Below are 57,671 nucleotides of genomic sequence, written 5' to 3'. Positions count from 1 at the left end.
GCAGGAAGAGGAATTCAGTCTTGAATTGCGCGCCCGTGACCGTGAACGCAAACTGATCAAGAAGATCGAAAAAACCCTGAAAAAGATTGAAGACGACGATTTCGGGTATTGTGAATCCTGCGGCGTGGAAATTGGCATCCGCCGTCTGGAAGCCCGTCCTACTGCCGATTTGTGCATTGACTGTAAGACACTCGCTGAAATCAAAGAAAAACAGATGGCGGGTTAATCCCTGCCACGCCCTTCGCGGGGAGCAATCCCCGCGCTGCTGTTACCGCTGCTCACGTTATGAAGATCACCTCCGGCTCAACACCTGCTTATGTGGGACGTTTTGCTCCCTCGCCCTCCGGCCCGCTGCACTTTGGCTCACTGATTGCCGCCCTTGGCAGTTATTTGCGTGCCAAAGCCAACCACGGCCAATGGTTGCTGCGCATTGAAGATATTGACCCGCCCCGTGCCGTGGAAGGCGCCGCTGACGATATCCGCAACACTCTGGAAAATTACGGCCTTTACTGGGATAACCGGGTGCTATACCAAAGCCAGCGTTTTGATGCCTATCAGCAGTGTATCGACCGCTTGCTGCAACAGGGCGATGCCTATTTTTGCCAGTGCAGCCGCCGGGAAATTCAGCAAAACATGCACGGGATTTACAACGGCCACTGTCGTCACCTTGGGCTGACGGAAGGCGCCGTGCGATTGCACAACACCCAAAAAGTGGCCGCTTTTGAGGATCAACTGCTGGGCAGCATTCATGTCAGCCAAAGCTTTGCCGGTGAAGACTTCATCATTTTGCGCAGTGACGGGCTTTACGCCTACCAACTGGCCGTGGTACTGGATGATGCCCATCAGGGCGTCACCGAGATTGTGCGCGGGGCCGACTTGCTGGAGGCCAGTTGCCGTCAGCTCAGCCTGTACCGGCAACTGCAATTGCCCACGCCTGCCTTTTTGCACCTGCCACTGGCCTGCCTGCGACAGGGGTTCAAGCTGTCCAAACAAAACCACGCCCAGGCGCTGGATAAAAAACGGCCCCATCTGGCACTGCAACAAGCACTGGCATTTTTGGGGCAAGCGGCGGTGATTGACGACACGTCAGAGCGCATGCTGGCCCAGGCCGTGGCACAATTTGATATGGCGCGCATCCCCAAACAAACGGAACGCCTCATCAGCGACTGATATACTCATCCCCGGTTAATTGGTATATGATAGCCGCCAGTTTTATTCCCAAACTTTGTGATCAGATGTCAGAGGTGCCCTATTTTTCGCCGTATCACACAGTTCTGTAAGCAGTTGTTTGACGAGAGTCCAAGCGCCGAACTTCCAGAAGAAGCCAATACAGACACAGGCTTGAGCCTAGAGATCATCCCCCGTGATGGTCATACCATATCCCGCAAACAAATTAGTGCCAACGCGCTGAAGGTGTTGTATCGCCTGCACAACTCCGGCTACCAGGCCTATCTGGTGGGGGGCGGCGTGCGCGATCTGCTGCTGGGGCTGGAACCGAAAGATTTTGATGTGGTGACCAATGCCACGCCGGAAGAGATTAAAAAGCTGTTCCGCAACTGCCGTCTGGTAGGGCGCCGTTTCCGGCTGGCTCATATCGTTTTTGGCCGGGACGTGATTGAAGTGGCCACCTTCCGTGGTCATCACGCCGACGGCAATGAAACCACCTCCAAGACCAACGCCGCAGGACGCCTGTTACGCGATAACGTGTATGGCGATATTGATCAGGATGCCGAACGCCGCGACTTTACCGTCAATGCCCTGTATTACGACATCAAGGACTACAGCATCCGCAGTTATGGCGGTGGCGTGCACGATCTGCAAAATCGCGTCTTGCGCCTGATTGGCGATCCGCAAACCCGTTACCGGGAAGATCCGGTGCGCATGCTGCGCGCGGTGCGGTTTGCCGGCAAGCTGGGCATGAAGATTGACCCACAAACCGCAGCCCCCATCAAACCGCTGGCACCGTTACTCAAAGACATTCCGGCAGCACGCATGTATGAAGAAGTGCTGAAGCTGTTTTTTGCCGGTAAAGCGGGACAAAACCTGCGTCTGATGCGGGAATACCACCTGTTTGAACCATTGTTCCCACTGGTGGAAGCCCAGCTCAAGGACAGCCCCAAAGGGCCTGCCATGCGCATGCTCACCGAAGTGATGCACAATACCGATGCCCGCATTCTGGAAGACAAGCCGGTTACGCCCGCTTACTTTTTTGCCGCGCTGCTATGGTATCCGCTACAGTCCAGAGCCCAGGACATTGCCCTGGAAAGCGGCCTCACCCGTTATGATGCCTTTTATGCCGCCATGGGTGATGTATTGGAACAGCAGTGCCAAAGCATCAGCATTCCCCGGCGCTTCAGTACCCCCGCCCGGGACATCTGGCAACTGCAACTGCGTTTTGAACGTTCAAAAGGCGGCCGGGCCTTCAAATTGCTGGAGCACCCCAAATTCCGCGCCGCTTATGACTTGCTGCTGATGCGCGCCAATGCGGAAGGCGGCAATCTGGCCAAGCAGGCCAGCTGGTGGCAACAGTTTGTGGATGCCGATGACGAGCAGCGCAAGCAACTGGCCAGCGGCAGCAACCAGGGCACTTCGCGCAATCGCAATTCCAATCAGCGCCGCCGCCCACGCCGCCGGAAAGTCAGCGATGGCGATGGTGCCGGAGCCAGTGAATAACATGCCCAAGGTTTATGTGGCATTGGGCGCCAATCTGGAAAATCCGCAGCAGCAATTAACCCAAGCCTGCCGCGCCCTTGGCCAGCTTGCTGATAACGGGCAATTGCAGGTGTCGTCCTTTTATCGCAGCACGCCCATGGGCGATGTGCCCCAACCGGATTATGTTAATGCGGTCGCCTGCCTTGACACCCAGCTGGCGCCTTTGGCACTGCTTGATGCCCTGCAACAGATTGAGCAACAACAAGGCCGCGTGCGAGAAATACGCTGGGGGCCACGGACACTGGATCTGGATCTGTTACTTTATGGCGATGCCGTCATTGACCTTCCCCGCTTGCGGGTACCTCACTACGGCCTCACAGAACGAGCATTTGTGCTGGTACCGCTGGCAGAACTTAACCCCAAGTTACAACTGCCCTGTGGTACATTAATCAAAGATTTGATCGATGATGCCATGCGTCTTTCGTTACAACGGCTGACACCCGCCTGAGCTTGATTGTCAGAGGGCTTATGCATGGCGTATAACTCAGTTCACATACGTGTTTGGAAGATAAGCTTATGTCCAAAATCACCACTGCTACCCTGCTGAAATACAAGCAGGAAGGTAAAAAGTTCACCGCACTCACCGCTTATGATGCCAGCTTTGCCAAAGCCTTTGACGAAGAAGGCATTGAAGTACTGCTGGTGGGCGACTCCCTGGGAATGGTACTGCAAGGCCAGGATGACACCCTGCCGGTCAGTGTCGACGACATGTGTTATCACACCCGCTGCGTGCGCCGTGGCATTAGCCGTACCCTGCTGATTGCCGATTTGCCGTTCATGTCTTACGCCACGCCGGAGCAGGCGCTTGGCAACTGTGCCAAGCTGATGCAGGCCGGTGCCGGCATGGTCAAAATGGAAGGCGGTCACTGGCTGATGCCAACGGTTAAAATGCTCACCGAGCGTGGCATTCCTGTTTGTGCCCATATCGGTCTCACGCCCCAGTCCGTCCATGTGTTTGGCGGTTTCAAGGTGCAGGGACGGGATCAGGACAATGCCCAGCGGATCATGGATGAAGCCAAAGGCTTTGAAGCCGCTGGCGCCCAGCTGCTGGTACTGGAATGCATCCCGGCGGCACTTGCCAAAGCGGTCACTGAAGCCGTGAGCATCCCGGTTATCGGTATTGGTGCCGGCAAAGACACCGATGCCCAGATCCTGGTGATGCACGATGTGCTGGGGATTTCCACCGGTTATATTCCCCGTTTTTCCAAAAATTACCTCAAGCAAACCGGTGATATCCGCGCTGCCATTCGCGCCTATATAGAGGAAGTGCAACAGGGTGTGTTCCCTGCTGATGAACATACATTCAACTGAACAGCTTTGGATACTTACGTAAATGTTAACAACCAGCAAGATAGAGGAAATCCGCGCACGGATAAAAACCTGGAAAAACAAGGGTGAAAGCGTCGCCTTTGTGCCCACCATGGGAAATCTGCATGCGGGTCACATCTGTCTGATCACCGAAGGGACGCGCCGGGCGGATCATGTGGTCGCCTCTATTTTTGTGAATCCGCTGCAATTTGGCCCCCAGGAAGATCTGGACGGTTATCCGCGCACACTGGAAGCCGATCAGCAAAAACTGGTGGAAGCCGGCTGTGAGCTGTTGTTTTTGCCTACACCGGAAATCATCTACCCCCACGGTCTGGCCACCCAAACCTATGTGGAAGTGCCGGGGCTGTCAGATCAGCTATGCGGTGCCAGCCGCCCGGGGCACTTTCGCGGTGCCGCCACAGTGGTCTGCAAACTATTCAACATCGTACAGCCCGACATCGCCCTGTTTGGCCGCAAGGATTACCAACAGCTGCAAATCATCCGCACCATGGTGGAAGACCTGTCCATGCCCGTGGAAGTGATGGGCGTGGATACCGTGCGTGAGCCTTCCGGGCTGGCGCTGAGCAGCCGTAACGGCTATCTCACCGCAGAAGAGCGTGCCAAGGCACCGGCACTGAAACGCACGCTGGATGATTTGGCAGAGCGCATCCAACATGGCAATACCATTGCGGATGCACTGGCTCATGCCAACACCGCCCTGCAACAGGCAGGCTTGCGTCCCGATTATGTGGAAATACGCCATGCTCACACGCTGGCACCGGTGACTGACACCGACAAGGAGTTGGTGATCCTTGCCGCCGCCTATCTTGGCAAAGCCAGACTCATCGATAATCTGGTCTTCAACCGTTAACAGCTGTACCATCACCAGCCCTCTGTGGCTGGTGATTCATCCTGTCCTTTTCCTGCCATTTACGACGCTTTTAGCGTCCGCTTCCCATTGCCCCCACGCCAGGTAAATATGCAAACTAGCCTTGCGGCTAAAAATACGGCATGATTGACACCATTGTGTATGGAGGCCAAGAGCAAGAATGTTATCCACTAAGGGACTGTGTTTAATCATGTTATTGTCTTCTGCCAGCGGTATTGCCACGGCGGGGGACAGCAAGCTCATCTATAAATGCATCGCCAATGATGAGGTGATTTTCAGCCAGCTACCCTGCCCGGCCAACTACACACAGCACCAGATTGAGTACCACTACGGTCTTGCCACCGAAACCCCGCCACCCACAAAATATGATGATCCCCTGCTGGCAATGCTGGCACAAAAAGATCTGACAGAAGCGCAGTTACAGCGCTGGCTGAAAAGTGAAATAGAAAGGTTGCAGCAAGAGCAGCAATATCTGGAAATACGGCGGACCAGCGATTTGGAACAACTGGAGCGGCAGCGTTATTGGGAAGACACGCCGCAACAGGCGCCGGAATTCATTGAAAAACTACACAAAATCAATCTGCGTTATGACGCGCTGAAACAGCACAATCATGACGCACTGGTACGCCTGCAACAATACCGGCAGCAACTGGCAGAATAATCCTTACCCTTGCCAATGGCTGCCTGAACATCTCTCCGGTCAGGTACGCAGGCCAATGCCGCGGGACACCAGATAATATGCCAGTGCCCACGCCCCCAGACAGAACCCCACAATCACCGATACCGAAAATCCCACGCTGATGTCGGCAAAGCCCAAAAAGCCGTAGCGGAATACGTTAATCATGTAAACGATGGGATTCAACGCCGATACGCCGCGCCAGAAATCCGGTAACAGGGTGAGAGAGTAGAAAACCCCGCCCAAATAGGTCAGCGGTGTCAGCACAAAGGTGGGGATAATGCTGATATCGTCAAAATTACGGGCAAACACCGCATTGATCAGTCCGCCGAGGGCAAACAGCACCGAGGTTAAAAACACGGTGATCACCACCAGTAGCGGGTGTTGCAGGTGCAAATCCACAAAAAACATCGCCACCAGCGTCACAATCAATCCCACCAGCAATCCCCGCGTCACCCCGCCTGCCACGTAACCGGCAATCATCACGTAATGGGGCACGGGCGCCACCAGCAGCTCTTCCAGATTGCGCTGAAACTTGGCGCTGAAAAACGATGAGGCCACATTGGAATAGGAGTTGGTGATCACCGACATCATGATAAGCCCGGGAGCGATGAATTCCATATAGGAAACCCCGCCCATCTGCCCGATGCGGCTGCCCACCAGCTGGCCGAATATCAGGAAATACAAAGTCATGGTAATGGCCGGTGGCAGCAGGGTTTGCACCCAGATGCGGGAGAAGCGATTGATTTCCTTGATAACAATGCTTTTAAACGCAATAAAGTACAGGTGTCTCATGCATGGGCTCCCTTGTCTCGCTCCACCAGTTCCACAAACAGTTCTTCCAGCCGATTGGTTTTGTTGCGCATGGACAACACCTCGATGCCTTGCTCACTCAACGCGGCAAACACCTGATTGAGGCTGTGGGATTTGGCCACATCCACCTCCAGGGTGTTGCTGTCCAGCAAGCGGGCCTGCAACCCTGCCAATTCGGGCAAGCGGGACTGGGGCTGCTTGAGATCCAGCACAAAGGTTTCCATATCCAGTTTGGCCAGCAACGCCTTCATGCTGGTGCACTCCACCAGAACGCCCTGATCGATGATGCCGATGTTGCGGCACAGCATCTCCGCCTCTTCCAGATAATGGGTGGTGAGAATGATGGTGACGCCGGCCTGATTGATCCGCTGCAAAAACTCCCACATGGAGCGGCGCAGTTCAATATCCACCCCGGCAGTGGGCTCATCCAGGATCAGCAGTTTGGGCTCATGCATCAATGCCCTGGCAATCATCAGCCGCCGTTTCATGCCGCCAGACAACTCCCGCGCCTTGGCATTGCGTTTTTGCCACAAGTCCAGCTGGGTCAGGTATTTTTCTGCCCGAAGATAGGCCTCGGCGCGCGGCACGCCATAGTAACCGGCCTGATTGACCACAATCTGCAATACGGTTTCAAACTGGTTGAAATTGAATTCCTGCGGCACCAGGCCGATACACAGCTTGGCCTGCTCTAGCGCCTTGTCCAAGTCATGCTCAAACACCTGTACCCGGCCACTGGTTTTATGCACCAATGAGCAGATAATCCCAATGGTGGTGGATTTACCGGCACCATTGGGGCCCAACAGGGCGAAAAAATCCCCCTGTTGCACCTGCAGGTTAATCCCTTTTACTGCCTCCACCCCGCCTTTATAGGTTTTTTTCAGGTTTTCCAGGGTCAGCGCTACGCCTTGTGTCATCAATCATGTCCTTTGTCGGGAAAAGCAAAACTCCCGCCATGGCGGGAGTTGGAGCTTAAGCCATAATCACCGCAGGGGATTACTCCTGAGGGATAACCCGGGCGATATAGGGCAAGTTGCGGTATTGCTCGGCATAATCGATGCCATAGCCCACCACGAATTCATCAGGAATGGTAAAGCCAACAAAATCCACCGGCACATCCACTTCCCGGCGGTCCGGTTTGTCCAGCAAGGTGCACAGGGCCAGGCTTTTTGGCTCCCGCAGGCTGAGCATTTCCCGCACCTTGTTAAGGGTGTTGCCCGAGTCGATGAGGTCTTCCACAATCAACACGTGGCGGTCGGCAATGTCCGACTGCACGTCTTTGAGGATTTTCACATCCCGGGAGCTGTTCATGGTGCTGCCGTAACTGGAAACGGACATGAAGTCGATTTCCACATGGCCCTTGATGCGACGGCACAAATCGGCCATAAAGACCACGGAGCCTTTCAGCAGCCCCACCATCAGCAACTTGTCGGTATCCTGGTAATGGGCGTTGATGCGTGTGGCGAGTTCATCCAGTTTGCGATCAATCTCTTCGGCAGAGATCATCATTTCGATGGTGTGTTTCATACTTGTCTCAATCTTCAGTACCACCGCCAACAGGCTGATCATAGCCCCAGCGGCCCGTGAGTGAATGTTCCACGCCCAGATGATCCAGAATCCGGGCGACGACGAAGTCTACCAGATCCTGAACCGTTTGGGGATGGTGATAAAAACCCGGCGCTGCCGGTAAAATAACCGCGCCGGCCTGGGTCAGGCTCAGCATGTGTTGCAGGTGAATGCTGCTAAAAGGGGTTTCCCTTGGCACCAAAATCAACTGCCCCCGCTCTTTGAGCACCACATCCGCCGCCCGCTCCAGCAGGTGATTGCTCATGCCGGTAGCCACCGCCGCCAGCGTGCCGGTGGAGCAAGGGCAAATCACCATCTGCCGGGGCGCCGCCGAGCCGGATGCGGGTGCAGAGAACCATTCATCCTTGCCCAATACCTGCAATTTGCCGGTCGTGGGCATCAAGGCGCGCAGTTGCTCTGTGGCTTTTTCCGGCGCGGCGCTCAGCTTTAACTGCATCTCCTGGGCCAGTACCACTCTGGCCGCGGAAGAGATCATCAAAAACACATGAAAATCTGCCGCCAGCAAACACTGCAACAATTTCATGCCGTAAGGGGCGCCGGAAGCGCCGGTCCAGGCCAGGCTAATGGTTTTCATCCGAGCTGCTCTCCGTTAAAGCGGTCATTGAGTGCGCTGAGCAGTTTGCCGTGAATGCCGCCAAAACCGCCGTTACTCATGATCACGATATGATCGCCCGGCTGAGCCTTTGCCACCGCTTGTGCCACCACCTCATCAATGCTGTACAACACGGTAACCGGAATGGGCGCATGGGCCATGGCCGCGGCGATGTCCCAGCCGATGTTGTCGGCCTGATACAAAATGGCGTTATCGGCCTTGGCCATGGAGGCGGCGAGCGTGGCCTTGTGCACGCCGCTTTTCATGGTGTTGGAGCGTGGCTCCAGGATCACGGTAATGCGCCCGTCCCCCACCTGGGCCCGCAGCCCCTGCAACGTGGTGGCAATGGCGGTGGGGTGATGGGCAAAATCATCCAGCACCTGCACGCCGTGAATATCGCCAATCAGCTCCAGTCGCCGTTTGGGCGGAATGAAATCCGCCAGCGCGCTGAGGGCGTCAGCCGGTTTCACCCCTACATGGCGGGCCGCAGCCACCGCCATCAGGGCATTTTCCATGTTGTGCTGCCCAAGCAACGACCATTGCAACGTGCCTTGGGATTCGCCTTTCAAAAACAGCGCCATATGGTGGCCGTCTTCGCTAAGGGGAGCCACGTACCAGTCACCCGCATCCGGGGTATGGCTGAAAGTTTCCTGCTCACTCCAGCAGCCTTGTTGCAGCACCTGCGCCACGGCAGCACTGTCTTTGGGCCAAATCACCCGGCCGTTACCGGGCACAATGCGCAGCAGGTGGTGAAACTGCTTCTGGATGGCGGCCAGATTGTCAAAAATGTCCGCATGATCATATTCCAGATTGTTAATCACCAGGGTACGTGGCTGGTAGTGGACGAATTTGGAACGCTTATCAAAAAAGGCGCTGTCGTATTCATCGGCCTCCACCACAAAAAAGGGTGAATCCCCCAAGCGGGCAGACACCCCGAAATTTCGCGGCACACCGCCGATTAAAAAGCCCGGCTGATAACCGCAGGATTCCAAGATCCACGCCAGCATGCTGGCGGTGGAAGTTTTGCCATGAGTGCCGGAAACCGCCAACACCCAACGCCCCGGCAATACGTGCTCATGCAGGAACTGGGGGCCGGAGGTATAACGCAAGCCCTGGGCCAGCACGGCTTCCACGCAGGGATTGCCACGACTCATGGCATTGCCAATCACCACCAGGTCCGGCGCCGGCGCCAGTTGTGCCGGGTCAAAGCCCTGGATAAGCTCAATCCCCTGCTGTTGCAGCTGGGTACTCATGGGCGGGTAAACGTTGCTATCCGCGCCAGTGACCTTATGCCCCATCGCCCTAGCCAAAATGGCCAGTCCGCCCATGAAAGTCCCGCAAATTCCCAAAATATGTATGTGCATAACGCCGTTCCTGCCATGACAACTGGCCACTATTCTACCCATTGGCAACGGGAATGTCAGTGCTGCAACAGGTCAGCGGCCAAAGATGAGCCCCTGGGAAAAATGGCCGCTAAAGGGAAAATTCCACCGCAGCCATTTTGGAAGTAAAAACATCTAGACGTCTAAATTGACAGGCAAAGTCAGATCCCCTATGCTGCAAGTCACCTGCTGCATCCGTGCAGCCATGGCGTGGCATACATGATGTGATACCCATGACACATGCATGATGTGATATGTAACAGTGTCGACTCACTGCCCGCAGTGACGCCAGACAGCTAAAAACCGAGAACAGAATTTTGACAACGAAAACCCCCACTGTACCTTCTTCACCGGCGCCATCAGCACTGGCGCTGTTACCGTTACTGTTATTTCTGGCGTTATTCATTGGTGCCGGACTGTATTTTCAGTCCCAAGATGTGGCCATGGCGTTTTACCAACTGCCAAGCCCGGTAGCCATACTGCCAGCCATCATTCTGGCGGTGCTGCTGTCCAAGCAGAAACTCGCCCAGACCCTTGACACCTTCATGGCCGGCATTGGTCACAGCAACATCATTGCCATGTGCCTTATCTATCTGCTGGCTGGCGCCTTTGCCGCAGTCGCCAAGGCCACCGGCGGCGTGGATGCCACCGTGGCACTGGGGCTGCAATTCATTCCGTCACAGCTGTTACTGCCGGGCTTTTTCGTGATTGCCGCCTTTATTGCCACCGCCATGGGCACCTCCATGGGCACCATTGCCGCCATGGCGCCCATCGCGCTGGGAATTGCGGAGGAGGCCAATATCGAACTGGCCTTGATGGCAGGGGCGGTGATGTCCGGCGCACTGTTTGGCGATAACCTGTCGATTATCTCCGACACCACCATTGCCGCCACCCGCACCCAAGGCTGCTACATGCGGGACAAATTCCGTGAAAACCTGATTTTTGCCATTCCTTCAGCGCTCATCACCCTGGTGCTGTTCGCCCTGGCTTCCAACGGTAGCGCCAGTGTGCCGCCGCAATCAGTGGATGTCGTCAAGGTATTGCCCTATATCAGCATTCTCATTCTGGCGGTGGCCGGGGTGAACGTGTTTGTGGTGCTTACCTTGGGAATACTGTTTGCCGGCTTGGTGGGCATCACCACCAGTGACTATGGCGCTGTGGCCTTTGCCAACGATATCTACCGGGGCTTTGGCAACATGCAGGAGATTTTTGTGCTGTCCATGCTGGTGGGCGGACTTGCCGCCATGATGCAGCAGCAAGGCGGGTTGGCCTTCATCAGCCAGAGCATTGAAAAACTGATCGGCAAATTTTCCAAAAGTCGCGACAACAACTCCAGTCGCGCCGCCGAGCTTGGCATGGCAGGCATGGTGGCCTTTACCAATACCTGCGTGGCCAACAATACCGTGTCCATCGTGATTAACGGCGACATTGCCCGGGAGCTGGCGCAAAACAACAATGTCAGCCCCAAACGGGCTGCCAGCGTGCTGGACATTTTTGCCTGCATCATCCAGGGGCTCATTCCCTACGGCGCCCAGGGGCTATTGATTGCCTCCCATTTCAAGATTTCCCCCATAGAGGCGGTATCGAATGTCTGGTACTGCATGATATTGCCGCTGGTATCCGTGGCGGTGATTATCCTGCGCCCCCGCAGCCAGTGAGATACGGGTTGGGAGACGTGGCACAGTCGTGACCAGGGGTAGCGACTGCGCCATGTCCCCAGTGACTCTCAACACCCAGCGAGACAAGAGCGCCTCGCTTTTTTCATGCATTAACCGTTGGCACCACCTGAAAGCCAATGCTAACTTATTGGCTTGTATAAATTATTTTTAGCATTTTTGTAAAACTACGAACAAAGCCAGTCGCGGTCGCTCCGCATAAAAAACGCATTGAGCTGAACCTCATTACGCCTCGCCCCGTGACGGTAGCGTTATCACTTCGCTTAAATAAGGATGTTTACGTTGAGAAAGTGGTTATTAATAGCGTTGGTGATTGCCGCAGGGTGGCAATACTACCAAAAACCCACCAATGAACCTGCGCCTGTTCATACAGAATCATTCACAGAAAACGCAATAGAATCTTCGCATTATATTCAATCTCCACGATTTTCATGTGATGGACGCCAATACTGCAGTCAAATGACCTCCCGGACAGAGGCTGAGTATTTCACCCACAATTGCCCCAATACCAAAATGGATGGCGATCATGATGGTGTGCCTTGTGAAAATGACTCCCGCTTTTAACGTATAAGCCATAACGAGGCATGCAACATCACGTGAAAACCCGCAGGGATATTCAGCAAAGAAACGAATAAGCCCCTGCATGTAAACAGGGGCTTATGTCGCGATAACCTTAAGGGATTAACCGTTGACTTTAGGGGCCAGCTCACCGCTCTGGTAGCGCTTGTACATGGCCTGCAGTGACAGCGGCTTGATTTTGGAAGCCATGCCGGCAGAGCCAAAGGCTTCGTAGCGTTCCATACAAAGTTCTGCCATGGCATCCATGGAGGCTTTGAGGAATTTGCGTGGGTCAAATTCCCGTGGGTTTTCCGCCAGGAATTTACGTACCGCACCGGTGGATGCCAAACGCAGGTCGGTATCAATGTTCACCTTGCGCACGCCGTGCTTGATGCCTTCAACGATTTCTTCCACAGGCACGCCGTAGGTTTCCGGAATGTCACCGCCGTACTGGTTGATGATCTGCAGCCATTTTTGCGGTACGGAAGAAGAGCCGTGCATGACCAGATGGGTGTTGGGAATGCGGGCGTGGATTTCCTTGATGCGGTCAATGCGCAGCACATCGCCAGTAGGCTTGCGACTGAATTTGTAAGCGCCGTGGCTGGTGCCGATGGCAATGGCCAGCGCGTCCACGTGGGTGGCGGCCACAAAGCGGGCGGCTTCGTCAGGGCTGGTGAGCATCTGATCGTGGCTCAGGGTGCCGGCGGCGCCAATACCGTCTTCTTCACCGGCAGTACCGGTTTCCAGGCTGCCAAGGCAACCGATTTCACCTTCAACAGACACACCGCAAGCATGGGCAAACGCCACGGTGGTGCGGGTCACATCCACGTTGTAATCGTAGGTGGAGGGGGTTTTGCCATCGGCCATCAGTGAGCCGTCCATCATCACGGAAGACATGCCCAGCTGAATGGAGCGCTGGCAAACATCAGGATGGGTGCCGTGGTCCTGATGGATACACACCGGAATGTCGGGATACTGCTCCAGCGCTGCCGCCATCAGGTATTTCAGGAACTGGGGACGGGCATATTTACGGGCGCCGGCGGACGCCTGCACGATCACAGGGCTGTCCGTGGCTTCAGCGGCCTGCATGATGGCACGCATCTGCTCCAGGTTGTTGACGTTAAAAGCCGGTACACCGTAGCCGTGTTCTGCCGCGTGATCCAGCAACTGGCGTAGGGAAATCAAAGCCATAATCTGTTCTCTCCTTTTGTGGGCAAATCTATTGCCCGGGTCCAATTGGGTATAAATTTTACTGCCACTGCCGGTAAACACCGGCAGCTTACATCATCTGGTACAGGTGTTAGTTGCCACGGGCCTTGAGCATGGCCACGGCCGGTAATTCCTTGCCTTCGAGGAACTCCAAAAAGGCGCCGCCGCCGGTGGAGATATAAGACACCTTGTCGGCAATCTGGTATTTATCCACCGCGGCCAGGGTATCACCGCCGCCGGCAATGGAAAACGCGGCCGACTCGGCAATGGCCTTGGCAATGCGCTGGGTGCCGGCGCCGAACTGGTCAAATTCAAACACGCCCACCGGGCCGTTCCATACAATGGTGCCGGCATTCATGATGATCTGCGCCAGGGTTTCAGCGCTGTCAGGGCCAATGTCAAAAATCATGTCATCATCGGCCACATCGGCCACGGCCTTGAGGGTTGCCGCCGCATCGGGACTGAATTCCTTGCCAACCACCACATCGGTGGGCACCGGAATGTCGCCGCCGCGGCTCTGGGCGTTGGCCACCAGGCGTTTGGCTTCATCAAGCAAGTCGGCTTCGTACAGGGATTTACCCACATTATGCCCGGCTGCGGCAATAAAGGTGTTGGCAATGCCGCCCCCCACCACCAGCTGATCCACAATGTTTGACAGGCTTTCCAGCACGGTCAGTTTGGTGGATACCTTGGAGCCGCCCACAATGGCCACCAGAGGCCGTTTGGGGTTGTCCATGGCCTTGGCCAGCGCGTCAAGCTCCGCTGCCAGCAGCGGGCCGGCGCAGGCCACCGGGGCAAACATGCCCACACCGTGGGTGGATGCCTGGGCGCGATGGGCGGTGCCAAAGGCATCCATCACGTAAACATCACACAGCGCGGCCATTTTCTTTGACAGCGCTTCATCGTTTTTCTTCTCACCCTTGTTGAAGCGGACGTTTTCAAACACCGCCACTTCACCGGCGGCAACCGCAACGCCATCAAGATAATCGGTGACCAAACGCACCGGGCAGTCCAGCGCCTTGGTCAGATAATCCACCACGGGCTGCAGGGAAAATTCCGGGTTGTACTCACCTTCTGTGGGCCGCCCCAGATGGGACATCACCATTACGGCGGCGCCTTTTTCCAGCGCCAGTTTGATGGTGGGCAAAGAGGCACGCAAACGTGCGTCACTGGTGACCACGCCATCAGCTACCGGCACGTTGAGATCTTCGCGGATAAGCACCCGCTTTCCCTGAAGGTCCAAATCTGACATTTTGATGATTGTCATGTTCATGCTTCCTGTTTTAACTAAAAATATTTGCGGTTGTTAACGGTAACGGCCTTTCCCTGCCCTTACCCCAGTAAATCATTCTGCCGCCGGGAACATGGCCAGTGCCGTATCCAGCATGCGGTTGGCAAAGCCCCATTCATTGTCGCACCACAGTAACAGCTTGATCAGATGCCCGTCGCTGACCCGGGTCTGGGTGCCATCCACAATGCTGGAGCGGGGATCATGGTTGAAGTCACACGATACCAAAGGCTCGTCGGTAAAGCCCAGAATCCCTTCCATGCGACCGCGGGTTGCTGCCTGCAAAATGCCGTTGACCGTGGCGATGTCCACCCGTTTGCTTACCGTGAGCGACACGTCAATGGCGGTCACGTTTACCGTGGGCACCCGCACCGAGATGGCTTCAAACTTGTCTTTCATCTGGGGCAGAATGCGCTCAATGCCGCGGGCCAGCTTGGTATCCACCGGAATAATCGACTGGCTGGCCGCCCGGGTACGGCGCAAGTCGTCATGGTAGGCGTCAATCACCTGCTGGTCGTTCATTGAGGCATGAATGGTGGTAATGGCGCCGCTGCGAATGCCCAGATGGCGGTCCAGCTCGGCAATCACCGGGATCACGCAATTGGTGGTGCAAGAGGCGTTGGAAACCACGGTATCCTCGCGCCGCAGCAGCTCGTCATTCACGCCGTAAACAATGGTGGCATCCACATCTGCCGAGGCGGGATGGCTAATCAGCACTTTGCCGGCCCCCGCCTGCAGGTGAGCGGCGCAGGCGGTGCGATCATGCAACGCGCCGGTGCATTCGAGCACCACATCCACCCCCAATGCCTGCCACGGCAGTTTGCTGGCATCCGTTTCATGCAGCAGCGTGATGCTGTCGTTACCCACTTGCATCTGTTCCTGCTCCAGACTCGCCCGCAAGGAAAAGCGGCCGTGGGTGGTGTCGTAATTGGTCAGATGTACCATGGCTTCCGGTTTGGCCAACTCATTGATTGCCACTATCTGTAACTGCTGGCGCTTGCCGGATTCATAGAGCGCCCGTAACACTGAGCGGCCGATACGGCCATAACCATTGATAGCAACTCTGATCATCAGTAATTCGTTTCCCTCTGTTTCAGGGCAATAAAACAACGGCCTATCATAAGACAGGCCGTTATAAATGGCGAGGAACACAAAAGCCCGTCAGGCTTTTGCGTTCAGTCACGGCTTATGCCAACAAGGATTTGGCAGTGGCCACCACGTTATCCACGGTAAAGCCAAACTCTTCAAACAGCTGGCCTGCAGGGGCTGATTCACCAAAGGTGGTCATGCCTACCACTTTACCATTGAGGCCAACGTACTTGTACCAGTAATCGGCAATGCCGGCTTCTACCGCAACCCGTTTGCTCACTGCCGCTGGCAGTACCGCTTCCTTGTAGGCGGCATCCTGTTTGTCGAACACATCCGTGGCCGGCATGGATACCACCCGCACCTTGTAACCGGCCTGGGCCAGCTCTGCCTGGGCTTTTACCGCCAGTTCCACTTCAGAGCCGGTGGCAATCAAAATCAGCTCCGGCGTGCCGTCGCAGTCCACCAGCACATAGCCGCCTTTGGCCACATTGGCCAATTGGGTGGCGGTGCGTGGCATCTGGGTCAGGTTCTGACGGGAGAAAATCAGCGAGGTAGGGCCATCCTGACGCTCAACGGCGTATTTCCAGGCAATGGCGGATTCTACCTGATCGCAAGGGCGCCAAGTGCTCATGTTGGGCATCAAGCGCAAGGTGGAGGTCTGTTCCACCGGCTGGTGGGTCGGGCCGTCTTCGCCAAGGCCAATGGAGTCATGGGTGTAGACGAAAATCACCCGCTGTTTCATCAGTGCGGCCATGCGCAGGGCGTTACGGGCGTATTCCATGAACATCAGGAAGGTGGCGCCGTAAGGCACAAAACCGCCATGCAGGGCCACACCGTTCATGATGGCCGACATGCCGAATTCCCGCACCCCGTAGTGCAGGTAGTTGCCGCAGGCATCATCCGGGGTGATGGACTTGGACGCGGAGTACATGGTCAGGTTGGAGGGTGCCAGGTCAGCGCTGCCGCCCAGGAATTCCGGCAACAGCTTGCCAAAGGCTTCCAGGGTGTTTTGCGAGGCCTTACGGGACGCGATATTGGCAGGATTGGCTTGCAGCTGTTCAATGTAAGCTTGGGCGCCTGCCGCGAAATCCGCTGGCAGTTCACCGCTCAGACGGCGTTTCAGCTCACTGGCAAGTTCAGGGTAAGCGGCGGCGTAGGCGGCAAAGCTGGCATCCCAGTCACGTTCAGCGGCACTGCCTGCTGCCTTGGCATCCCAGGCGGCATAAATGTCGGCCGGGATGTCAAATGGCGCATGAGTCCATCCCAAAAATTCGCGGGTAGCGGCGATTTCGGCATCACCCAGTGGTGAGCCGTGGCAATCATGGGAGCCGGACTTGTTAGGCGAGCCGTAACCGATGGTGGTTTTGCAGCAAATAAGAGATGGGCGGGCGTCGGCTTTGGCCTGCTCGATAGCGGCATTGATGGCATCGGCATCATGGCCGTCCACTGCCGGGATCACCTGCCAGCCGTATGCCTCAAAACGTTTGGCGGTATCATCGCTGAACCAGCCTTCCACATGCCCGTCAATGGAGATGCCATTGTCATCCCAGAAGGCGATCAGCTTGCCCAGCCCCAAGGTGCCTGCCAGTGAGCAGGCTTCGTGGGAGATGCCTTCCATCATGCAACCGTCACCCATGAACACATAGGTGTGATGATCCACGATGTCGTGCCCTTCGCGGTTGAACTGCGCTGCCAACACTTTTTCGGCAATGGCCATGCCGACCGCATTGGTAATGCCCTGCCCCAATGGGCCGGTGGTGGTTTCCACGCCTGGGGCATAGCCATATTCCGGGTGGCCCGGTGTGCGGGAGTGCAACTGCCGGAACTGTTTCAAATCGTCAATGCTCAGGTCATAGCCAGACAGGTGCAGCAGGGAGTAGAGCAGCATGGAACCATGGCCGTTAGACAGGATGAAACGGTCGCGGTTAGCCCATGTGGGGTCCTGAGGATTGTGCCGCAGATGTCCGCGCCACAGGACTTCTGCAATATCAGCCATGCCCATGGGGGCACCTGGATGACCGGATTTTGCTTTTTGCACAGCATCCATGCTTAACACACGAATAGCGTTAGCGAGTTCTTTACGGGAAGACATGCTTTCTCCTGCGTAGTGAGTCTGAAAATGGTCGGGCGGAATTGGCGCTTATTTTCCCGCAGAGGCCCCGCTGACGCAAATATATTTCCGGCTTTTCCATGGGGCCATTTAGGCTAACAACCACACTTTATGGTGCATTTTTGACCCACGGCCAAAGCAAAATCGAGCAAGACAGCGCTGTAGCCGGCCAAAAACGCTTAAGTAATCCGTCTGGGCACATCTCCCTCCTCGCAGCAAAGCCCCTATAAAACCCATTGATATTACAGATAAAAGTTTCATTACTTTTCAGCCACAAATGGGCGTACCGCACAAATATCCGCAAAAGGGGTTTTATAAAAACGAAATTAAATTAGAATAGCCGTCTAGATGTAGATGCTTCTATACGGATGTAGCGGCAGCTAAGGTTTTTATTTTAATCGTGAGATTTTGCAAACATGGCAAGACACCTGTTTACTTCTGAGTCTGTATCAGAAGGACATCCCGATAAAATCGCCGATCAGATTTCTGATGCGGTGCTCGACGCCATTTTAACCCAGGACCCCAAGGCTCGCGTCGCCTGTGAAACCTATGTCAAAACCGGCATGGTGCTTGTGGGTGGTGAAATTACCACGTCTGCCTGGGTGGATATTGAGGAACTGACCCGCAACACCGTGCGTGAAATCGGTTACACCAGTTCGGAAATGGGCTTTGACGCCAACTCCTGCGCCGTATTGAGTGCCATTGGCAAGCAGTCACCCGACATCAACCAGGGTGTTGACCGTCAAGATCCCAAAGAGCAGGGTGCCGGTGACCAGGGGCTGATGTTCGGTTACGCCAGCAACGAAACCGACGTGCTGATGCCAGCGCCCATCACTTACGCTCACCGTCTGGTAAAACGCCAGTCCCAGGTACGTAAAGAAGGCATCTTGCCCTGGTTGCGTCCTGACGCCAAATCCCAGGTCACCTTTGCCTACGACAATAACCAGATTGTGGGCATTGATGCGGTGGTACTGTCTACCCAGCACAGTGAAGACATCAGCCTTAAAGAGCTGCAAGAAGGCGTGATGGAAACCATCATCAAGCCGGTACTGCCACAGCAATGGCTAACCAAGGATACCAAGTTCTTCATCAATCCTACCGGCCGTTTCGTGATTGGTGGCCCAATGGGCGACTGTGGCCTCACCGGCCGTAAAATCATTGTGGACACCTACGGCGGCATGGCCCGTCATGGTGGTGGCGCCTTCTCTGGCAAAGACCCATCCAAGGTTGACCGCAGTGCCGCCTATGCCGCCCGCTATGTGGCCAAAAACCTGGTGGCAGCCGGTCTGGCTGACCGTTGCGAAATCCAGGTGTCTTACGCCATTGGTGTGGCAGAGCCCACTTCCATCAGCGTGGAAACCTTCGGTACCGGTCGCTTGCCGGCAGAGCAGCTGATTGCCCTGGTGCGTCGCCACTTTGATTTGCGCCCATACGGCCTGACCGAAATGCTGGATCTGGCGCGCCCCATCTACCAGGCAACTGCCGCCTATGGCCACTTTGGCCGTCAGGAATTCCCTTGGGAAAAAACCGACAAGGCAGAAGCGCTGCGTGATGACGCCGGATTGTAATCCATCATCTCGGGTTATCGGTGGATAACCCGCGCCTGATAACGCTTCACAAAATAAGAGCAAGTGCCCCTTGCTCTTATTTTTTTGCCTCAAGTTTGTACGCAGGTTTGGCCACTCGCGCATGCACAATACTGCACCATTTGTGCAAACACTGGCCATGGCCATTGCCATAATGCTCAAGGAATTGAAAACACGCTACATGAAGCTCATCTGCGAAACGTCCCTGTGCAGATGATAAGGGCGGTGATGCCAAAGGCTGTCACCAAAAGAAAGGGTAAGCTAGTTAAGCAGGTTGATGTCCGTTAACTGATAATGGCGCCGCGGCCGGCCGCCGGTTTTATAATTGAGCACCATTTTCACAATGCCTTCCGATTCCAGATATTCCAGATAACGGCGCACCGTAATACGGCTAATTTTCATGCGATCGCTCATATCCTCCACTGAAAAATCGGTAAGCTGTTCCGTTTTTAGGATTTTTTTCAGCGTTTTCAGTGTAGTGGCATCAATGCCCTTGGGGGTTTGCCGCACGTTGGTGGTGCTGCGCTTGCCCAGGATCTGATCAATCGCCCCTTGATCCACTTGTTCCCGGGTGGCCAGTTTGCGGCGGTAAAAGTTGTAATCATCCAGGGCCTGGTGCACCCGTGACATCCGTAACGGCTTGACCAGATAATCGCTGATCCCCTGTTGCACCGCCTGTTCCACCGTTTTGGCATCACGCTCGGCGGTGGTCATGATGAAGTAGCAATTTGCCCCGTCACGCCGTAATTTCTGAATAACTTCCATGCCGCTGCCATCCGGCAGGCTGATGTCCACAAATACCATCTGCGGCTTGAACAGCTCGTAATGCAACAGTGCATCGGCATAGGTTTCACTGATGGCGACAACCTCAAAGTCAGGGTGCTGGTTAATGGTTAATTCCAAAGCGTAACTGGCTCTGGGATCATCCTCAATAATCATGGTAGTGACTTTCTGCTTCATAGCGTTTGATTTCACCCTTCTCAATGTAAATAGAGAATAATGTGTTGTTATCTTCCGTACGTTCCCAGTCGATACTCCCACGGAACTGTTTGACCAACTCATTGACCAGATACAGCCCTACGCCGCTCTGCTCCTGTTCGGATTTACTGGTTACGCCAAAATCCAGAATGTGATCATCCAGCTCCGGTGCAATACCGGCTCCGCTATCCTGCACTTCTAGAATAACATGTTGGCTGCGATCACTGACATAAACATGTACCGCTGGCGGTTGATTCTGGCGGTTATTCCAGGCGGCCAGAATGGCATTGTCGATTAAATTGCCCAAAATGGTGGCCAGTTTCTCCGACACCAGCTTGCTGTAATCCTGCAGGATATTGTCGTCATCCAGCTCGTATTTGACCCCCATCTCGGCCGCCTTGTTGTATTTGGCAAGCAGCAGTGATGCCACCAGGCTATTTTGGATGGATCGCACCAGATTGCCGATAATGTGCTGATGGCCTTTACTCTCCCGGTCGATGAACTCCACCGCATCATCATAGTGCTTGAGCTGCAACATGCCGGATAACACATTGAGTTTATTTGAATATTCATGGGTTTTGCTGCGCAGTAGCTCGGCATAGTTCTTGTAATAAATCAGCTCTTTTCGCAGGTCGTTAAGCTCCATGTCCGCCAGGAAGAAAATCACGTAACCATGGGCTTCCTGAGCCGTTTGCAGCGGGTAGATGCACACCCGGTAATCCAGCTTGCCAAGCTTCAGGTTGCCGGAGTAAGCCTGGCCATGCCCGGCCCGGGCGATTTTATCCAGCGCCGAAGAAAAACGGGATAATGGCTGGCCGATAAATTCCTGCTTGTTCATGCCGCCCATGGACAACAACTTGGTGGCAATATCATTGATTGCCGTGATTGAAAAATCGTTATTGATGGAGATGATGGGGTCCCGAATGGCGTTGAAGATGCGGTCATGCTCCATCAGACGCTTGACCACCAGTTCCGGCTCCAGATCCTGCATGGTGTGCTTGAGTTTTGCCAGCACCACAAACACCAGTAACACGGCTACCGCAATCACCAGAAATACCAGTAACAGCAAACTGGCATGGCGCTCAATGAACAGCTGGCTGACCTCCTCTTTGAGAATGCCCACACAAACCGCACCAATCACTTTGCCGTTTTTGACGATCGGGGCAAAATTGCGAATGGCCATGCCCAGGGAGCCTGCGGCATAAGTGCTCTGTTTCTCCCCGGTTTTCAGCACGTGCTGGGCATCACTTCCCACAAATTTTTTGCCCACTTTATTGGGATGGATATGGCTCAGACGAATGGCGTCCTTATTGATGACCACAATAAAGGACACATCGGTTACGGCCCGCAGCTGTTCAATATAGGGGCGGATGGATACCCCGGTTTGGTGATTGGCCCGGTCCACCGCATCAATCACCACCGGGTCCAGCGCCAGAATGCCGGCAATTTCCAGCCCGCGCTGTCGCAGGTTTTCATCGTGGGTGGATTTGAGTAACTGGAACACCATGGCGCCCATGATGATGATGATCCAAATCATCGCCAGCAAGATGCTGGTAATAAAATGTTTTTTAAAATTCATTGGTTTATGGAAATGCAGTTGTGAAATTACAGCCATAAATCATCCTGTCATGTAGGGAATAGCCGTATACAAGCCCTAGGGTTAAGCATCATGCGGGGGACGGTTTATTGCTGGGAAACCGGGGATCCTGCCTGGATCCTACTTATTAATTGCAGAAAAAAACAGCAATGAAAGTGAAATGTGCAAGGCATCTCAAATCACCGGGGAGGTATTGGTGTTGAGACGGCCTTGCAACATCAACGAGATTACCACACGGTGGCTACCAGGCCCTTGAGGTAAAAGCCTTCAGGAAACGCCGCCGCAATGGGGTGATCGCCAGCTTGCCCCAGACGTGCCGTAAACTGGGCATCCCGTTTGGCATCAAGCGCCGCATCCGCCACGATTTTCTGGAACAGATCCGCAGGCATCAGTCCGGTGCAGGAGAAGGTCAGCAAGGTGCCACCGGGCACCAGCAGTTGCATGGCCAGCAAGTTGATGTCCTTATAACCGCGACAGGCGCCGGCAAGCTGGGCTTTGTTATCGGCAAATTTGGGCGGGTCCAGTACAATCACGTCAAACTTGCGCCCTTCGTCGCGGTATTGCCGCAGCAGTTTGAACACGTCCGCCTCGGTATATTCCACCTGGGTATCATCCAGCTGGTTAAGCGCCATGTTGTGGCGCGCCGCATCAAGGGCCAGGGATGACACATCCACGTTTTCAATCCGGGCCGCGCCGCCTTTGGCCGCATAAACCCCGAAAGTGCCGGTATAACAAAAGCAGTTAAGCACGGATTTGCCCTGCACGTAACGGGCAGCCACCGCCCGGTTATCCCGCTGATCAAGATAAAAACCGGTTTTATGGCCGGTGGTCACATCCACCGCAATTTTCACGCCGTTTTCTTCAATCACCACTGGCATGGGGGGCAACTCGCCATGGAGCAGCCCGGTGGTAAGGGGCAATCCCTCTTTTTTGCGGGAGTCCACATCGGAGCGCTCATAAATGGCGCAGCCCGGGTACAGCTCCGCCAACACGGATACCAGGGTTTCCCGCCAGTAATCGGCACCGGTAGACAACAGCTGGCACACCAAGACATTGGCGTAACGGTCGATGGTGATCCCCGGCAGGCCGTCGGACTCGGCGGCAATCAGCCGATAGCCGGTCAGCCCCTGTCTGGCAATCAACGCATCGCGCCCCTGCTGCGCCCGCTGAACCCGCCGCATGAAGAATGCCCGGTCGATGGCTTCTTCCCGTATGAAGCTCCAAATGCGCACCTGAATTTGGGACTCCGGTGACCAGGCGCCCCGCCCCAGCCAACGGCCGTCATGGGCCACCACATCCACGGTGTCACCGGCCTGGGGTTTGCCCTTGATGTTGTGAATGGCACTGGAAAAAATCCACGGATGATGCCGGTCGAGGGATTTCTCCCGGCCGGGTTTAAGCTTGATTCTGTCTACCATGCGATGCCCTTTGGCGCTAAATGTCCATGACAATGAATATCCCGGGCCGTTGCCGTTACATGCAGCCGTCCCGTCGTTGCCACTCAATGGCGCGCATCATACCTTAATTGCCCCGGTTGCGGCAGTGAATTCGGGCCGCTTACGGCTGGCGCGGCGCAATGAGCGCCATCACTGGCGTGTGATCGCTGGCCATGGCATCGCGCTTGTAATCCGGCCGCATCAGATGGTCATCATAAACCCGGTAATCCTGCACCATTGCCAGGCTGTGCTGGCTCATGCCATGAAACTCCTGGCTGAGTAAAATGTGATCCACACAGCTGCCATGGGAGCCATGAAAATGGCTGACCGGACGCGGACGGGATTCTGCCTGATGTTGTTGCCATAACTGCCAGGCATCAAATAACTGATAGGCTTCTATGCGCTGCTTTAGCTGAGCTTCATCCAGATTGAACCCGGCGGCGCGCATGTCCGAAGCAAAAATGCGGCTGTCATCGGTTACAAGCGCGCGCATTTCACTGCTGTCGATGGTGGCATTAAAATCCCCCATCACCATCACGCTGTTGCCGGTCTGCTGACGGCGCCTGAGTATGGCCTGATGCAACAGGGCGGCTTCCGTGCCCCGCTGCACAATGGATGCCCAGCGCCCCAGCGCACTACCGGCCAATAGCGCGGGAATGCCATCAAGCTGGCTGTCGCTGGCCGTGAGCATGGCTCTGGGGGATTTGAAATGCACCACGTAGATATCCGTATGGCCAATGCCGGGCAGCAGGGCGGTTGCCCGCAAAAAGCGGCGGCTTTGGCAAAAATCATCCCCCAGCCCCAATGCCTGGGCCAATGGCAAATCAATGCTCACATCGGTGACATCACTCAAGGCAAAGCTGCTGGCCAGCGCCACCACGCTTTGATGGGCCACATGACCACGGATTTGCGGCTCGGCCACAGTGGCAAAATGCGCCAATCCGGCATCACGGCACAAAGACTGCAGAGCTTCAGGACTGAACACTTCCTGCATGGCCAGCAGTTGCGGTTTGGCGCTTGTTATCCAGCGACGGATCCAGTCGCACTTTTGTTGCCATTGGGCTTGGCTGTAGATGTTGTCAAACTGGTGGTAAGCCAGTGGCGGGGCGGCAAAATTAAACAGATTGAGGGTGGCAACGGAAAAATTGGGCAATAACTCAGTGGGCATAGTGCGGCTGTCAGCTAAGGGCTCTGAGTGCATCTTAGGCTGTCAGCCGCATTTGTCCAGTAAACTGAACTACTTAGGCTTGAGGTAACATGACAACTTGCGCAGTGCCAGCTTCAACGTACCCTTGGCGCTCACGGGTTGGCAGCTCGCTGAAACTGGTGGAGAGGATGTTATCCACAAAATGCCAGGTGGCACTGGCCCGGATTGGTGTCAACTCCAGCAGCATATAGCCCCGCTGCAACAGATTGGTATACTGCAAATCGGTCACCATGCCTACCACCGCCTGCTCGTACACATCAATCTGGCTTGGGTCCAGCGACAGGTATTCTTCCATGCCAGGCGAAGAAACCGAGCTGGTGGCAAACTCCACGGCAACGGCATTGCCTTGCATGTCGGTCAGGTTGTTGGCCCAGGCATTGTGGGTATCCCCCGCCAGCACCACGGTGTTTTTGCCAAGCTGCTTAATGGTTTGCAACAGCACCTCCCGCTCGTAGGCGTAACCGTCCCAGGCATCCAGGTTGTAGGGAATGTTGGGCAATTGCAGCAGTGCCACGGCTTCAGGTGTCAGCTGCGCCTGATTGGCCGCCAGATGGTCAAGCTCGGCTTGGGTCAAGGTAGGATCGCCCGCCTGTGCCCTGGCCGCCAACTGTGCCAACTGCCCCAAAAAGCCGTATTCATTAATGGTCAGTTTTTGCGTGGCCACCGCCGCTGGCAGCAGCATCCGTCCCATCAACACCTGTTGCCCCAGCACCTGCCAGGTGGCAGTGGATTGCTGCAGTTGCTGCTGCAACCAAAGCAGTTGGGTCTGGCCCAGCATGGTGCGGCTGTTGTCAGCCAGGGCAGCAGTCAAGCCAACGCTGTCAAAATTGCCGTTGGCATCAAGGTAATCGTCATAGCTGAGCTGCTTGTCCCGCGCCAACAGCCGGGTATCGAGCATGTGCAAATCCAGCAGGTTGCCAAAGCGGAAACTGCGGTAGATATCCTGGTTATCCCCTTCACGGAAAGGACGGATGGGCAGCCATTCAAAATAGGCCTGCATGCCGGCTTCCTTGCGCAGGGCAAAATCGCCTTCGCCGTCATTATGGTTGTCCGCGCCGTCACGCCAGGCGTCATTGGCCACTTCATGGTCATCCCAAATGGTGATGAACGGCACCTTGGCATGGATTTTCTGCAAGCTGGCATCGCTGCGGTACTGGGCGTAACGGGTACGGTAATCGCTAAGGGTTAACAGCTCGGATGCGGGCAGCACTTCACGGCCAAGCTCGGCGGCATGTTCGCTGGCATACTCACCGCGGCCATATTCGTAAATGTAATCCCCAAGATGCAGCAAGGCATCCAGATCATCCCGCTGGGCCGCCAGTTCATAAACGTTGAAATAACCCGCCGGATAGTTGGAGCAGGACATCACCGCCAGTTTCACAGAGCTCACATCCCCTGCCGGCAAGGTTTTGGTGGTGCCAGTGACTGACTGCACATCGCCCACGGCAAAGCGGTAATAGTAACGAGTGCCCGCTTCCAGCCCCACGGCATCCACTTTCACCGTGTAATCCCGGGAGGCATCGGTGACGGTTTCGCCGGTGGTGATAAGCTGGGTAAAGGCCGCATCCGTTGCCACTTCCCAGGAAACCTTGACATTACCCGCCGTCACCGGTGTTACCCGTGTCCAGAGGATCACCGCATCCGGCAAGGGATCGCCGCTGGCAATGCCATGCGCAAAGCTGGCAGCTACCGTGTCTTCATCATCATTGTTGTTGATATTGCAGCCCATCAGCCCATAAGACAGCACGGCAGCGCCAATCCCTCTGGCAGATAGGGCCAGAAAACGACGGCGGGAAAACGAACGGGTCATGAAGTATTCCTTATTTTTAAGAGGTATTTAATCACCGCCCGCATTGTCAGTAAGTGCTGTTACTGCCCTGTGAATTTATGATTAATTTTATAAGAAACCTCGATTTGTTCATTTCCACCCACCCCAAGAGTATGATAGGGAAATTATTTTAGGGCATTGGGTGCCGGACTCGGTGCCCTCAATCACCCAGACAACCCGGGGAATCGCCATGAAAGTGCAGGAAATAATGACCAGTAACGTGGTGTGTATCAATCAGGGCGCCACGGTTAAGGATGCCCATCTGCTGATGCAAAACCGCGGCGTGCGCCACCTGCCGGTGGTGGATGATGATGGCAAACTGGTGGGCGTGCTGACCCACAAGAAAATGGTGGCCACCGTGATGGGATTGCTGAACCGCTATGGTGCCGGTGCGCTGGAGCGGCATGAACGCCAACAACCCCTGACAGCGTTGCTGGAAACCGATATCACGCCGCTTACCCTGGATATGCCGCTGGTGGAAGTGGTGGACTATTTCATTAACAACAAGCATGGCTGCCTGCCGGTGATTGACAGTGAGCACAACGTTGCAGGGATTGTCACCTCTTCCGATTTTGTGAAATTGTGCGGTCAATTGCTCAAGGGCAAATAAGCCCTAGCCGTCCATTCGTACCAAAATCCGCATACAAAAACCGGCATGAAAAAAGCGATGCATCTACATCGCTTTTTTATCTCCCTCCTTGCTCAAGAGGGGGTATCAACGTGATGGATAACGCCTTTATAGCCAGTCTTATCAATGGCCTGCAGCAGTTTGTCCGTATCAAAATCCTCGGGCACTATCACCACCGCCTGGTGGGTTTTCAGGGAGGATTTGGCTTTTATCACCCCATCGGTTTGGCGCAGCACCTTGTTCACCACGGTGACACACAACGGACAGGTCATGGCTTCCACCTCAATGAACACGGTTTTATCGGCAGCACTGGCCAAAGGGCTGGCCAACAGCCATAACAGCATGAAACGCTTCATTCAAATTTCTCCAGCAACCAGGGCAGCACATAGGGATAGAGCTGGAACGCCAGCACTATGGGCACCGCCAGCCAGTAAAGGATTAACATGCGGGTTCGGTTGAACCTGCCACTGCACAGGGGGCGGCGCGAAAAATACAAGCGCCAGAACCCCAGCGCTATCAAGCCGATGGATAACAGCAGCATGGGATAATGCAACCAGCCCAATTGCGCCAGCCCCGACAGGCTGGCGGCAGAAACACCGAACAGCAGATACAGCAGCGGCCCGATGCAGCACAAACTGGAGGCAACCGCCGCGACCACGGCGGTCAGCAGCGTTGCCAGCAAGCCGTTCCCCCGAGACTGCGCATCAGCGCTGTTCGATGGACTGGTAGTCATACGCGAATACCTTCGGGTCGTAGAAATTCACCGGGTCGCCATCCACTTCCGCATAAGGGTAAGCAAAATTGTTCATCGCGCCCTGCTCAGCTACCGGATACAGTTCAAAATCACGCCCCTCGTTAAAGGCAATCCAGTTCATTTCCCAGTTACCAAACAGATAGTCATTCACTGCCTGGGCCGCCGGGTCCTGCTTGGTTTTGTGCTCTACCAGCCGCATTTTGGTCACATCCCCCGGATCGGCCGGCAACCAACCGTAGCCCGCCAGATAGAACATGGCGCGACAATGCTGACCACCACTGATGCCAGCCACGCCGTTGGCATCAGCGCTGCCGAATGCCTTGTGGGAATACTGCCCCATTTTAAGGGCCTGACCGACCCGAATGCCAAACACCTCTTTGGCCGGAATGCCCGCAGCGCGCACCAATGCGACAAACACCGAGCTGATGTCCGTGCATTTGCCGCCCATCTTGCCGGTTTGCAAAATGCTGGCCACATCACCGGTGCCGCAACCAATCACATCGTTGTCACGGAACATGTTATCGGTGACCCACTGGTAAATTTTGTGGGCTTTTTGCAGCGGGTTGGTTTCGCTGCCCACAATCCTGTCGGCCGTCTGCTTCACCAGACCATCCACCGGCATATGGGCAGTGGGCAACAGATAGGGTTTAACGTCTGCCGGATACTGGATAATGTCAGGCACCCGATAGTCCGCCAGTTCACCGTTTTTGCGAGGTTCCCAGTCACGGGTTTCAATCACCCACTCCAGCGTCAGTTGCAGCTTGCTGTTGGCATTCGGCCAAGTGGCAAACAGGGTTTTGGCACCATAGGCATTGGCCGTGGTGATGTAGGCATCTTGATAATTGCCCCGATACTGCAAACCGCCAACCTGCTGCAATGGAGTGTCCGGCGGTAACGGGATCCACAATTTCACCACACCGACCGAACCTTCCGGCGCGTTGACATCGTATTGCTGGGTCACACTAAAACGGCGGAGGCCATCAGCCACCTTCATCACCGGCTGGGCCTGCACCGTGGTTGCCAGCAACGGGCTGAACATTCCCGCAGTGGAGAGCATGGCGGCATTTTTCAAGAAATCGCGTCTTTGCATTGTTGAGTTCCTTTATTGTTTTTATGCAGAAGCAACCGCCAAGCCGTGCAGCCACAGACGCCACTGCGCCTCATCGTGCTGCAACCAAGCAAACAAGTGCCTTCCAACATCAGGGGGGTAAATCATTACAACCTAATAAAATGGCCGTGCATAACAATACACAGCCTGCTGCAAATGAAAACGGCCATTTTGTCCGGATGATACCAGAATATTAGCGATCGCTCACAAAACATGACGACCGCCTCCTGATGGCGGATTGGGAGCGCCGCCACGCACATCCGCCACTGCTGTCAGCCGCCGGGAAAGCGGCCAGGCTTAACGCAGGCCCACTTCCACGTCACGGATGATGAAGTTACCGGAATACTGAGGATGGGCCTCGCCCAGGGGTTCCAGGGCAAAATAGCGTTTGTGCTCGTCACTGAGTCCTTCAAAACCGCCAATCACCTGGAACAGCCAGCTTTCCGCATCCCAGGGCAGTTGCTGCTCTGCCAGATAAGCCAATGCAGACTGGTTACGGCCAGAATCAATCACCGCACAAAAATACCCATCCACGGCCTGTTTCAACGGGTTATCGGGCAAATCGAACGCTTCATCCGCCAACACCTCAACCGCCTGAGCCTGCTGGACGGCAGACTGCGGCTGGGCATGGCGCATGATGGATTTGATATTGGCCACCAGCGTCAGCAGTTGGGGCTCGTGCTGGGCGTTATGCACATCCACCGCTGCCGGTACCATCAGGGGCTGGGCCTGATTGAACAATGCCGGCACCTGTTTGTGGGCCACGTGGTCTGCCACTTCATACTCGGGATGCAAGTCCGTATACAGCAACCAGCCCTTGAGCAGCCGGGTACGCCCCTGGATTTTGCGAAAACGCCCCAACAACTCCAGCAAGCGCCCCTGCACCACGCTAAGCTCCTGGGCGCAGGTGCTTAAGGTTTCTTGCAAACTGGTCACCAGCAAACGGCGCAGCTCCCGGATATCCCCGGCCAGCTCCCCCAGCTCGCTGAACTCGAACATCTCCAGCCCGTTGAGCAGGTCACTCACCTGGCTTTGGGCCAGTTCGTTCTCGCGGATTTTGGCGCTGATGCTGCCCACGTAGCCAAATTCGTTGTTAATCCGCCCCCATAACACGCGGATGGAGTAGCGCAGGCTTTCGGTAAAGCTGTAAACCTGCTCAGACAAATCTGCCAGATAGGCCTCTGCAGCGCTGTAATCCACACTGGCGCGCGCCTCCCGGTAATGATTGGCCAGGGTTTTGATGGTGGCCAGCGCCGAGCCCACGTTGGCGTTAATCTGGCGGTTACGCTCATCTTTCAGCCCATCTTCCAGCAGTGCCCGCACATTGCGTGACAACCGCAGCGACTCGCCCGCCTCCGGACGCCACAAAATGCCGTTGTCGGTCAGTTTCTTGACCGTGGCCGGTTCCAGCTTTTCTTCATCCACGCTGCCGCCCAGATAGGCGTCCATCACCAGCTCCGCATGGCGCCCGAGCAATCGCAGCAGTTTGACCCCCGCCTGATGCAGATTGCTGCTCATATCAGTTCCCTCTGACTGGCGGTTTCCGCTTGGGCTTCCAAGCTCAGGCTTTCGGTTTCATCAATGAAACGGATCACCTCATACAGGTAATCCAGCTTGCCGGTGGCCAGATAAATCTGTTTTTCCGGGTTAGGCCGCAGCAGATACCCCAGCTCCACCAAGCGTTTGAACACCAGTTTTATCTGCCCGTCCACACTGCTGGCACTGGAGCCAAAAAGCCGGTACTGGCTCAGTTTCGCCAGTTGTTCACGAAATGCCGGCGTGTCTTCAATGCGGGTTTGCAACTCCGTCAAACGTACCGGGGCGCCTTCCGTCAATGGCGCATCCTGGCCGCTCGCCTCCTGCACCAGCACCAGCCACTCCACCAAAGGGATCAATGAATGGCAGATTTCGCGAAACTGCGCCGAGATCACCTTGCGTTCACGCTCGCCCAGATTGACATAACCGCAGAAAAACACTTCCCCTTCAGCGGTCTGGGCCACGGTGCGGTTGATTTGGTTCAGGTAAGCCTCAACCCGGTCGCGGGTGGCCGGGCTCTTGAGCGCCCGCCAGCCGTCTTCAAAAGTGGTGCGACAAATGAACTCCCCACGCAGCAATCGTTCAATGAGCTCGCCGCTCGCGATGATTTCGCCCATTTACACTGCCTCCTTTGCCAGATGTTCTCTGAGTTTTTGCGCAATCGGGTCCAGCTTGGGTTTTACCAACTGCAAGCGCTTGGTCTGTTTGTTGATGATGTAGCGGTTGCTGAACAGGTTAAGCACTTCCGATTCCGGATTGGGGAATGCCCCGAGCACGCAAATGTTGTTGTTTTCACAGGCATCAAAAATCTTTTTCACGTTGCTGTGGTGCAAGGTGCCCAGCTCGTCGATGGGCCAGTGAATGGTGACGTCGGCCTTGCCCCGCAGCAGCCGGGTGAATGCCAGCAGGAATTTGCACAAGATGAGATAAGCCATGCCGTGACTGGACGACTCGTTCAACTGGCGGTCGGTGCGGATAATCAAGTCCGAGTTGCCCTCTTTCAGCCGCAGTTCAATCTCCAGCAGTTTGGCAATGCCGCCGGTCAGTGCCGAGCGGCCGATAATGTCCAGCGCCCGGCGCATGCTGTCGGTGTAGTGTTCATCGGGCAAGGTGCTGAAACCATCGGCTTTCCAGGCACGGAACGCCTTCACAAAGGTTTCCAGCTCCGGCCAGAATTCCAGCTCGCTGATGCGGGAGCGGATTTTCACGGCGGAATCCGAAATGCCTTCAAGGAACAACTCTTCGCCCACTTCCCGGGTGATGCGGGCGCTTTGGGAAGCGATGCGCCGGTCGATATCCGCCAGCACATCGTAAAAGGAGGTGAGATCCACCCCGAAAATGCGCCCCTGCTCCCGCAGGGCGGTAATGGATTGGGGCACAATCACATTCAGCAGTTGCTCCAGTGCCGGCACCAATTTGTGGTAATCCAGCAAGCGAATGCCTTTGTCGGTGAGGTAACTGGCGTCTTCACGGGCCCGCTCCCAGGTTTCCGACAGCCCGGAGCCGGACTTGGCGGCAATCACCTGGTCAAAGTGATCCACATACTGCTTGACCGATCCCAGCAGGTAATCCCGCTTTAACAGCAACTCTTCCCCCTGACGCAACCGCTCGCTGATGCTGCCAGGAGTTTCCTCACTGTTTTTGGGCAGTTTGAGTTCGCTGAGCTTACGCAGCAACCCGCGCAATTTGCTCAAGTTTTCAGAGGCTTCCACTTGGGCGGCATGGGATTGCTTGAGCTCGCTTTCCAGTTGCTGACGCTGCTGTTTCACCTCATTGGCACGGGCCTTGAGTTGCTGGTCAAGCTCGGACACCGCCTGTTTGGTGGTAGCCAGTGCGGTCACCAGTTGCGGTTTGCGCCCCAGCCAAGTGTGGCGATACCACTCTTCGTAACGCAGCACTTCGCTGCGGCGCTGCTCGGTGCTGGCAATCTGGCTGTCCAGTTCCCGCATCTGCCGTTTCAGCGCCACGATTTCATCTTCGTTGATGCCACGGGATTTCAGCTCGTTGCGATACCAGTTGTCGCAGGCTTTTTGCTCCTCTTTGGCGCGCTCACGCCGCTGCAGGATGCTGTCACGCAGGGTGTTAAGCTGCTGCTCAATGGCGCCGGTCACATCCTGCCAGTACACCTGTTTTTCCATGCGCGCATCCAGCGCCAGGGCTTTTTGTTCTTCCAGCCATTCAAGATGTTGGTTATGCCGCTGTTTCATCTCGAATTCAAGCTGGGTCAGGCGTTTGCCAGCCTCGGCTTTACGGGCGGCCAGTGCCTGGTTGATGCCGGCCTGGGCTGTGCGCCGCTCCTCCATCAGCCGCCGCAAATCTTCCCGCAGGTTTTTGTACACGGTGCGCGCCATGGTGAGCTCGCGGCTGAGACTGTCCAGTGCGCCGTTGGCGGCCACCAGCTGCTCCTCGGCCTGTTGTTTCAGGGCATCGGCGTGCTGCAGGGCATCTTCTGCCTGAGCCAGACGGCTACGCAGCTCCACTTCACTGGCGGCATAGGGCGGAATATCCAGCGCCTTGAGATCCAGTGTTAGGCCATAAAAACTGTCGCTCTCGCCCATGAGTCCCGGATGCAGATCGCTGCGATGCAGCAGCTCCGGATTGACCACCTTGCCTAAATGCTGCTCCCAGCCCGGCAGTTCGCGGCGCAAGAATTCCAGCAGGGTATGGGACTGGGGAAACAGCATCTGACGAATGTCATCCAGGGCGCTTTGCCGCTCATTCACCCGCAAGGAGGCCAAGCGCAAGGCTTCGGTATCCTGTTCCCGCTGCGCCTTGAGCTTTCGCTCTTCAGCGCTCAGGCGCTCGACGGTGACACTGGCCGCTTCCTGCTCGCTGTCGGCACGCTCAATGCGCTCATCAAACACCGCCAGCGCCAGTTTTTCCTCTTCGGTGTAGCTCACGTTGTTGATTTGCAGTTGCTGCTCGGCGGCGGAAAGTTTCAGCTGGTATTGCTGCTCCTGATGATGTGCCTTACCCGCATCCGTGCGCTCGCGCCATTGGGCGTCCAGACGGGCAATGTCGTCTGCGGCCAGCTGTTTCTGTTTGTCCAGTTGCTCGCGCTGCGCATCCTGCTGCTGGTGCAGTTTTTCCAGCTCCCGGTTGAGCTGTTCCCCGATTTTGCTGCGCCGGGCGTTGTAGGCGGCTTCCACGTCCTGGTGTTTTTCGGTCAGCAGTTTGTGGCGCTCGCTGAGGCTTTCCAGATCGGCCCGCCACAACGGCAGCTGTTCCAGATGGGCCTTGGCCTGTTCAATATCCGCATCCAGATAGGCGTTTTGCTGGTTTTCAATGCTGTCCAGTTCATATTCCAGCTTGCTGGCATCGCCTTTGGCGGCGGACAGCTCCTGGTTGATGGCATCGCGCTGCTCTTTCCATTGCTCATCCAGAGCTTTCAGACGGAAGTTGCATTCTTGAGCCTGGGCCTGTTGCCGTTCCTGACGCTGGGTTTCCAGCACCTCATCATGGCGGTAGCCTTGGGCCAGACTGGCCAGGCGCAGCTCGGCGGCCTGCAACTCGTTGAATTCCTGGTCCAGCTTGTCAAATTCCGGTCGGATTTTTTCAAAACCCGCAATCAACTGGCTTTCGCGGATCCAGGCTTCCACCCGCTGGGGATTGATGCTGGAGGTGGGCGGATTGACCCCGTCCTCTTCCAGAATGGCGGCAATCATGGATTTGACGGTTTCCATTTTGCCCTCTTTCGAGTGCACCGCCTTGGCCAGTTTTTCAATGTGGCGCAGGGAGTGATCGGCATCGCACAAGGAAAACAAGCGGGCGTAATTGCGCAGCTCGCTGCGGTTACTGCCGGTATTGAGCAAGCTGCGATCGTTCTGGATGATGGCGCGGTATTCCCGGGTATTGAGCAGATTGCTGTAGTTTACGCCGAGCCGTTTCATCTCCCGCCCCAGCTCTGCCATGGTGTGGCAGATGAAGGTGTCGCCGTTTTGGGACTTGACGTAATCCTCCAGCGCAAAGCCTTTGGCGATAAAGCGGTAGTTCACCCCTTTGCCATCGCCAGCCGAGGCCAGCACCGCCTGATAAAACAGCCCATCGGCTTTCCGGTATTCGTAAATGATGTAACTGGACTCGCGGGGCAGATACCAGCGCTCGAAACTGTCACGGGTGGAGGGCACCACGCGGCTGGGATATTCCCCGTAAAACACCGGCACCAACCGTTGCAGGGTGGTTTTGCCAGAGGCGTTGGTACCACAGATATTGGTATGGCCATCAAGACGCAGCTCCACCACGCCCGGCAGGTGGGTGTCAATCAGCAAAATTCGGATCAGGCTTGGCATAATTATCCTTGTGATGAAAACAGCGCAGACAGCAACCTCTTGGCGACACCAACAGGTAGCCGCAGTGTTGTTGGCAATGGGCGCCGGCGAAGTTTAGCTTTCAATCTCCTGCGGCAATGTGCCGCAGCAATGGGGATAAAACGTCCCCAACAGCTTGCTATTTATTCCGGTTTGAACAGGCCAATCACCTGCCCCTGGGCCTTGTCGGCCACTTTCGTCTCGGTTTGCTGTTCACGGTAGTCACATTCAATGCATTCCACCGTTTCCACACCGTTATCCTTATAAACCACAATACTGTCGAGGGCCTGGCATTTAGGGCAGCGGGCACCAGCAACAAAGCGTTTCCTTGATTTGCTCATTTTTTACTCGATTGCAGTGGACATAAAGGTCATTTTGCCACATTACGCAGGCAGTGCGTAACTTTAGCGACGTGGTGCTATAGCCGAAGCAACGGCTTGTGGGCTATGATCGGCGTTTTCATTTTTATCATTACTGCGTTAACCCATGATCACTATCTCCCACGCGCAACTTATCCGCGGCAGCAAAGTGCTGCTGGATGATGCTTCTGTCACGCTCTATCCCGGCCACAAGGTGGGACTGGTAGGTGCCAACGGCACCGGTAAATCCTCCCTGCTGGCGCTGATCATGGGCAAACTGCATCTGGATAAAGGTGATATCAGCGTGCCTGACCAGTGGCGCATCGCCACCGTGGCACAAGAAACACCGGCGCTGGACATGCCGGCACTGGAGTATGTGCTTGATGGTGACCGGGAATTTCGCACCCTGGAAAACCAGCTGAAACTGGCCGAGCAGCAAAACAACGGCAATGCCATTGCCGAGCTCCATGGCCAGCTTGATGCCATTGGCGCTTACAGCATTCGTGCCCGCGCCGGCAGCTTGCTGGCAGGGCTTGGCTTTAGTGAATCCCAGCAAAGCCAGCCGGTGAAAAGTTTTTCCGGTGGCTGGCGCATGCGCCTTAACCTGGCCCAGGCACTGCTGTGCCGCTCCGAACTGTTACTGCTGGATGAACCCACCAACCACTTGGATCTGGACACCATGTTCTGGCTCGAAGGCTGGCTGAAGAGTTATCAGGGCACGCTGGTGCTTATCAGCCATGACCGGGATTTTGTGGATGCCATTGTGCAAGAGATCATCCATGTGGAAAACCAGAAGCTGAATTTCTACCGCGGCAACTACACCGCCTTTGAAGGGGTGCGGGCAGAACGCATGGCCCAGCAGCAGGTGGCCTATGAACGCCAGCAACGGGAACGGGCCCATATGCAGTCCTATGTGGACAGGTTCCGTTACAAGGCCAGCAAGGCCCGTCAGGCCCAGAGCCGCCTCAAGGCACTGGAAAAGATGACATCTTTATTGCCCGCTGCAGCGGACAATCCGTTTCAAATGGCGTTTCGTGCGCCCTCTGCACTCCCTAACCCGCTGGTCATGATGGAAAATGTAGCCATCGGCTACGGCGACAGCACCATTCTCAACTCGGTGCACATGAACCTGGTACCCGGTGCCCGCATTGGTCTGCTAGGGCGCAATGGCGCGGGCAAATCCACCTTCATCAAGCTGCTGGCAGGACAATTAGAGCCACAGCGGGGGAAATATCAGCCCAACCCTGGCCTCAACATTGGCTATTTTGCCCAGCATCAGGTGGAATATTTGCGCCTGGATGACACGCCGCTGCAACATTTACAGCGTTTGGCACCGGATAACCGGGAGCAGGAATTGCGGGATTTTCTCGGGGGATTCGGTTTTCAGGGGGATATGGCGCTATCACCGGTGCGGCCATTTTCCGGCGGCGAAAAGGCCCGGCTGGTACTGGCATTGCTGGTATGGCAGCGCCCCAATTTGCTGCTGCTGGATGAACCCACCAACCATCTGGATCTGGACATGCGCCACGCCCTGACAGTGGCACTGCAAGACTTTGAAGGCGCCATGGTGGTGGTATCCCATGACCGGCATCTGCTGCGCCTGACCTGTGATGATTACTATCTGGTAGACAGCGGCAAAGTGGAGCATTTTCCCGGGGATCTGGAAGATTATCACCAATGGCTGCTGGATGCGGCCAAAGCGGCCAAGCCCCAGATGGCAGCCGAGAGCAAACCCCAACAAGACAAAAAGCTGCAAAAGCGCCTGGAAGCGGAATTGCGACAAAAATTGTCTCCCCTGAAAAAACAACAGAGTAAACTGGAAGACCAGCAGCAGGACGTGACCGAACGCCTGGCTGAGCTGGAAAACCTGCTGGCGGATACCACGCTGTATGAAGAACAGCGCAAACAGCAGCTCACCACCGTATTGGCCGAGCGCACGGCGCTCAATCAACAACTGGAACAAAGTGAAATGGACTGGCTCGAGTTGCAAGAACAGATTGACACTATCGAGCAGGCCGCCGGTTTGTAATGGAGTTCGGCCATTGTCACAGGCCAAGCAAGGAGCCTTTACGTGTCATTGCACTGTATTTTCACCCCTACCTTCTGGCAGGGGTGTGAGCAACATTTCCCGTTCATGGAAACACTGGCGCAACCGTTACGGGAACAATACGGCATTATCATCAATTTACTCATGCTGGCGCTGGAACTGGACCGGCAGCAACTGTTACTCAACAACCATTACTGGCAACAGTTACAGCAAACCCTTACCTGCTGGCAGGAACACCTATTGCTGCCCTACCGGCAACTGCGGCATCTGGCCCGGCAGTATGTGGATGAAAGCGCCTATGAGCAGATGTTAGAAGTAGAACAGCTGCTGGAGCGCCAACAGCAACAGGTGATATCCCTGCAGTTATGGGATGTAGTGCCTACGGTATCCCGGGTTCACCGGGCGAACCTGCACAGTTATCTGGCGCTGTTTCACCTCAATTACCGCGATTTTCCGGAGTTGACCCAAATAAGCCGTTACCGCTATACGGACAACACATTGGCAATCCCGCAGTGAGCAAAACCCACCGCTGCCCCAAATTGTGTTATTTTGGCCAGGCGAATCACTTTCATGACCGCTGTTCATGACGCCTTGTTCATGACATTTTGTTCATGGAAAGTGCGGTAACCAACCATGACCAACAGACACAAGCAGCCATAACCAAGAGCCATGCAACCATTGTTTACACCGCCCTGGTGGGGACGCAACCCACACCTGCAAACCATTTTGCCGGTACTGACCAAAATTCCGGGTTTGGCGCTGGAGCGTCAGCGACTGGAACTGCCTGATGGTGATTTCATCGACTTGGATTTTTTAGCCAGACCCCGGCCAGGCGAGCCCCTGTTGGTGATCCTGCACGGACTGGAAGGCAGCGCCGACTCCCATTATGCCAGGCGCATGCTGCAGGCTTGTGCCCAACGGCAATTGGCCTGCGTGGTGCACCATCACCGGGGCTGCTCCGGAGAAGCCAACCGGCTGCCGCGCAGTTATCACAGCGGCGATACGGCGGATATTGCACAGACATTGCAGTTTCTTGCCCGCCATTATCCCCAGTCCCCGTTGCTGGCAGTGGGTTATAGCCTGGGCGGTAACGTACTGGCAAAATATCAGGCCGAACAGGGCATGGGCAGCTTACTGCAACGCGCCGCGGTGGTGTCAGCACCGTTGGCACTGGCCAGTTGCGCCCATAAACTGGAACGGGGGTTTTCCCGCATATACCAGCGTCACCTGTTGCGTCAGCTACAACAAAAAATGCGGCAAAAATTGTGTCAGTCGGCAACCGCCAGTAACGCCGACATGCAAGCATTGCAACAACTCCACACCTTTTATCAGTTTGACGATAAGGTCACCGCTCCCTTGCATGGTTTTGCCGGAGCGGCAGATTACTATGCCAAGGCCAGCGCCCTGCCACTACTGCACAAGATTGCCCGCCCCACCCTTTTCATCCACGCCAAGGACGATCCCTTCATGGATGAGGCGGTCATTCCGCCGCCACAACAGCTGCCGTCCTGCGTGCAATACGAACTTTACCCTTACGGTGGCCATGTGGGCTTTATCAATGGCGGCACCCCGTGGCGTCCGCGGTATTTTCTTGAACAGCGACTGTTACGGTATTTACTGGAGGATGAACATGCTAGTGCCTTATGATGCGTTGCTGCAGCTGCCTGCCACCACGCTGGATAATCTTATCCGGGAATATTTATTGTCCCAAGTGGAAGACGGCAGCTTTGGGGAGCTGGACGCCAAGGCCGTGCAAGCCGCCAGCGCCCGTTGCCGCCTGGCCTTGAAAAGCGGCGAATTAGTGGTGGAATACCGGGAAGAAGACGACTCAGTGGCCATTCGTCAGCGTCAGCAGATTATTCAGCAGTCGGCTTTTTACGAAGATTGACCGAATCCGCTCAGTGCCGTATAAGTAACTGCCTGTCTGTTACAGTGTCATAACATCCGCCTCACGAAAACAGGCAGTGACAGCGTCAAAAAGGTAGCCATCATGTCAGCAAAACACCCCATCATCGCCGTCACCGGCTCCTCTGGTGCCGGAACCAGCACCACCACCACCGCCTTCAGCCATATTTTCAGGCAACTGGGCATTAATGCCAGCATGGTGGAAGGGGACAGTTTTCATCACTACACCCGCGCCGAAATGGAAGTGATGATCCGTAAAGCCAAAGCCGAGAACCGTAATATCAGTTATTTCGGGCCGGAGGCCAATGACTTTGCCCGTCTGGAAAAATGCTTTTCAGACTACGCCACCACCGGCCAAGGGGAAACCCGCGCCTATCTGCATACCTTTGATGAAGCCGTGCCCTATAACCAGATGCCCGGCACTTTCACCCAATGGCAACCCCTGCCGGACAATACCGAAATGCTGTACTACGAAGGGCTGCACGGCGGGGTGGTGACGCCCCAGCACAATGTGGCCCAGCATGTGGACTTGCTGATTGGCATGGTGCCCATTGTCAACCTGGAGTGGATTCAGAAAATCATCCGCGATACCAGCGAGCGGGGCCATACCAAGGAAAAGGTCATGGGGTCCATCGTCCGCTCCATGGAAGATTACATCAACCACATGACGCCGCAGTTTTCCCGCACCCATATCAATTTCCAGCGGGTACCCACGGTAGACACCTCCAACCCCTTTAGCGCCAAAGACATTCCCAGTCTGGATGAAAGCTTTGTGGTGATCCGTTTTCGCGGTATTGAAAAAGTGGACTTCCCCTATTACCTGCAGATGATCCAGGGCTCATTCATGTCGCGGGTGAACACCCTGGTCGTGCCCGGAGGCAAGATGTCCCTGGCCATGGAACTCATTCTGACACCGCTTATCCAGGCCTTGATGCAACGGCGTCAGAACACGCTGGAACAGGCAGCGGAATAGGGTTTGGTTAACCTGCCATGTTAATACTGCTTTAAGCCCTTGGCGCTATATTGTGCTCATCGGGACGTCAGGAGAGATTCTGATGGCCGGCAGTCATGGCAGGCATAGTTTCCCCCCATCAATGCTATGAATTCTGCCCTGATCTGTCGGCTGCCCGATAAATGTGTGGATGACTCTTTTTTTCTCTCATATTTTTGCCCGCTATGGGCTTTTTTTTGCCTGATGGCTGCCATTTACTGAAGCGGTAACACTTCCCGATAAGGCTTGTGCTGCAAATAATCCTGCAAGCGCAGCCGAAATTCCCCAGCCTTGTCATCAGCGTCACCCTTGTCGCCACCCAATGCGGCAATGGCCTGTTGCTGGGTTTTTACCGCTGCACGAAAATCCCCCAACTCCGCATAGGCTGCGGCCAGGTTATCCAGATTGGTGGGATCTTGCCGGTTATGCGCCAATAACGATGCAGCCAGTTGCCGGGCTTTTTCACCGTCACGAAACTGCGCCTCCGGACACGTTGCCAACACCCAGGCTGCATTACCCAGGGACACGTCGTCTCCTGCCGCAGTAAAATATTGCACCGCCTTGCCGCAATGGCGCCTGATGCCATCGCCACCGGCAGCGTAAATGAACCCGAGACGAAAACGCGCCCAGCGATCGTCTTTTTGTGCCAATTGCCCGTACCAGTGTGCAGCCAGCGTCAGATCCCGCTTGATTAACTTGCCTTCAAATGCCAGGTCCGCCAGGGTTTTCTGGGCGGTCACATTATTGGCCGAAGCGGATTTTTGCAGCCAGGAGATCCCCAAGGGTTTATCTTCCTCGACAAAGCGCCCCGACAAATACATCAATCCCAACAGGTATTGAGCCCCGGCAACGCCATCAGCGGCATTTAACTGGATATGGGCCACCTTGCTGGCAATCGATGCCTGTTGTGGCTGGGGAATGGAAAACGCCTGAACGGTAATGGGCAACAGTGTCGCCAGCAACGTTCCCAATAGCAGATGTGGATATCTCACGGCAGTATCCCCCATTTTGGCAAACCGATTTTTCAGTTAGCCAGAATTCATGGAGAATGTCGAGCCTTATACGATACTATGCTTGAAAAGGTATATGCTTATAGCATTATAAAAAGTCCATTAGGACAAAAGTGCCATGGAAGTTGTGATTTGCCCTGCAAGACTGGCATCCTATGCGCCGCTAAGCAGAGGTATTTATTGACTTATGTCACTAAAGTATCAGAATGTTGGAATTATTAAGCAGTTATTAAATTTCAAGCGCGATGGGAGTTGTCGTGCGCGGTTGGTCACAGGTGATATTTCGACCAATTGACTCAAGATCCTTATTTAGCATACTCTAATAACTTTACACTAATCGATTGAGGAACAAAGGCATGGCTCTGATTGGTAAGCCAAAACCGGATCCAACATTGGAATGGTTTTTATCTCACTGTCACATTCACAAATATCCAGCCAAGAGCACATTGATCCACGCCGGTGAAGATTCTGACACCCTCTATTACATCGTGAAGGGTTCTGTTGCCGTTCTGATTAAAGACGATGAAGGCAAAGAGATGATCCTGTCCTATCTGAACCAAGGGGACTTTATCGGTGAGCTGGGCTTGTTCGAAGAACAAGCAGAGCGTACTGCCTGGGTTCGTGCCAAACAAGCTTGTGAAATTGCTGAAATTTCCTACAAGAAATTCAAGCAGTTGATACAGGTAAATCCGGAAATCCTGATGAAATTGGCCGCGCAGATGGCGCATCGCCTGCAAAACACCAGCCAAAAAGTGGGCAACCTGGCCTTTTTGGATGTGGCAGGTCGCATTGCACAAACCCTGTTGCACCTGGCCAAACAGCCTGATGCCATGACCCATCCAGACGGCATGCAAATTAAAATCACCCGTCAGGAAATCGGCCAGATTGTGGGCTGTTCCCGTGAAACCGTCGGCCGTATCCTGAAGATGCTGGAAGAGCAGAATCTTATTCAGGCACACGGTAAAACCATCGTGGTTTACGGCACCCGTTAACCGCTGTTTCAGATTGGTTTAATCCTGATTAATTAAAGTGACCGAGGTTTATCTCGGTCACTTTTTTGTTTTCAGGAGTATTGATGAGTCGGCTGATACCTCTGTGCTGGGTGGCGCTATTTCCGATAACGGCTCAAGCCAACATTGCCAACGTACCGCTGCAAGCAGATCATGATATTGCCAAGGAACTGGTGAAAACCGGCGAAATTCTCTCCCTTGACACCACACTGTCCAATTTACAACACTTCTGTTATGGTCAATTAGTAGACGCTCATCTCTATCAAAAGGATGGTGAATGGCGTTATGATTTATTGCTCAGAACAGAAGAAGATACCTTGCTGCGGTTGGATCTGAATGCCGGAACCAGCCAACATGATAGTCAACCGTTACCTGAAGAGTGTCGTCCTTATGAAACTACTTCTCGTTGAAGATAATGAGCTGCTGGTCAATGAACTTGTCAAACAGCTTAAAGCTGCTGGTTACGTTACGGATGTGGCCGCCAAGGCCATTGATGCGGACTATTTAATCAAAGAAACCGCGTATGACTGCGTCATACTGGACATTGGCCTGCCGGACGGCAACGGCCTTGAACTTTTGCAAACCTGGCGTCAACGCGGGATTGCCACGCCGGTCATCATGCTGACCGCCCGCAGTCAGTGGCACGAAAAGGTGGAAGGATTCAATGCCGGCGCAGATGATTATCTGGGAAAACCCTTTCATACCCAGGAATTGATGGCGCGTCTGCAGGCCATTATTCACCGCACCCATGGCCGCGCCATCACCCCCAACAAACAGATGAGCTTTGGCGGCGTGATGCTGGATGAAACCGAACAGACCGTTACGGTTAACGATCAGTGTTTCGAGCTGACCGCCATGGAATTTCGCCTGTTGCGCATCTTTTTGATGTCACCGAAAAAACTGCTGTCAAAAGCCCAGATAAGCGACAAGCTCTATCAGTTCGATGATGAAAAAGAGAGCAATGTGGTAGAGGTTTACGTTACCCACCTGCGTAAAAAACTCGGCAAAACCGCCATTGAAACCCGCCGCGGACAAGGATATATCTTTCACGGCATCCAGCTTTCATGATCTCCATAAAAACCAAGCTGGCACTATGGCTCACCGCCCTGGTGCTGGCCAGTTCCCTGTTGGGGCTGGTCTTTATCGAATCCATGCTGCGCCAGGCCTTTCACGACTCCATTATCGATCGTCTCCATGAAGATCTGGAACAGGTGGCGCTGGCAAGTTACGTGAACGACAACGATGTGTTCATCAATAAAAGCCAGCTTTCAGGCTTTTACAATCCCGCTTATTCAGGTCGCTATTACCAGCTAAATCAGGGAGATATTGAAGTGCGTTCCCGCTCGTTGTGGGACAAGCATCTCAATATCAAGCCGCTCCTGCCGGGCGAAACCCGGGTGTGGCAGGCCAAAGGGCCACAAAATCACGATATTCAGCTGTTTTCCAAAGGATTGGAGCCGCTGGCCGATAACCAGAAAAATCCGACACTGACCGTGGCCCAGGACCTCAGTATCGGCCGCAAGGTGTTTACCGAGGTCTACGGCACCAAGCTCACCGTCAACATGCTGATGCTGCTGGTGATGCTTATCGGCATTTTCCTGATCCTGCGTCAATCCTTCAAACCCGTGAACAAAATGAAACACGCGCTGGCACAATTGCGTGAGGGACACATTTCATCCCTGTCGCTGGAAAGCGTGCCCGCCGAAATCAAACCCCTTGCCAAAACCTATAACGAGCTGCTGGACTATACCAGCAACCAAATCCAGCGTAGCCGCAACAACCTTGGCAATCTCAGCCACGGCCTGAAAACCCCCTTGGCGGTAATGCGCCAGCAGGTGGAAGTGTTGGGATTGAAAGATCCGCAAACCGCTGCCGCCCTGGAGCAGCAGTTGGATCAAATCCATAAAATGATTGAACGCAAACTGGCGGCAGCCCGCATCACCGGCGACATGTTGCCAGCGGCCCAGATGGTGATACAGAGGGATCTTGACCAGCTATGCACCACCATGAGCAAGGTGCATCACCATAAGCGGCTTACCTATAAGTTTGATATCAGTGAGCAAATTTCCAGGCTTCCCATTCATCGTGAAGATGGCATGGAGCTGTTTGGCAACCTGCTGGACAATGCCTCCAAATGGGCCAATGAAACCGTGCTGAGCCGCATTTGGCTGCACCAGAATGAGATTCTGGTGAGTGTGGAAGATGATGGCCCGGGCGTGGCGGCAGAAGATTTGCCCAAACTGACCCGCCGCGGCAAGCGACTGGATGAAGAGGTGGCCGGCCACGGCTTGGGGCTATCCATTGTCAAGGATATCTGTGAACAGTACCAATTGCAGATAAGCTTTGAGCGCAGTCCCTCACTTGGAGGCCTCAAGGTATTACTGCACTTTCCAGGGCCTGAGGAAATCTGACCCAGCCACACGGATGCACCAATGCGCTTATCCGTAAGCCCTGGGGACGCGGCAATGGCGGCCAAAGCCCCGAACAGGGCAAACGCCAGGCACTCAAAAAAACGACGACAGATAATCAAACGGAGCCGCTTGGCTCCGTTTGGAATATTCTCTCCCGAGATAACGGCATGGCAGGTTTGATGGCAGAGCCCCTATGCCTTGAGCCGCAGCCCCCAATATTGCCTGGTTCAGCCTTGGGTGTGGGTACTTTCAAAAATCTTGTCGGCAGATGCCGCCACAAACCCGCTGTACAGTTTGCCGTCCGGCTTGGGATAACGCCGGGCAAATTCATAAAAGCAGCTTGGGATCTCCACGATGCGCTCGCCAAACGATACCGGAATGCGATCGGCCATGGTGGAAGATTGCTCCAGCAATACCGCCGCCGAGCCCTTGATTTCACCCCCAGTGCCATTGAGGACAAACCCCGCATTTTTCAGGGCGTCATTCACCGACTCCAGCGTGGGGAAACCCGGCAAGTGATTTACCGACACCGTAAAATGGTTGGCCCGATAACCAAAGGCGGCCACCCAGGCGGCATACTCGCTTTCTTCCAGCAACCGGCAGTAGGTTGCGTAATCCAGCGTCCAGTGACGGCCGGAGTAGAGGAAATCATCGGCACGGGTGGCATCCTCTGTCAGTTGCGCCACCAGCTGCGCCACGGTTTGCTGTAGCCATGGGCTGAACGCTTCTACCATCAACTCAGAGATAAACACCTTGGGCTGCGTGGCATCGGGATGTTCAAAATGCTTGGCACGCAGTTTTTTCTGTTCAAACACGTAGTCGCCACAGGCCTGATACCCCAGCGCTTCAAAATGCGCCGCCAGCACCTGCAAATTCACTTTGGGCAGGTTAAAGGTGCGCAGGGCAATGTGATCATTGATAATCGCCTTGCCGTTCGCCAGCAACTGGTGCACTTTGGCCGCGGAAGGCGCCATGGAGATGTAATCCTGCCACAAACCGGCGAACAGGCTGTCGATGTCCTGATGCATATATCCTCCTGATATGAAGCGTTGGTTACCACCAGTCAGGCAGTAACCGCTACCACAAAGGGCCCCCAAAAGGCCCCGTCACGTTACAGCGTCAGTCCCGGGTTCAAGGTGGCGGGCAGGCTCAGGGTGTCCGCCTCCATGGATGCCACCGGATACGCGCAATAATCCGCCGCGTAAAAGGCGCTGGGGCGGTGATTGCCGGAGGCGCCTATGCCCCCGAAAGGAGCAGAACCGGCAGCACCGGTGATCTGCTTGTTCCAGTTCACAATCCCAGCGCGACTGCGGGCAAAGAAATAATCATAGTCTTCACGGCTGTCTGCCAGCAAACCCGCCGACAATCCATAACGGGTATGATTGGCCATGCGGATGGCATCGTCAAACTGCTGATAGCGCACCAGCTGCAGCAGCGGGCCAAAATATTCTTCATCAGGCAAGGCCGCTACGGCAGTCACATCAATCAAGCCGGGCGATACCAGCCCAGTACCGGCCTGCAGTTGCTGCATCTCCACCAGCGGAATTCCCCCTAACTGCTGCAGGTTACGTTGGGCGCTGAGCATGCCAAGTGCCGCCTGCGCTGACACCATGGCCCCCATGAACGGCTGGGGTTCTGCGTTCCACGGGCCTACCTGTATCGCTTTCACCCCATCAATTAGCATGTTGATTAACGCATCCCCCTGACTGCCCTGCTGCACATACAGGCGCCGGGCACAGGTGCAACGCTGGCCTGATGAGATATAGGCGGACTGGATGATTTCGTGTACGGCCGCTTTAAGGTTGCTCACATCCTTTACAATCAGCGGATTGTTGCCCCCCATTTCCAGCGCCAGGATTTTACCGGGATGTCCGCCAAACTGCTGATGCAACAGATGCCCGGTACGGCTGCTGCCGGTAAAGAACAAGCCGTCAATATCATCATGCCCTGCCAGCGCCTTGCCGGTTTCCACCTCGCCTTGCAACAGGTTGATCACCCCTGCTGGCAAACCGGACTGCTGCCATAACTGCAGCATCAGCTCAGCCACTTTCGGGGTAAACTCGGAGGGTTTGAATACCACAGTGTTACCCGCCAGCAAGGCAGGCACGATATGGCCGTTAGGCAAATGCCCCGGGAAATTATAAGGCCCGAACACCGCCACCACACCGTGGGGTTTATGGCGCAATACCGCCCGGGCCACCGGCAATTCGCTTTCACTATGGCCGGTACGCTGCTGATAGGCTTTGGCCGACAGGGCAATCTTGCCAATCATGGCGGCCACTTCGGTAGCGGTTTCCCATAAAGGCTTACCGGTTTCCTGGGCAATCATGCTGGCCAACTGCTGGCGGTGGGCATCCAGCTGCTCGCGGTAGGCTTCCACCTGCTTGAGCCGCGCCTCAAACCCCAGCATGAACCAGCCAAATTGGGCATCTCGGGCGGCAGTGACGGCCGCATCCACCTGTGCAATGCTGGCCGCACGCCCCTGCCAGAGGGTGTCACCATTGGCAGGGTTTACTGACACCATGGGCTGCCCTTCGCCGTCAAGCCAGTGGCCGTTGATAAACTGTGTCATGGGTTCCTCCTAAATCGCGAGTATTCGCACCTGTTGCCCGGCATCAACCTTCAGGGCCTGTGCCAGTTCGGGTGATAGCGTAATATGTTCATCCTGCGCCGTTACCGCCAAAGGCTGCGCGGTGGCGCGAAAGTCGGCAACCTGGGTGTTGGCCACCAGGTATTTTTCGTCGCTTGCCGCCATGGGGCCTATTGCCACCCTGAGCAGGCGGCTTTCCCGCACGGCGCGGATCTCCGGCAAGCGGCATTCCACCGTTGGCCCGCCATCAAAAATATCCACATAGCCGCGACAGCGAAATCCCTCAGCCTGCAGCAAGCTGAGCGCCGGCCGGGTATTGGTGTGCACTTCGCCAATCACCCGCTGTGCCGCTTCCGGCAACAGGCACACGTATACCGGGCTTCTTGGCATCATCTCGGCCATGAAGGCTTTTTGCCCAAGGCCGGACAGATAGTCCGCTTCAACAAAATCGATGCCCAGAAAATGCTGCTGCAGCCAGCCATAAAACGGAGAATGCCCGTCAGCATCACTCACGCCGCGCATCTCGGCAATCACGGTATCGCCGAAACGGCCAGGATGCTGGGCCAGAAACAAAAAACGGCTGCGGGATAACAAGCGGCCGTTGGTGCTTTTGCGGTAATCCTTGCGCAGGAATAAGGTACATAGCTCGGCGGCGCCGGTGTAGTCATGACACAAGGTGAGGGTTTCCACCTCGTTACGCACACCAATCTGGGCGGAATGATAAACCTCGGTGCCGAGGCGGTAATGATAAAAGGCATCTTCCATGCCTACCGCACCTTCAATACCACAGGTGCCCACTACATCGCCGGTAGTGGTGTCTTCCATGACAAACAGATAACTTTCGTCATAAGGCTGGCTGACGGTTTTATTAAAAGAGTTTTCAGCGCGACGAATTTTGGCCGCCAGTACGTCATCGTTCACCGGCAAAGAGGTAAAGCCATGGCCGGAAGCCTCGGCAATATAACGTAGAGCAGTAAAATCAGACTGGCAAATAGGCCGGATTATCAACATGGTTAACTCTCCTGTATCCCCCACAAAGTTTCCGGCATGCAGCCATGCCAGAAACGGGGTAAAGCATAAAGGTCAGGGTGTAACTGCTTCCCGGACGCTTCAGCCCGCGACTATTTGGGCAACAGCTTTTTCCAGGCGGGCCATACCTTCAGTGATATCGGCTTCAGGAATGATAAGAGACGGGGCGAAACGCAACACATTGGCACCGGCAACCAGTACCATCAGGCCGTTATCAATGGCCGCCAGCAGAAAATCCCGGCTGCGTCCCTGGTATTTTTCATTGAGTACGCCGCCAATGAGCAGTCCCTGTCCGCGGATTTGGGAAAACACGTGGTATTTGTCATTGATGGCATTGAGCGCATCACGGAACAACTGCTCGCGCTGTTTTACCCCGTTGAGCACTTCCGGAGTATTGATGATATCCATCACCGCATTGCCGATTGCACAGGCCAGAGGGTTCCCGCCGTAAGTGGAGCCATGGGTGCCCACCTTGAAGTGCGCCGCAATTTTCGTGGTGGTCAGCATGGCCGCAATGGGAAAACCGCCCCCTAAGGCTTTGGCGGTGGTCATGATATCCGGCACGATGTCGGTTCCCATGTAAGCGTATAACTCGCCGGTACGGCCCATGCCGCTTTGCACCTCGTCAAACACCACCAGGGCATTGTGCTTGTCGGCCAATTCCCGCACTTTGCGTAAAAATGCCGGATCGCCGCTGATAATGCCCCCTTCGCCTTGCAAAGGCTCCAGCATGATGGCGCAGGTGTTATCTGAGATGGCCGCTTCCAACGCGGCGATGTCGTTATAGGGAATATGGGTAATGGCCTGGGGTTTGGGGCCAAAACCGTCGGAATAAGCCGCTTGGCCGCCCACGCTGACGGTAAAGAAAGTACGGCCGTGAAATGCCTTGTCAAAGGCGATGATTTCATTTTTTTCAGGGCCAAAATTGTCCACGGCATAACGGCGGGCCAGTTTCAGGGCCGCTTCGTTTGCTTCAGCGCCGGAGTTGGCAAAATAGACTTTCTCGGCAAACGTGGCATTCACCAGCTTGGTTGCCAGCGCCAAGGCGGGTTCATTGGTCATCACGTTGGACAAATGCCACAATTTTTCCCCTTGGGTTTTAAGCGTATTTACCAGCGCCGGGTGACAATGCCCCAGGCAAGTCACGGCAATCCCGCCGGCAAAATCGATGTATTCCTTATCCTGTTGATCCCAAACCCGGCTGCCCTGCCCCCGTACCGGAATTACTGGAGACGGTGCATAATTAGGCACCATCACTTCGTCAAACTGAGCACGGTTAAGATTCATTTCTACACTCATTCCTGAATATCCTTCATGTTCTCAGACAGCGCACTAATCGCCATCTCGTCGCAATTAATCTCGCTTTACGGTTCGCGCTAACTGCGGTTTGATGTTTAAGATATGTGACATTAATAGCGAAATTGTGATCAAAAAACCAGATTGATCGGAAATGACGCTTAGCTCTTTGGGGGGTAAGTGCATAAAGATCTGATTTTTGGAAGTAAAAAGGCAATTAGCCGCCAGATGCAGGCATAATTAGTCACAAAAAAAACCAGCCAAACCACATTTGATTAACTATTCTATTTATGTGAATAGTTAATCAAATGATAGCAGCAGTTAACCCTCAAAAAAAGAGCTTTGGGGAAATAATAACGGGAAAATGTGGCAACAATAAAAAGCCGAGAAAACGTCAGCCATCTGACAGATGGCCACGACAAAAACGAAAGGCAAATAAAACACACGGCTTTGACTGCCGTAATACCGCAGCGCTAACGCGGCCACCAACACCGATACGCGCCTCAGAACAGGGTGAGCTTTTTGTAATTTTGCCCCTGCAGCCGTAACAGCTCCTGCTCCGTGACATTGTAGTAACCGTACAGTAACTGTTTGTCACGAAAGCTCAGTTGATGGCTTTCATCCAGCAACAATACCTGGGCATAACAGCTGGCTTTGGCCACCAGCTGGGCAGGCAGCGGCATCTGCTCAAATCCCTGACAATCCTGCAACGCCTGTAACTGCCGAATGAGACGGCTGTCGCTAAAGCCCAGTGTTACCGGCAGTTGCCAGTTAAGCATCATGCCCTGCTCAGCCACCTGGGCACACAGCTCCTGTGCCGGAAACTCGCTCACGGCGATGGCATCATACAAGGCTTTATCCCGCGAGTGGCTGGCCTCTTTTAGCCAGTTCCCCCGTAGCTGTTCAAAAATGGTCGCGCCCATTTCCAATACGGCACAGGTCCCCAATTGCCGCATCAACGCCAATGAATACAGCATGGCACCATCTTGATCATGAAGCTGTGCCAGCGCTCTGGCAGCCACGCCCTGGATTTGCGCATAGCGCCACAACTTGCGATTGATCCACAACAGGCCGCTATGACCAAAGGGCAGCCAGTGACGGCAGATATAGAACGGAATGAGCAGCCGCAGGTTATCCAGGCCGATATACCCCAGCACCAGTTTCAAATCGGTGACTTGCAGCTCGCTGTTTTGCGGGCGTCTGGCGCCAAATACCGGACTGTTGACCATGTTGGTCAGATCCCGGATCAACCACGGCTGGCTGGCCACCACCAGCCGCAAACGGTTGAGATCCAGTTTGGGGGAGTGCAGCATCTCCAGTAACAGCAGATGCTTGTCCGTCACTTTACTGTGGCGGGCAATCACCTGCGCCGAGGCTAACTGGTTGGCCAGTGCGGTTTTCAAACTCATGTGCAACTGCTGGTTAATCTGCTGCGCCAATTGCTGACTTTGCTGTTTTTTGGCAATGCGCTGCAATGCAGCCTCGCGCTCGATTTCCAGCTTGAAAGCCACGGCTTCAAGGGCGGGTTCAGGATCGTCCCATACGGGGGTATTCGTCTGGGTACCCATAATCAGCTGTTGCAGGAACCTGTATTCCAGTGCGGCCACTGGGGCGGGTTTAAAACCGCCGGAAACCGATACTACCACCTGTATTGTTATCCTCTTGTCGTTGCCATAACCTGTTGCTGCATTGATACATTTTATATCTATTTTAGCTGCCGCATGCAGGCAATTTCACGATAACCTCCGGTATATCCTAAAAAAACAGGCCCACAAGGAGCCTGTTTTTATGCCTGCCACCCTTAGCGCAGATGGCTTTCGAACAGTCTCAGGATACGGCGATATTCATCCAACCAGCTGGAGGGTTCCCGAAAACCATGGTGCTCAACGGGATAATAGGCCATGTCAAAATTGGGGTTTTCCAGTTCAATCAAACGCTGCACCAAGCGCACGCTGTCCTGGAAGAACACGTTGTCATCTTCAATGCCGCCCAGGATCAGCAGATGATTTTTCAGCCCTTGCGCGTGCTCAATGGGGGAACTGCGACGATAGGCCAGCGGATCATCATCCGGGGTATTCAGGATATTGGCCGTGTAAGGGGCGTTGTAATGGGCCCAGTCTGCCACCGGCCGCAAGGCGGCACCGCACTGGAACAGATCCGGGGCGGTAAACAGTGACATAAAGGTTAAAAAGCCGCCGTAAGAGCCGCCGTACGTTCCCACCCGCTTGCTGTCCACATGGGCATGTTGCGCCAGCCAGGCGACACCGTCTTTCAAATCATCCACTTCCGGATGGCCCATATTGCGGTAAATGGCGGTTCGCCAGTCACGGCCATAGCCCTTAGAGCCCTGGTAATCCATATCCAGCACCACATAGCCCCGCTGTGCCAGCAGGTTGTTGAACATGAACTCGCGAAAATACCCGGAGAAACCGTAATGGGCATTTTGCAAATAACCGGCGCCGTGGTTAAAAAGCACTGCGGGATATTGCGCCGCACGGGAAGCATCAAAACCGGCGGGCAGGTACACTCTGGCGTAAATGCTGCCGGCACCATGGGAGGATGGAATGGCAACCACTTGCGGTGCCTGCCACGGATACTCGGCAAAGGCCTTGCTGGTGCTGTGGGTCAGTTGTTGCCACTGGCCGCCAATGGGCTGCAGGTACAGCTCATCCGGCTGGGTGAGGCTGGAGGCATTGAGCAGCAGCGCATCCCCTTGCAAATTGAGCTGATAATCCAGTACGCCGTCCCAGTGGGTGAGCTGCTCATCCTTGCCGGTGCCAAGGTGCACCCGGTAGACATTATATTTGCCGGGATGGGTTTTGTTGGCTTTATAGTAGATATACTGGCTGTCCGGGCTCAGGGTGATATCGCTCACCACAAAGTGACCGGACGTAAGCGCCCTTTCCTTGCCGGACAAGGGTTTCAGGTATAACTGGGAGTAACCGCTCTGCTCTGACAGGTAATACAGGGTATCGGCACCCGGCAACCAGCCGAACTGGTTGTAGTCGTAGTTAATCCAGGCATCATCATGCAGCCGGTGCTGGGTGGTAAATTTCCCTTTGCCTAAATCCACCGTGGCTATCCAGCGGTCTTTGTTATCCGTGGCTTCTAGCATCACGGCCAGGGTGTTTTTATCCTGCTGCCACTGCATGGCACTTTGCTGCCAGCCCCAGTCTTCCATCAACCGGATGGCGCGGACATTTTTTTCGCTCTTGTACTGCTTGCCCTGGGCGATGGCGTTTTCCGCTTTCACGCTTGCCAATACGTCATCGTCATAACCGCTCAGGCCTTCAAGGGTCACATCCTGTTGTTGATGCGATTGCAGATCCAGCACCACAAAACGCTGGCCCGGAAGTTTGTCTTCCGCCACTCTGGCCCGCACCGGCACCATGGCCACATGCCCTTTGGCATCCAGATAGTTGGGCATCACGTCCGCATCGGTACGGCCTTTGTAGGCCTTATCCTGCAGCGCCAAGAACAGATAACGCCCGTCAGGAGAAACGCTCAGCTCCACCAGCGTCTCTTTTTCGCCCAAATAAAACGGTTTGGCCACAAGGCTTGGGTCCTGCTGCTGCAACTGCTGCTGGTATTGGGCTTTGGCCTTGGCATGCTCATGCTGTTTGGCCACAAACTGGATGAGACGCTGGTTTTGTTTGGCCAGAAAGGTTTCTGGCGCGGTCACCTCTTTTGGAGCCTTGGCAAACTGGAGTTCTGCCAGTTGCTCCACCATGGCACCGTGCTGATGGATGCGCATGACCCGGGTTCCCTGCCAGTACACCAAATCGCCATTATTCAGAAACCGCATGCCGTCAATGGGTTCACGCTGACGGGTGAACTGGGTTATTTCACCGCTATCCAACTGTTTAACAAAAAGATTATTCTGATAAACATACGCTTTGCGGGTGTTGTCCTGATTCAATACCCCCTGGCGCTGTGACGCCAGATGCAGTTCATCAAGTGCCAGCTGTGCGGTGACGTTGTCTGCCAGATTCAAGCGGTAGTATTGGCGTATTGGCGAAGCGCTTGGCTGGCGGTAAAACAGCACCGACTGGCCGTTGTCGCTCCAATAAGCCCCGGAGGCACTCACGCCCATCCAGTCAGGATTGGCCATGATCTGTTTCAGGGTCAGGGGGCTATCCGCCGCTGGCGGGGCAACCAACGCCTGCGTGACCGGTGTTGCGGGCAGGGCGGACAGGGGAGCTTGAGATGACGTAGCAGCGCAGCCGCTGAGCATCGCCAGAGTCAAGGCGCTGAGGCCAAGATGACGCACGAGGGTTTTCATTTGCCTTCCTTTGTTTGTTATTTTGAGTGATTTTTGCTGCCGGAACGGGCCATGGTAATGAACGGTTATAACATATTGCACGCTAAGGGTAAGGCCGACGGGGCAGGAAACTTGTAAAGGCTTGTTAGCCGCTCACGGCCAAAGGCGACGGCATGGCCAAAAAATTCGCCAGTAAATCGTGGCCCTGTTCGGTCAGAATCGACTCGGGATGAAATTGCACGCCAAACAGCGCCAATTGCGGCTGACTGATCGCCATAATCTCCCGGCCATAGTGGGGATCATCAAACCAGGCATCCAGCGCAAACCCCGCAGGCAGGCTTTCCACCAGCAGTGAATGGTAACGGGTAACCGTAAGCGGCTGCGCCAATCCCTGAAACAATCGTTGGTTATTATGCTCAATGGCGGATGTTTTACCATGCATCACCCGCTGCGCCCGCACCACTTTGGCACCAAAAACCTGGGCAATGGCCTGATGGCCAAGACACACCCCGAGTAACGGTACTTTCCCGGCCAGACGTTCAATCAGCGCCAGAGAAATTCCCGCATCATCCGGCGTGCAAGGGCCGGGGGAGATAACCACCCGTGACGGTGCCAATGCCAGCACGTCATCAACGGTTAAAGCATCATTGCGATGCACCTGTGGATGAATGCCCAATTGCTGAAAATACTGCACCAGGTTGTAGGTGAAAGAATCGTAATTATCAATGACCAGTAACATAACGGGCAACAGCTTACTCTGTGGGAATGCGGCGGCATTTTACGGGATCTGACGACAGCTTGCCACCAAAGGCAAGCCACCATTAGCGCCAATAACCGTGATGAATGCCAGCCATGGCGCGTTTGTCTGACGCGTCATAATCAGGCCGGGATTTAAGCGCCATCAACCTGTTGATGCGCTGTGACGTGTCAGGATGGGTGCGTAATGCCGAAGGCATGGGCACACGCTGGGCAGGCAACCATAAACGTCGCAGCCATCCCTGCTGGTGCCGCTCGATTTTACTCAGGGCGCTGGCCAGCCCTTCCGGATCGCCGGTTAGCTGTACTGCGTGCAAGTCAGCATCATATTCACGGGTGCGGGATAGTGCCAGTTGGGCCAGGGTACTTAGCAATGGAGCCAGCAGCAATAACAAAATGGCCCAACCATTAATGCTGACCCAGCCGAAAAGCCACAAGGGCAAATTCAGCAGCAATAACAGTTGCCCCAGTGTGGACAATAATGACGTCCCGCGGCTGAACAGATCCGCCAGCCCCATGACCTGCAAATCATTGCTGCGAATATGGCTTATCTCATGAGCCAACACTCCGGCAAGCTCCCGCCATTGCAGTTGCTGCAAAGCGCCTTCGGTCAGGGCGATAAGGGGGCGTTCGGCACTTCCCACCGCAAAGGCGTTGGGTAAAGGGTGAGGCAATAGAAACAGTTGCGGCACCACGGGTAGCCCGGCACTGCGTGACAGTTGGGCCACTAACTGGGCCAGTGCCGGAAAGCGGCTCATAGCAAGGGGCCGTGCCTGATACATGCTCATGACCATCCACGGTGACACGGCGCCGCGAAACAGCCATAACAGGCTGCCGATAACCAATAATCCCCACAAGCCGGCACTACCGGCCAACACCCAGCCCAAGAGCGCTAAAAATCCCCCCATTGCCAACAACAACAGCGCAGAATGCCAAAAATTGCGCCGGGAATGGTGCTGCCAGCGATGCCTGTCAATCATACTGCCCCTCAATTCGCCGAATACGGGCGCGCAGTTGCTGCACTTCATCAAGCAAATCAAGGGCCAAGGCGGCGCCGGCAGTATTGACGCCCAAATCCTGCGCCAGCCGCTGGGCGCGGTAAACCCGGGCCAGTGCCACCCCGTTGAAGCGCCAGTGGCAAGGGCGCAAGCCATGGGGCTCCACGATGCCGTACTCCACCAGTTCAAACACCTGCTCCGGTGCCAGATGGCAAACCCGGCACAGCTGGGCCAGCGTCAGTTTGCAGTGTTCATCCAATACTTCAGCTGCATATAATGTCAGCAGTTCCTTACTCATGCCCTGCCTCCCCAATTTGCCCGAGGATCAAAGTTCACCGCATCCCTGAATGCGGCATAAGCCTGTTTGGCCCCGTCGCTATGGGCAGCAGGCAGTGTCACATTCAGCTCCACATACAAATCGCCAGCCTGCTTGCCCGGAATGCCCTTGCCTTTAAGCCGCAAACGCCGGCCATTGGCTGAATTGGCAGGAATTTTCAAATCAATGCTGCCTTGAGGAAGAGGCACTGTCACCGTGGTGCCCAATGCGGCTTCCCACGGGGCTACCGGCACTGACAGGTACACGTCTCGGCCCTCTACCCGGTACAGGGGATGGGGCCGGAATGCCACTTCCAGCAACAGGTCGCCATTGGCACCGCCGCCCATTCCCGGCCCCCCTTGCCCGCCCAAACGGATATGTTGCCCGGGCACCACGCCTTTGGGAATGCGCACATTCAGGGTTCGCCCGGCATTGCGGCCATCCCCCCCAAGCGTAATGGTGCGGGTGGTGCCGCGGTAGCTGTCTTCCAAATCAATCTGGATGCGGGCACGAATGTCTTCGCCGGGAAACTCGAACTGCGCCCGGGAATGTCGACCGCCTTGGGTGTTTGCCCGCCCACCGAACATTGACTGGAAAATGTCATCGAAATCGAAACCGGCGCCACTATTGCCGTTTCCCTGGTACTGGTAATGACCGCCGCCCTGGGATTGAGCCTGCTGCGCCGCCTGCCAATCGGCACCGTATTGATCATAAGCTGCCCGTTTCTGGGCATCATGAAGCACGTCGTAGGCTTCTTTTACTTCCTTGAAACGTGCCTCGGCATCGGTTTCTTTACTGACATCCGGGTGATATTTACGGGCAAGGCGATGATACGCCCGTTTGATATCTTTCTCTGAGGCATCCCGGGAGCCCCCCAAAATCTGGTAATAATCTTTGAATGCCATAATGCTCCAAGCCTGTATGAAGTGAACACTTCAGTCATCGTGAAGACTGGTGGTAACACTTATACATTTGGGCATTATTTACACATTTTCAAGGGGGGATTTGCGCAAACGCATTAACGATGGCCGATTTTGCACACAGGCACATGATTATCTAGCAAAAAAATAAATTACTTTTGTAACAACAACTTAAAAAAACATGAAGCCAATTTGAAAACAGGGCAAGGATAAGGCCATCCAACAGGATGGCGTGCCAGGCACGCCTCCCCATGACGTGCAACCATGACTGGAAACAATGACCGAAGCCGAGCCCGGCCCACAGCAAACGGATTAACGCGGTTTTTGCGCCAAAAGCTGCAAAACGGCCCCCATGCCAGTGTGCTTTATCCCTTCAATCACTGGCCGCTGCAACGCCTTGAGGTGTAAAAAGCGCAAGGGCGACAATTCAGCCGCCACTTCATCCTTGTCCAGCAGCATGGCGATGGCTTTGGGACCACCGGTTGCCAATTGCAATTGCTCGGGCGTGTATCCTTCCAGCAGGAACATGCCACCTGGGGTCAGCGCCTGGCACACCTGTTGGTGCACCTGTTGTCGCAATCCGGCGGGCAAATGGCAAAAGATGGACACAATGGCATCCCACCGGTTATCCCCCAGAGAAAAATCCGCCAGATCGGCCTGAATGTACTCCACCATGACCCCGTGTCTAGCCGCCAGCCGTTTGGCTTTGGCAATGCCCACGGATGAGAGGTCCACCGCCGTGACCTGATACTCCTGCTGCGCGAGATAAACCGAATTACGCCCTTCACCATCCCCAAGACATAACACCCGCCCCTTGGGGAGTTGCGGGGCATATGCCTGTAAAAATTCGTTGGGGGTACTGCCATAGACATAATCTTCCGCGCTGTAGAGTTTGTCCCACATGTTGCTTTCCTGCTGCTG

Annotated in this window: 52 protein-coding genes and 1 pseudogene (1 of these 53 running past the window's edge); 20 read left to right on the top strand and 33 right to left on the bottom strand. The window is 55.1% G+C overall.

All coding sequences use genetic code 11. The features are described from left to right. The 7 genes from dksA to ACIDEJ_RS13245 form a co-directional block, all read left to right on the top strand. Nucleotides 1–226, top strand: the 3' portion of a protein-coding gene (gene dksA, locus ACIDEJ_RS13275; protein WP_411988544.1) for an RNA polymerase-binding protein DksA. It extends 218 nt beyond the left edge of the window; 226 of the gene's 444 nt are visible here — the last part of the coding sequence; its start codon lies beyond the left edge, outside the window; it ends in the stop codon at nt 224–226. Between the two features lie 59 nt (nt 227–285). Further along, nucleotides 286–1,170, top strand: a complete 885-nt coding sequence (gene gluQRS, locus ACIDEJ_RS13270) for a tRNA glutamyl-Q(34) synthetase GluQRS (protein ID WP_411988543.1) — start codon at nt 286–288, stop codon at nt 1,168–1,170. A 186-nt stretch (nt 1,171–1,356) separates the two neighbouring features. Then, nucleotides 1,357–2,673 carry a polynucleotide adenylyltransferase PcnB gene (pcnB, locus tag ACIDEJ_RS13265; protein ID WP_411988551.1) on the top strand — a complete coding sequence of 439 codons (1,317 nt, stop codon included), beginning with the start codon at nt 1,357–1,359 and terminating at the stop codon, nt 2,671–2,673. 1 nt (nt 2,674) lies between these two features. Beyond that, nucleotides 2,675–3,160 (top strand): 2-amino-4-hydroxy-6-hydroxymethyldihydropteridine diphosphokinase, encoded by a 486-nt coding sequence (folK, locus tag ACIDEJ_RS13260; protein ID WP_411988542.1) that lies wholly within the window; start codon nt 2,675–2,677, stop codon nt 3,158–3,160. A 68-nt stretch (nt 3,161–3,228) separates the two neighbouring features. Continuing rightward, nucleotides 3,229–4,023, top strand: a complete 795-nt coding sequence (panB, locus tag ACIDEJ_RS13255; RefSeq protein ID WP_411988541.1) for a 3-methyl-2-oxobutanoate hydroxymethyltransferase — start codon at nt 3,229–3,231, stop codon at nt 4,021–4,023. A gap of 22 nt (nt 4,024–4,045) precedes the next feature. Beyond that, nucleotides 4,046–4,891: a pantoate--beta-alanine ligase gene (gene panC, locus ACIDEJ_RS13250; RefSeq protein ID WP_411988540.1), complete on the top strand. Its 846-nt coding sequence runs from the start codon at nt 4,046–4,048 to the stop codon at nt 4,889–4,891. Between the two features lie 208 nt (nt 4,892–5,099). Next, on the top strand, nt 5,100–5,570 hold the full coding sequence (locus ACIDEJ_RS13245) for a DUF4124 domain-containing protein (RefSeq protein ID WP_411988539.1): 471 nt from the start codon (nt 5,100–5,102) through the stop codon (nt 5,568–5,570). A gap of 39 nt (nt 5,571–5,609) precedes the next feature. On the opposite strand, the gene ACIDEJ_RS13240 is transcribed toward ACIDEJ_RS13245, so the two are convergent. From ACIDEJ_RS13240 to mpl, 5 genes are all read right to left on the bottom strand, one after another. Further along, nucleotides 5,610–6,380: an ABC transporter permease gene (locus tag ACIDEJ_RS13240; protein ID WP_411988538.1), complete on the bottom strand. Its 771-nt coding sequence runs from the start codon at nt 6,378–6,380 to the stop codon at nt 5,610–5,612. Next, nucleotides 6,377–7,312: an ABC transporter ATP-binding protein gene (locus tag ACIDEJ_RS13235; RefSeq protein ID WP_411988537.1), complete on the bottom strand. Its 936-nt coding sequence runs from the start codon at nt 7,310–7,312 to the stop codon at nt 6,377–6,379. The genes ACIDEJ_RS13240 and ACIDEJ_RS13235 overlap by 4 nt, the downstream gene beginning before the upstream one ends. Nucleotides 7,313–7,391: 79 nt before the next feature. Beyond that, nucleotides 7,392–7,922 carry a hypoxanthine phosphoribosyltransferase gene (gene hpt, locus ACIDEJ_RS13230; RefSeq protein WP_411988536.1) on the bottom strand — a complete coding sequence of 177 codons (531 nt, stop codon included), beginning with the start codon at nt 7,920–7,922 and terminating at the stop codon, nt 7,392–7,394. A 7-nt stretch (nt 7,923–7,929) separates the two neighbouring features. Next, nucleotides 7,930–8,556, bottom strand: a complete 627-nt coding sequence (locus tag ACIDEJ_RS13225; protein WP_411988535.1) for a flavin prenyltransferase UbiX — start codon at nt 8,554–8,556, stop codon at nt 7,930–7,932. Beyond that, complete coding sequence (gene mpl, locus ACIDEJ_RS13220; protein WP_411988534.1) at nt 8,553–9,938, bottom strand: UDP-N-acetylmuramate:L-alanyl-gamma-D-glutamyl-meso-diaminopimelate ligase; 1,386 nt, start codon at nt 9,936–9,938, stop codon at nt 8,553–8,555. Before mpl ends, ACIDEJ_RS13225 begins: the two co-directional genes overlap by 4 nt. A 335-nt stretch (nt 9,939–10,273) precedes the next feature. On the opposite strand from mpl, the gene ACIDEJ_RS13215 reads away from it, so the two are divergent. Together ACIDEJ_RS13215 and ACIDEJ_RS13210 are read left to right on the top strand one after the other, a co-directional pair. Next, entirely contained in the window at nt 10,274–11,614 is a 1,341-nt protein-coding gene (locus ACIDEJ_RS13215; protein WP_411988533.1) for a Na+/H+ antiporter NhaC family protein, read from the top strand. Nucleotides 11,615–12,058: 444 nt separating this feature from the next. Then, nucleotides 12,059–12,196, top strand: a pseudogene (locus ACIDEJ_RS13210) (excalibur calcium-binding domain-containing protein); the annotation flags it as partial. Between the two features lie 117 nt (nt 12,197–12,313). Here ACIDEJ_RS13210 and fba read toward each other — a convergent pair. From fba to tkt, 4 genes are all read right to left on the bottom strand, one after another. Further along, nucleotides 12,314–13,381: a class II fructose-bisphosphate aldolase gene (gene fba / locus ACIDEJ_RS13205; protein WP_411988532.1), complete on the bottom strand. Its 1,068-nt coding sequence runs from the start codon at nt 13,379–13,381 to the stop codon at nt 12,314–12,316. A 109-nt stretch (nt 13,382–13,490) separates the two neighbouring features. Further along, nucleotides 13,491–14,666 carry a phosphoglycerate kinase gene (locus ACIDEJ_RS13200; protein ID WP_411988531.1) on the bottom strand — a complete coding sequence of 392 codons (1,176 nt, stop codon included), beginning with the start codon at nt 14,664–14,666 and terminating at the stop codon, nt 13,491–13,493. A 78-nt stretch (nt 14,667–14,744) separates the two neighbouring features. After that, nucleotides 14,745–15,758: an erythrose-4-phosphate dehydrogenase gene (gene epd / locus ACIDEJ_RS13195; RefSeq protein WP_411988530.1), complete on the bottom strand. Its 1,014-nt coding sequence runs from the start codon at nt 15,756–15,758 to the stop codon at nt 14,745–14,747. Between the two features lie 115 nt (nt 15,759–15,873). Next, nucleotides 15,874–17,868 (bottom strand): transketolase, encoded by a 1,995-nt coding sequence (gene tkt, locus ACIDEJ_RS13190; RefSeq protein WP_411988529.1) that lies wholly within the window; start codon nt 17,866–17,868, stop codon nt 15,874–15,876. A 434-nt stretch (nt 17,869–18,302) separates the two neighbouring features. Here tkt and metK point away from each other — a divergent pair, with 434 nt between their 5' ends. After that, nucleotides 18,303–19,454, top strand: a complete 1,152-nt coding sequence (gene metK / locus ACIDEJ_RS13185; protein ID WP_411988528.1) for a methionine adenosyltransferase — start codon at nt 18,303–18,305, stop codon at nt 19,452–19,454. Between the two features lie 279 nt (nt 19,455–19,733). Here metK and ACIDEJ_RS13180 read toward each other — a convergent pair whose 3' ends face one another. The 5 genes from ACIDEJ_RS13180 to ACIDEJ_RS13160 form a co-directional block, all read right to left on the bottom strand. Beyond that, nucleotides 19,734–20,432 (bottom strand): response regulator, encoded by a 699-nt coding sequence (locus ACIDEJ_RS13180; RefSeq protein WP_411988527.1) that lies wholly within the window; start codon nt 20,430–20,432, stop codon nt 19,734–19,736. Next, nucleotides 20,401–22,065 carry an ATP-binding protein gene (locus ACIDEJ_RS13175; protein WP_411988526.1) on the bottom strand — a complete coding sequence of 555 codons (1,665 nt, stop codon included), beginning with the start codon at nt 22,063–22,065 and terminating at the stop codon, nt 20,401–20,403. The genes ACIDEJ_RS13180 and ACIDEJ_RS13175 overlap by 32 nt, the downstream gene beginning before the upstream one ends. A gap of 209 nt (nt 22,066–22,274) precedes the next feature. Beyond that, nucleotides 22,275–23,465 (bottom strand): class I SAM-dependent methyltransferase, encoded by a 1,191-nt coding sequence (locus ACIDEJ_RS13170; protein ID WP_411988550.1) that lies wholly within the window; start codon nt 23,463–23,465, stop codon nt 22,275–22,277. Between the two features lie 139 nt (nt 23,466–23,604). Beyond that, nucleotides 23,605–24,651 carry an endonuclease/exonuclease/phosphatase family protein gene (locus tag ACIDEJ_RS13165; RefSeq protein WP_411988525.1) on the bottom strand — a complete coding sequence of 349 codons (1,047 nt, stop codon included), beginning with the start codon at nt 24,649–24,651 and terminating at the stop codon, nt 23,605–23,607. A gap of 73 nt (nt 24,652–24,724) precedes the next feature. Beyond that, nucleotides 24,725–26,500, bottom strand: a complete 1,776-nt coding sequence (locus tag ACIDEJ_RS13160) for an alkaline phosphatase D family protein (protein WP_411988524.1) — start codon at nt 26,498–26,500, stop codon at nt 24,725–24,727. Between the two features lie 208 nt (nt 26,501–26,708). Between ACIDEJ_RS13160 and ACIDEJ_RS13155 the strand changes: the two genes are divergently transcribed. Then, nucleotides 26,709–27,128, top strand: coding sequence for a CBS domain-containing protein (locus ACIDEJ_RS13155; protein ID WP_411988523.1), 420 nt, complete (start codon nt 26,709–26,711; stop codon nt 27,126–27,128). Nucleotides 27,129–27,220: 92 nt separating this feature from the next. On the opposite strand, the gene ACIDEJ_RS13150 is transcribed toward ACIDEJ_RS13155, so the two are convergent. The 7 genes from ACIDEJ_RS13150 to ACIDEJ_RS13120 all read right to left on the bottom strand — a co-directional run bounded on the left by ACIDEJ_RS13150 (nt 27,221) and on the right by ACIDEJ_RS13120 (nt 35,192). Continuing rightward, the gene (locus ACIDEJ_RS13150; RefSeq protein ID WP_411988522.1) at nt 27,221–27,502 is read right to left on the bottom strand and encodes a heavy-metal-associated domain-containing protein; all 282 of its coding nucleotides are present in this window, start codon (nt 27,500–27,502) and stop codon (nt 27,221–27,223) included. Then, nucleotides 27,499–27,816, bottom strand: a complete 318-nt coding sequence (locus ACIDEJ_RS13145) for a mercuric transporter MerT family protein (RefSeq protein ID WP_411988549.1) — start codon at nt 27,814–27,816, stop codon at nt 27,499–27,501. Before ACIDEJ_RS13145 ends, ACIDEJ_RS13150 begins: the two co-directional genes overlap by 4 nt. A gap of 34 nt (nt 27,817–27,850) precedes the next feature. Beyond that, on the bottom strand, nt 27,851–28,990 hold the full coding sequence (locus ACIDEJ_RS13140; protein ID WP_411988521.1) for a transglutaminase-like domain-containing protein: 1,140 nt from the start codon (nt 28,988–28,990) through the stop codon (nt 27,851–27,853). Nucleotides 28,991–29,305: 315 nt separating this feature from the next. Next, on the bottom strand, nt 29,306–30,526 hold the full coding sequence (locus tag ACIDEJ_RS13135) for a phosphoenolpyruvate carboxylase (protein WP_411988520.1): 1,221 nt from the start codon (nt 30,524–30,526) through the stop codon (nt 29,306–29,308). Continuing rightward, complete coding sequence (locus ACIDEJ_RS13130; RefSeq protein ID WP_411988519.1) at nt 30,523–31,161, bottom strand: hypothetical protein; 639 nt, start codon at nt 31,159–31,161, stop codon at nt 30,523–30,525. The genes ACIDEJ_RS13135 and ACIDEJ_RS13130 overlap by 4 nt, the downstream gene beginning before the upstream one ends. After that, nucleotides 31,162–34,833, bottom strand: a complete 3,672-nt coding sequence (locus ACIDEJ_RS13125; protein ID WP_411988518.1) for an ATP-binding protein — start codon at nt 34,831–34,833, stop codon at nt 31,162–31,164. Between the two features lie 161 nt (nt 34,834–34,994). Next, nucleotides 34,995–35,192, bottom strand: a complete 198-nt coding sequence (locus ACIDEJ_RS13120; protein ID WP_411988517.1) for a YheV family putative zinc ribbon protein — start codon at nt 35,190–35,192, stop codon at nt 34,995–34,997. Nucleotides 35,193–35,337: 145 nt separating this feature from the next. Between ACIDEJ_RS13120 and ACIDEJ_RS13115 the strand changes: the two genes are divergently transcribed. From ACIDEJ_RS13115 to ACIDEJ_RS13095, 5 genes are all read left to right on the top strand, one after another. After that, entirely contained in the window at nt 35,338–37,239 is a 1,902-nt protein-coding gene (locus tag ACIDEJ_RS13115) for an ABC transporter ATP-binding protein (RefSeq protein ID WP_411988516.1), read from the top strand. A gap of 42 nt (nt 37,240–37,281) precedes the next feature. Then, nucleotides 37,282–37,773, top strand: coding sequence for a DUF2390 domain-containing protein (locus ACIDEJ_RS13110; RefSeq protein ID WP_411988515.1), 492 nt, complete (start codon nt 37,282–37,284; stop codon nt 37,771–37,773). Between the two features lie 153 nt (nt 37,774–37,926). Continuing rightward, the gene (locus tag ACIDEJ_RS13105) at nt 37,927–38,904 is read left to right on the top strand and encodes a hydrolase (RefSeq protein ID WP_411988514.1); all 978 of its coding nucleotides are present in this window, start codon (nt 37,927–37,929) and stop codon (nt 38,902–38,904) included. Beyond that, a complete protein-coding gene (locus ACIDEJ_RS13100) occupies nt 38,888–39,145 on the top strand; it encodes a YheU family protein (RefSeq protein ID WP_411988513.1) in 258 nt (85 codons plus the stop codon). Before ACIDEJ_RS13105 ends, ACIDEJ_RS13100 begins: the two co-directional genes overlap by 17 nt. Before the next feature lie 102 nt (nt 39,146–39,247). Next, on the top strand, nt 39,248–40,135 hold the full coding sequence (locus ACIDEJ_RS13095; RefSeq protein ID WP_411988512.1) for a phosphoribulokinase: 888 nt from the start codon (nt 39,248–39,250) through the stop codon (nt 40,133–40,135). A gap of 233 nt (nt 40,136–40,368) precedes the next feature. Here ACIDEJ_RS13095 and ACIDEJ_RS13090 read toward each other — a convergent pair whose 3' ends face one another. After that, the gene (locus tag ACIDEJ_RS13090; RefSeq protein WP_411988511.1) at nt 40,369–41,145 is read right to left on the bottom strand and encodes a tetratricopeptide repeat protein; all 777 of its coding nucleotides are present in this window, start codon (nt 41,143–41,145) and stop codon (nt 40,369–40,371) included. A 374-nt stretch (nt 41,146–41,519) separates the two neighbouring features. Between ACIDEJ_RS13090 and crp the strand changes: the two genes are divergently transcribed. The 4 genes from crp to ACIDEJ_RS13070 all read left to right on the top strand — a co-directional run bounded on the left by crp (nt 41,520) and on the right by ACIDEJ_RS13070 (nt 44,584). Continuing rightward, nucleotides 41,520–42,155, top strand: coding sequence for a cAMP-activated global transcriptional regulator CRP (crp, locus tag ACIDEJ_RS13085; RefSeq protein ID WP_411988510.1), 636 nt, complete (start codon nt 41,520–41,522; stop codon nt 42,153–42,155). 83 nt (nt 42,156–42,238) lie between these two features. Next, complete coding sequence (locus tag ACIDEJ_RS13080; RefSeq protein WP_411988509.1) at nt 42,239–42,583, top strand: PepSY domain-containing protein; 345 nt, start codon at nt 42,239–42,241, stop codon at nt 42,581–42,583. Next, nucleotides 42,564–43,241: a response regulator transcription factor gene (locus ACIDEJ_RS13075; RefSeq protein ID WP_411988508.1), complete on the top strand. Its 678-nt coding sequence runs from the start codon at nt 42,564–42,566 to the stop codon at nt 43,239–43,241. The genes ACIDEJ_RS13080 and ACIDEJ_RS13075 overlap by 20 nt, the downstream gene beginning before the upstream one ends. After that, nucleotides 43,238–44,584, top strand: a complete 1,347-nt coding sequence (locus tag ACIDEJ_RS13070) for an ATP-binding protein (RefSeq protein ID WP_411988507.1) — start codon at nt 43,238–43,240, stop codon at nt 44,582–44,584. Before ACIDEJ_RS13075 ends, ACIDEJ_RS13070 begins: the two co-directional genes overlap by 4 nt. A gap of 227 nt (nt 44,585–44,811) precedes the next feature. Here ACIDEJ_RS13070 and ACIDEJ_RS13065 read toward each other — a convergent pair whose 3' ends face one another. From ACIDEJ_RS13065 to ACIDEJ_RS13015, 11 genes are all read right to left on the bottom strand, one after another. Further along, the gene (locus ACIDEJ_RS13065) at nt 44,812–45,612 is read right to left on the bottom strand and encodes a DUF1338 domain-containing protein (RefSeq protein WP_411988506.1); all 801 of its coding nucleotides are present in this window, start codon (nt 45,610–45,612) and stop codon (nt 44,812–44,814) included. A gap of 83 nt (nt 45,613–45,695) precedes the next feature. Then, nucleotides 45,696–47,156 (bottom strand): succinylglutamate-semialdehyde dehydrogenase, encoded by a 1,461-nt coding sequence (gene astD, locus ACIDEJ_RS13060; protein ID WP_411988505.1) that lies wholly within the window; start codon nt 47,154–47,156, stop codon nt 45,696–45,698. A 9-nt stretch (nt 47,157–47,165) separates the two neighbouring features. Further along, nucleotides 47,166–48,185 carry an arginine N-succinyltransferase gene (gene astA / locus ACIDEJ_RS13055; RefSeq protein ID WP_411988504.1) on the bottom strand — a complete coding sequence of 340 codons (1,020 nt, stop codon included), beginning with the start codon at nt 48,183–48,185 and terminating at the stop codon, nt 47,166–47,168. A 99-nt stretch (nt 48,186–48,284) separates the two neighbouring features. Further along, the gene (locus ACIDEJ_RS13050; RefSeq protein WP_411988503.1) at nt 48,285–49,502 is read right to left on the bottom strand and encodes an aspartate aminotransferase family protein; all 1,218 of its coding nucleotides are present in this window, start codon (nt 49,500–49,502) and stop codon (nt 48,285–48,287) included. A 500-nt stretch (nt 49,503–50,002) separates the two neighbouring features. Next, nucleotides 50,003–51,145, bottom strand: a complete 1,143-nt coding sequence (locus ACIDEJ_RS13045; protein ID WP_411988502.1) for an HDOD domain-containing protein — start codon at nt 51,143–51,145, stop codon at nt 50,003–50,005. Nucleotides 51,146–51,300: 155 nt separating this feature from the next. Next, nucleotides 51,301–53,781, bottom strand: a complete 2,481-nt coding sequence (locus ACIDEJ_RS13040) for a prolyl oligopeptidase family serine peptidase (protein ID WP_411988501.1) — start codon at nt 53,779–53,781, stop codon at nt 51,301–51,303. A gap of 124 nt (nt 53,782–53,905) precedes the next feature. Next, nucleotides 53,906–54,499: an anthranilate synthase component II gene (locus ACIDEJ_RS13035; RefSeq protein ID WP_411988500.1), complete on the bottom strand. Its 594-nt coding sequence runs from the start codon at nt 54,497–54,499 to the stop codon at nt 53,906–53,908. A gap of 82 nt (nt 54,500–54,581) precedes the next feature. After that, complete coding sequence (locus tag ACIDEJ_RS13030; protein WP_411988499.1) at nt 54,582–55,496, bottom strand: zinc metalloprotease HtpX; 915 nt, start codon at nt 55,494–55,496, stop codon at nt 54,582–54,584. Next, nucleotides 55,489–55,812 (bottom strand): chaperone modulator CbpM, encoded by a 324-nt coding sequence (locus ACIDEJ_RS13025; RefSeq protein ID WP_411988498.1) that lies wholly within the window; start codon nt 55,810–55,812, stop codon nt 55,489–55,491. Before ACIDEJ_RS13025 ends, ACIDEJ_RS13030 begins: the two co-directional genes overlap by 8 nt. Continuing rightward, complete coding sequence (locus tag ACIDEJ_RS13020) at nt 55,809–56,735, bottom strand: DnaJ C-terminal domain-containing protein (RefSeq protein ID WP_411987617.1); 927 nt, start codon at nt 56,733–56,735, stop codon at nt 55,809–55,811. The genes ACIDEJ_RS13025 and ACIDEJ_RS13020 overlap by 4 nt, the downstream gene beginning before the upstream one ends. 327 nt (nt 56,736–57,062) lie before the next feature. Continuing rightward, the coding region (locus ACIDEJ_RS13015) for a class I SAM-dependent methyltransferase (protein WP_411988497.1) at nt 57,063–57,671 on the bottom strand (609 nt) is incomplete at its 5' end.

Origin of the sequence: Shewanella mytili (assembly GCF_046765975.1) — a bacterium.
Lineage (GTDB): Bacteria > Pseudomonadota > Gammaproteobacteria > Enterobacterales > Shewanellaceae > Shewanella > Shewanella mytili.
Note: the sequence above shows the minus strand (reverse complement) of the source record. Positions and strands in the feature narration are given on the sequence as shown.

Coding starts and splice junctions, on each gene's coding strand:
- gluQRS (WP_411988543.1), top strand. CDS start 286: ATGAAGATCACCTCCGGCTCAACACCTGCTTATGTGGGACGTTTTGCT.
- folK (WP_411988542.1), top strand. CDS start 2,675: ATGCCCAAGGTTTATGTGGCATTGGGCGCCAATCTGGAAAATCCGCAG.
- panB (WP_411988541.1), top strand. CDS start 3,229: ATGTCCAAAATCACCACTGCTACCCTGCTGAAATACAAGCAGGAAGGT.
- panC (WP_411988540.1), top strand. CDS start 4,046: ATGTTAACAACCAGCAAGATAGAGGAAATCCGCGCACGGATAAAAACC.
- ACIDEJ_RS13245 (WP_411988539.1), top strand. CDS start 5,100: ATGTTATTGTCTTCTGCCAGCGGTATTGCCACGGCGGGGGACAGCAAG.
- ACIDEJ_RS13240 (WP_411988538.1), bottom strand. CDS start 6,380: ATGAGACACCTGTACTTTATTGCGTTTAAAAGCATTGTTATCAAGGAA.
- ACIDEJ_RS13235 (WP_411988537.1), bottom strand. CDS start 7,312: ATGACACAAGGCGTAGCGCTGACCCTGGAAAACCTGAAAAAAACCTAT.
- hpt (WP_411988536.1), bottom strand. CDS start 7,922: ATGAAACACACCATCGAAATGATGATCTCTGCCGAAGAGATTGATCGC.
- ACIDEJ_RS13225 (WP_411988535.1), bottom strand. CDS start 8,556: ATGAAAACCATTAGCCTGGCCTGGACCGGCGCTTCCGGCGCCCCTTAC.
- mpl (WP_411988534.1), bottom strand. CDS start 9,938: ATGCACATACATATTTTGGGAATTTGCGGGACTTTCATGGGCGGACTG.
- fba (WP_411988532.1), bottom strand. CDS start 13,381: ATGGCTTTGATTTCCCTACGCCAGTTGCTGGATCACGCGGCAGAACAC.
- ACIDEJ_RS13200 (WP_411988531.1), bottom strand. CDS start 14,666: ATGACAATCATCAAAATGTCAGATTTGGACCTTCAGGGAAAGCGGGTG.
- epd (WP_411988530.1), bottom strand. CDS start 15,758: ATGATCAGAGTTGCTATCAATGGTTATGGCCGTATCGGCCGCTCAGTG.
- tkt (WP_411988529.1), bottom strand. CDS start 17,868: ATGTCTTCCCGTAAAGAACTCGCTAACGCTATTCGTGTGTTAAGCATG.
- metK (WP_411988528.1), top strand. CDS start 18,303: ATGGCAAGACACCTGTTTACTTCTGAGTCTGTATCAGAAGGACATCCC.
- ACIDEJ_RS13180 (WP_411988527.1), bottom strand. CDS start 20,432: ATGAAGCAGAAAGTCACTACCATGATTATTGAGGATGATCCCAGAGCC.
- ACIDEJ_RS13175 (WP_411988526.1), bottom strand. CDS start 22,065: ATGGCTGTAATTTCACAACTGCATTTCCATAAACCAATGAATTTTAAA.
- ACIDEJ_RS13170 (WP_411988550.1), bottom strand. CDS start 23,465: ATGGTAGACAGAATCAAGCTTAAACCCGGCCGGGAGAAATCCCTCGAC.
- ACIDEJ_RS13165 (WP_411988525.1), bottom strand. CDS start 24,651: ATGCCCACTGAGTTATTGCCCAATTTTTCCGTTGCCACCCTCAATCTG.
- ACIDEJ_RS13160 (WP_411988524.1), bottom strand. CDS start 26,500: ATGACCCGTTCGTTTTCCCGCCGTCGTTTTCTGGCCCTATCTGCCAGA.
- ACIDEJ_RS13155 (WP_411988523.1), top strand. CDS start 26,709: ATGAAAGTGCAGGAAATAATGACCAGTAACGTGGTGTGTATCAATCAG.
- ACIDEJ_RS13150 (WP_411988522.1), bottom strand. CDS start 27,502: ATGAAGCGTTTCATGCTGTTATGGCTGTTGGCCAGCCCTTTGGCCAGT.
- ACIDEJ_RS13140 (WP_411988521.1), bottom strand. CDS start 28,990: ATGCAAAGACGCGATTTCTTGAAAAATGCCGCCATGCTCTCCACTGCG.
- ACIDEJ_RS13135 (WP_411988520.1), bottom strand. CDS start 30,526: ATGAGCAGCAATCTGCATCAGGCGGGGGTCAAACTGCTGCGATTGCTC.
- ACIDEJ_RS13130 (WP_411988519.1), bottom strand. CDS start 31,161: ATGGGCGAAATCATCGCGAGCGGCGAGCTCATTGAACGATTGCTGCGT.
- ACIDEJ_RS13125 (WP_411988518.1), bottom strand. CDS start 34,833: ATGCCAAGCCTGATCCGAATTTTGCTGATTGACACCCACCTGCCGGGC.
- ACIDEJ_RS13120 (WP_411988517.1), bottom strand. CDS start 35,192: ATGAGCAAATCAAGGAAACGCTTTGTTGCTGGTGCCCGCTGCCCTAAA.
- ACIDEJ_RS13115 (WP_411988516.1), top strand. CDS start 35,338: ATGATCACTATCTCCCACGCGCAACTTATCCGCGGCAGCAAAGTGCTG.
- ACIDEJ_RS13105 (WP_411988514.1), top strand. CDS start 37,927: ATGCAACCATTGTTTACACCGCCCTGGTGGGGACGCAACCCACACCTG.
- ACIDEJ_RS13100 (WP_411988513.1), top strand. CDS start 38,888: ATGCTAGTGCCTTATGATGCGTTGCTGCAGCTGCCTGCCACCACGCTG.
- ACIDEJ_RS13095 (WP_411988512.1), top strand. CDS start 39,248: ATGTCAGCAAAACACCCCATCATCGCCGTCACCGGCTCCTCTGGTGCC.
- crp (WP_411988510.1), top strand. CDS start 41,520: ATGGCTCTGATTGGTAAGCCAAAACCGGATCCAACATTGGAATGGTTT.
- ACIDEJ_RS13080 (WP_411988509.1), top strand. CDS start 42,239: ATGAGTCGGCTGATACCTCTGTGCTGGGTGGCGCTATTTCCGATAACG.
- ACIDEJ_RS13075 (WP_411988508.1), top strand. CDS start 42,564: ATGAAACTACTTCTCGTTGAAGATAATGAGCTGCTGGTCAATGAACTT.
- ACIDEJ_RS13070 (WP_411988507.1), top strand. CDS start 43,238: ATGATCTCCATAAAAACCAAGCTGGCACTATGGCTCACCGCCCTGGTG.
- ACIDEJ_RS13065 (WP_411988506.1), bottom strand. CDS start 45,612: ATGCATCAGGACATCGACAGCCTGTTCGCCGGTTTGTGGCAGGATTAC.
- astD (WP_411988505.1), bottom strand. CDS start 47,156: ATGACACAGTTTATCAACGGCCACTGGCTTGACGGCGAAGGGCAGCCC.
- astA (WP_411988504.1), bottom strand. CDS start 48,185: ATGTTGATAATCCGGCCTATTTGCCAGTCTGATTTTACTGCTCTACGT.
- ACIDEJ_RS13050 (WP_411988503.1), bottom strand. CDS start 49,502: ATGAGTGTAGAAATGAATCTTAACCGTGCTCAGTTTGACGAAGTGATG.
- ACIDEJ_RS13040 (WP_411988501.1), bottom strand. CDS start 53,781: ATGAAAACCCTCGTGCGTCATCTTGGCCTCAGCGCCTTGACTCTGGCG.
- ACIDEJ_RS13035 (WP_411988500.1), bottom strand. CDS start 54,499: ATGTTACTGGTCATTGATAATTACGATTCTTTCACCTACAACCTGGTG.
- ACIDEJ_RS13030 (WP_411988499.1), bottom strand. CDS start 55,496: ATGATTGACAGGCATCGCTGGCAGCACCATTCCCGGCGCAATTTTTGG.
- ACIDEJ_RS13025 (WP_411988498.1), bottom strand. CDS start 55,812: ATGAGTAAGGAACTGCTGACATTATATGCAGCTGAAGTATTGGATGAA.
- ACIDEJ_RS13020 (WP_411987617.1), bottom strand. CDS start 56,735: ATGGCATTCAAAGATTATTACCAGATTTTGGGGGGCTCCCGGGATGCC.